Below are 57671 nucleotides of genomic sequence, written 5' to 3' on the forward strand. Positions count from 1 at the left end.
TGTCGGAAAGATTGCTTCTCACATAAAAGAGCAGAGTTCTGTATTGGAGTTTGGACCGGGAAACGGAAGAATGACAAACTATCTGATTGAAGCTAAAAAATGTGATGTTTCGATTGTTGAGCTAGATAAGGAATTGTATGATTATGTGATTACTTTTTCTAATGATGGTTTTTACGGAAATATAGAAGAATATAAATGGACAGATTATTATAAAGGTAAAAAATATGATTATATTCTATTTGCTGATGTTTTAGAGCATTTGATGGATCCTGTAAAGACTTTGGAAATCGTAAAAGAGTTTCTAAAAGAGGATGGGGAAATCTTAATTACATTCCCCAACATCGCTCATAACTCAGTGTTGATTAATTTGTTTAATAATAAACTTGACTGGACAAAGTATGGTTTACTGGATGAGACCCATAAAACATTTTATACACAGTCTGGTTTTGAAAAAGTATTTGATTCACTAGGTCTATATATTAATAAAGAAGACTTTACGATAAATGTTGTAGGAAATAATGAGATTGATGCTCACTATGAAGACTTACCTATAGAAGTAGTAGATGCATTCAGAAAAAGACCTTTTGCCGAAGTGTATCAGTACTTCTATGCGTTAAAGAAAAATCCAGTGGCATCACCTATACGAGTGTTGCCAGAAAATTCATATTATCACCGACGTGTTATACTTCAGTATGAATTAGAAAATAGTGTGGAAGAAACCACGGTTTCTGTTAATACATTTACTGGTGAAAACAAAAATTATCCTATTGAAGTTCCTTTAGGGGTAAAATCGTTAAAAATTATGCCTTTCCCAGAAAATATTGGTGGGATTATGCGATTCTTTGTTGATATAAATGGAGAACAAAGTCATAATATCCAAACCAGTGCTGTTTTTGAGCACAATGAAAAATTTGTTTTTACGAATATGCATCCAGCGTATTTTATTTTATCTGGAGAAGATATTGCTGGTAAGTCAATTGTTTTAAATTTTGATTTTATTTATCAAGGTCAGTATTTGTATGAAATGAATTTAATGATGGAAAGATTAAAAGAAGTTGAAGTAGAAAAACAAATGATTGTCGATCGATATTATGATTTGGTCGCGGGTGAACAATGGGAACCCGCAAGACGTAAATCAGATAAAGCTTTTTCGCAGACTCCAATTGAAGAGTTGAATAGAATAATGGCGTTAAATATTGATGGTACTGTAAGAAATGAAGCAACGAAGACATCGATTATTAAAGGTTGGGGCGTTTCTAATGTAGACAAAATGCCATTAAAATTTGAGTTAGAAGCTAATAATGCTCCTTATTTTAAAGTAAAAAGAATTCATCGTTCTGAAATAAATGAAGGCTTTGGGTTTCCAGAAACTTTAGATTATGGTTTCGAAATTGAAGTAGCTGATTATGAATTAGAACAATTTTTTAATTTTGTTATATCTACTGAAGATGGTGAATCATGTGATGTGATTATCAACCGTCATATTGGTTTATATTTTCCTGCTAAACCTTCTTCAAGGGTACGTAGAGTTTTAGGTTCTGTGAAACGCAAAGGAATAAAAGGATCTGTGAAGTGGTTATTAAATCGTCAAGTACAAAAAAACAGCTATGAAAAATGGATTGCGCAACATGAAGTATTTGATATGGAAAAAATTCATTCTGAAATAGAAAGTTTTGAGTATCAACCTAAAATATCGATTGCGGTACCCGTGTATAACGTTGAAGAAAAATGGTTAGATGCATGTATTAGTTCCTTAAAAAATCAATTTTATACCAACTGGGAATTGTGTTTAGCCGATGATGCCTCTCCTAAAGACTATATTCGTCCTTTACTTGAAAAGTACGCTGCAAGTGATGAAAGAATAAAATTAGTATTTAGAGAAAAAAATGGACATATTTCAGAAGCTACGAATTCTGCTTTAGAGATTGCGTCAGGTGACTATATAGGTTTCATGGACAATGACGATGAATTAGCACCTAATGCACTATACGAGATTGTAAAAGCGCTAAATAAGGACAGAGACATAGAGTTTTTCTATACAGATGAAGATAAGATGACTCTTGAAGAAAAACGTTTTGATGCATTCTTTAAGCCAAATTGGAATCGACAATTAATTCTACAGCATAATTACATCACGCACTTTGTAGTTGTAAAAGATGCACTATTAAGCCGTATAGGTGGTTTGAGAACTGAATATAACGGTAGTCAAGATTATGATTTTGTTTTACGCGCAACGGAAGAAGCAAAAAAAATTCACCATATCAAAGGTATTTTATATCACTGGAGAGCAATTGAGACATCAACTGCTTTAAATCCTGAAAGTAAAACCTATGCTTATGTTGCTGGTCAGCATGCCTTAGAAGCTGCACTAAAGCGAAGAAATCTAAAAGGAAATGTAAAAATTGCAGAATTTTATGGATGTTATAAGATTGATTTTATTCATGATACGACACCTAAAGCTTCAATTGTTTTTGTAGGAAATAGCAAAAATCTGAATAATAACTTAGAGTTATTATTGAGTAAAACTTACTATCCTAACTTTGAAATTTTGGTTCCTACTTCTTCTAAATTTACTGTATCTGTTAAAGATGCTAGGGTTCGGTTTGTAGATGGAGATATTAACACGCGTGTAAAACAAGCTGAAGGGGAATTTATTTTATTACTAAATGAAAAACTTTCACCATTATCGGGAGCATGGTTAAATGAATTGATGAATTACGCTCAATTGGAAGAAAGTGGTATTGTCTGTGGCAAAATTAGTAGCAATGATAACCTAATTTCAAATATTGGCGTTACTTATGATGTCGAAAACAATAAACTTATTTATCCAGAAAGAAATAATCCTGCACAAAATCTTGGTTACTATTACCGTGCCGGACTTCCTAGAGGAATACACGCTGCAACTGAAGATTGCATGATTTTTAGAAAAAATGATTTCGAACAAGTTGAAGGCTTGTCAGAAGAATTTGGTTCTCAATTAATGGGATTTGATTTTAGCTTAAAAGTTAGACAGCAGTTAGAAAAAGATATCGTATATACGTCATATGCTAAATTAAAAGAATCGGAGCCAATTGACATTCATCTTGTTCCAGAAGTACTAAACGAATTAGAGAAAAAGTGGACAAAAAATGGATTGATTGATCCTTATGGAAATCCATTATCATTTTAAATTTTGGAGGAAATCATGACAAATAAAGTAACAATCACTATTGATAGCATTCTCCGAAATGGACAAGATAAAACAATTACTGTAAAAGGCTGGGCTTTTGATCAGGAGAATAAGGTAGCGCCAGTTATCACAGTAAAACCAAGTCCGAATGCAGAAGTTGAAATTGTTCAGTTTTACCGAATGGATGTCAATATTTTGTTTGATCTACCAAATGAGATGAATGTTGGATTTGAAATCACTATTAAGCCTAAAACATCAAACGGTAAGGTCCTTGTTCAGTTTACAGCAAACGAAGTAATAACTGAGTATTCGGTTAAACTGGGTAAAAAATATCCAATTGAGCTAGGAACAGAAACGCCTACTCAATTGAAAATAAGTAAAATTAGAAAAGGCTTAGGTTACTTAAGACGTAATGGGGTAAAGAATGCTTTGAATCGCTATAAATTAGAAAAATTTATCAATGGCGATGAGTACCGAGCATGGATTACTCAAAATGAAAATAGGCCTATTACTGAACTAGTAGCTGAGATAGAGCAATTCAAGATTCAACCACTGATTTCTATTGTTATGCCTGTTTATAATGTTGAGACAAAGTGGCTGGCTAAATGCATTGAGTCTGTACAAAAACAATTATATGAAAATTGGGAACTTTGTATTTGTGATGATGCCTCTACGAATACCGAAGTAAAAAAAACATTAGAACGATTTGCTTCAAGAGATGAACGAATAAAAATTGTTTATCGCCAAACGAATGGTCACATCAGTGTAGCAAGTAACGATGCGCTGAAATTAGCTTCAGGTGAATTCGTTGCGTTATTAGACAATGATGATGAGCTGGCCATTAATGCACTGTCAGAAGTAGTTAAGATAATCAATCAAACCCCGGATGTTGATTTTATTTATAGTGATGAAGATAAAATAAATGAGGATGGAAATCGATTTGAACCAGCCTTTAAGCCAGACTGGTCTCCTGATTTGTTGATGGGAACAAACTACATTTCCCATCTAAGTGTTTATCGTCGTGACTTATTACTGAATTTAGAAGGGTTTAGAACTGGAGTAGAAGGCTCGCAAGACTATGATTTAGTTTTGCGGTACACTGAACAGATTCCAGAAAAGAATATTAAACATATTCCAAAAGTCTTGTATCATTGGCGCACACTTCCTGGTTCAACTGCTTCATCCGCTTCGGAAAAAATATATGCAGATGAAGTAGGTGTGAAAGTTTTGAAAGATGCTTTGCATCGTAGAGGAATCCCTGGATATGTCTCTAAAGGTATCGCTCCTGGTTTCTATGCTATTTCTTATGACGTAATGAATGAAGAGTTAGTCAGTATTATCATTCCAACTAGGAATGGTTATGAAGATGTCAAAACATGTGTTGACTCAATAATCGACAAAACTACTTATTCCAATTATGAGATAATCATCGCAGATAATGATAGCGATGATCCTAAAATGGATGAGTTATACGCTAGTTATCAACGAAAACTGGGGAGTCGATTTATTGTAGATGAAATAGATATCCCTTTTAATTACTCGCGTATCAATAATATTGCAGCCAGTAAAGCAAAGGGCAAATATTTGTTATTCTTAAATAATGATACGCAAGTTATTGCACCTGAGTGGATGACACGAATGGTTTCTTATGGTCAATTCGAGCGTGTTGGGTGTGTTGGAGCCAAGTTATATTATCCAGATCATACAATTCAACATGCTGGTGTTATTATGGGATTGGGTGATGTTGCCGGGCATGGTCATCATTATTTTCCAGATAAAGATTTAGGCTACTTTGGACGATTATATTTAGATGTTGATTATTTAGCTGTTACTGCAGCATGCGTACTGGTAAAAAGCGTAGACTTTGAAATGGTTGGAGGGTTTGATGAAGAATTTACGATTGCATTTAATGACGTTGATCTTTGTATGAAGGTCTATGAATTAGGTCGTTATAATGTGTGGGCTCATCAAGCTGAATTGTATCATTTTGAATCAAAATCTAGAGGATATGAGAATACTCCAGAAAAAATGACACGTTTTGATGGTGAAAAAAAATTATTACAAAAGAAATGGCGTAAATATATTGATAATGATCCATTCTATAGCCCTAACCTAACAAGAGGAACTGGTAATTTTACGATTCGTATTGAATCGTAAAAAATTGACTTCTCAATTTTAAACATTAAATAAGAGTGTGTGCCAGCTAATTTGTAGTAGGTAATTCATATATGAAAAAGGAGGTTTAAATGAATAGAAACAAGCAGGTTAAAAATTGGCTTATAGTAAATCAAGATTTACTTGCTTTGACCGTTTTATTTTTAGGAATTGCAGTTTATTTATCCTTTTTTGGTTTTCAAAACGGAACAGATGATGAATGGTTTCAACGGATGAGTCATCAAAAGGATTATCTTACTTATATCTTAAATCGATATATGACTTGGTCGGCAAGAATTTTTCCTGATAGTATCATGTATTTTATCTTTTCATTACCAATGATTTTGTATTGGTCAATTACTTCTTTAGCGATGATCTTAAGTGCCTATTCAATCGTTCGTTTTACAAAAAAGGAAGTAAAGACGTTTGATATTTTTCTTGTGTGTACCTTATTCGGTTTTATGAATTTTGAAATGTTTTTCCATTCGTTTTTATGGATTACAGGAGCAGTTAACTATTTATGGCCATTAGCTTTAGGGTTATGTTCAATGATTCCATATGCCGATTATGTGTTTAGAGGGAACAAATGGGAAAAAAAGAGCTGGATTTCGCTGAGTATTATTTGTACATTTTTATTTTCGATAAGTAATGAACAGTATTTAATCGTTGGCTTTTGTGCAGCATTATGTGGGCATATAACGTTATTAGTGAAAAAAGAAAAACAATCAATCCTTCTTTTATTTAAAACGTTTATTATGTTTATGGGGATTTTATTCATGTATTTTGCTCCAGGTAATGCGTTGCGTCTTCAAAAGGAGACTGAAAAATGGTATCCTGATTTCAATGAATTATCTGTTTTCTCCCATATAAAAGTTGGATTGAATTTTATGGTCACTGGTATTTACAATAATGTTTTTTCTTTATTGCTTTTGGTCATCTTGTCCTCAATACTTTTGTTGAATTTAAATAGATACTCGTTTCTTTTGATCAGTCTTATCATTGCTTGTTTGTCTTGTATGTACTTATTTCCAGGGTTTTCAAGCGGGCTTGCTCAAATTTACAATTATTCAGCAAAACAACTTTTTAGTATGGAAGCCTTTAGTGCAGTTATGAAGAATTTTTTTGTCGCGATTGTTTTATATGGAGTTACCATGTTAGCAATCTATAAAGGGGCTTCATATAAAATATTTTCATTACTATGCATGATAGCGGCTTTATTTTCAATTATTATGTTGTGGTTTTCACCTACTCTTTTTGCCTCAGGTAGTAGAGTGTTTGTGTGTGCAGGAGTTTTATTTTTAATTGTAGCATTTGATTTAGTAAATAAAAAGATTAGTGAATCTAAAATTTCTAAAAATATGTTACTGGTAATGTTAGCTATATATCCAATTTTTAATTTAATCTTACCGTTGCTTTTAGGAACTGTTGAAAGAATAAGTTCATAGACAGATTTTCTGTAGCAATATAAAAAGTCAGAAAACTATAAATCTAAAGTGATTTTATAGTGACTCAAAAAGCTATAACTTTTAGGGGGCACTACAAAATGTTTAACTCCGAGAAATAAGAGAGGCATTATGAAAATTGCCCTTCAAATTTTTGTTAATTTCAACTTATTTCTGAAGGAGTTACTCCTGCTTCCACGTTTGTTCGGATTCCTTGAGTCTGAGATATAACTCATAGAGTTATATCTCAGACTCATCTTTTTATATGGATAACATCTTTTATGAAATTAACAGGCTCTTCCAATTTAATTATTCTTCTAAAAATGAAGTATCGTGTTGTTTAATAGATTGTTTAATGGTCTTTTCTAATTCTTGATGGCTTCGATAGTTTATAGCCTATTAGAGAAAATGTGATTCATCTTAAAGCCAAAATGATTGATTGTCAATAATTCGAAAGCTGTTTAATCTATGATCGAAACATATTTAATTATATTTGATACTCCTTCTTAGGAATGGTACAATACTTCCGACTGGAGGGACCAAGATGACAAAAGTAATCGCCCACCGCGGTAGCAAAGGAACACACCCAGAAAATACCCTGGCAGCCTTTAAAGAAGCCATTCGAGTCGGTTCAGATGGTATCGAGTTAGATGTCCAATTATCAAAAGACGGTCAGTTGATCATTATCCATGATGAAACACTTGATCGCACTACGAATGGTCACGGAGCAGTGGGGGCATTAACGTTAGCAGAATTAAAACAATTAGATGCTGGTAGCTGGTTCACCAAAAATCCAATCTTTCAAGAAATCCCGACTTTAGAGGAAGTCCTGATGCTACTTAAAGAAGAAAACTTTTCTGGTTTATTGAATATTGAAATCAAAACAGATCAGGTTCACTATGAAGGGATCGAATCAAAGCTTGTTCAGCTTTTGCAGTCCCAACCTTGGACTTTCGATTATATGTATTCAAGTTTTTATTTTAAAAGTTTAGAAAAAGTTTGGGAAATAGAAAAAAATCAAAAAATTGCGTCAGTATTCAGGTTATCAGAAAAGGATGAACAACGAGCGCTTCAAACAGCTTTTATTGCAGGGATTCATCCTAAAATCGATTGGGTACTGGAACACATAGAAGATTTAGCTGATTTTCCTAAAGCAATTCGGCCTTGGACAGTGAATGAGGAAGAGAAGATGGCTCTTTGTTTTGCCTATCATTTGGCAGGGATTCATACAGATTTTCCAGAGTTAGCGATGCAAGTACGTGAATCGATGCAAAAAAAAGGATGAAAAAATTGGAAAAAGTATTAGTAATCGTAGGACCAACGGCAGTTGGGAAAACCTCTTTGAGTATTGAATTAGCAAAAAAATTAAACGGAGAAATTATTAGCGGCGATTCGATGCAAGTCTATAGACAGCTGGATATCGGTACAGCAAAGGCAACAGAAGAAGAACGTGCAGGAATTGTCCATCATCTGATTGATTGCCGTGATTTAACAGAAACCTATTCTGTAGCAGATTTTCAAAAAGAAGGACGTCAGGCAATTGACAAAATCATCGCAAAAGGCAAATTACCAATTGTTGTTGGTGGGACAGGTCTGTATATTCAAGCCTTGCTGTATGATTTTGAACTAGGCGCTAAGGATGAGTCTACAGAGATCAAAGAGAAATATCAAACAGTTGCCGAGACATATGGTAATCAACATCTGTGGGAAATACTGCAGGAGAAAGATCGTTTGGCTGCTGAAAGTATTCATTTTAATAATCGAAAAAAAGTGATCCGAGCTTTGGAAGTGTTTGATAAAACTGGTTATAGTATTTTAACACCGAAGGAAACACCTAAGCCGCTGTATGATTATTTTTTAGTAGGCTTAGAGACAGACCGAGCTAAGCTTTATGATAGAATCAATACTAGAGTAGAACGAATGCTTACTGAGGGGCTTTTAAAAGAAGCTGAGCTACTTTACGAAAAGCAAACACAACATTCGACCCAAGGAATTGGCTATAAGGAGTTTTTCCCTTATTTTGAAGGAAAAGTAACCTTAGAAGAAGCCGTTCAACAAGTGAAGCAAAATTCAAGAAGATATGCGAAAAGGCAGTTGACCTGGTTTAAAAATCGTATGAATGCCAGCTGGTGGGATTTAGTACAACAGCCTACTAGTAGTGTAGAGTTAGAAAAAGAAATCGAAGACTGGCTGGATTCTTCGGAGGGATAAAAAATGGATAAAACAACAGAAAAGGTTATTTTAGTAGGCGTAGAAACAGAGAACAACTATGCCCGTTTCGAAGGTTCCATGAAAGAGTTAAAAAACTTAACGAAAACGGCACAAGGAGACGTCGTGTTTTCCTTAACGCAAAAACGTCCTCGTATCGATTCGCAAACTGTGATCGGTAAAGGGAAAGTAGAAGAGCTAGTACAACTAGTTGATGCTTATGAAGCAGATATTGTCATTTTCAACCATGAACTGACGCCACGACAAAATCAATTGATTGTTGAAGCACTTGGGGTAAAAGTAATCGATCGAGTTCAACTTATCCTGGATATTTTTGCAATGCGGGCTCGTTCAAAAGAAGGGAAGCTGCAAGTTGAGTTGGCACAATTGAATTATTTGCTTCCACGCTTGATTGGCCAAGGAAAACAATTATCCCGCCTAGGAGGTGGCATCGGAACTCGAGGACCTGGGGAAACAAAACTGGAGTCAGACCGGCGACATATTCGTAATAAAATCATAGCTATCAAGCGTGAACTAAAAGAAGTGACTGCCCATCGTGAACGAAGCAGGCAAAAGCGTCGTGCCTCTGATATTTTTCAAATTGGCTTGATTGGCTACACCAATGCAGGTAAATCGACAATTTTAAATTTGTTGACTACGGCTGGAACCTACTCAGAAGATCAACTATTTGCCACATTAGATCCCTTAACTAAAAAATGGCAGCTGCCACAAGGGATGATTGTGACCATGACAGATACTGTTGGTTTTATTCAAGATTTGCCGACACAATTGATTGAAGCGTTTCAATCGACCTTGGAAGAAAGTCGCAATATGGATCTATTATTGCATGTGGTGGATGCTAGTGCAGAAGACCGCTTACAGCATGAACAAACGGTAGTTGAATTACTGAATGATTTAGATCTAAAACAGATTCCTATTTTGACCGTCTATAATAAAAGTGATCAAATCGATGAAGCTGACTTTGTGCCGACTTTATTTCCTAATGTACTGGTTTCTGCTAAGAGTACTTTGGGCAAAGAAGAACTTACAAGAGCTGTTAGAGAAAAAATGATGGAGTTATTAGTTCCATATGAATTTGAGCTAGCTGCGGATCAAGGGCAAGAATTAAGTGAGTTGACGCGCCATACATTACTTTTATCAGAACAGTTTGAAGAAGATAAAAACGCGTACCATGTAAAAGGATTTGCACCGATAAATTCTAAATGGGCTAGATAACTAACTATTTGAGCTATAGGAAAAGATAATGTTAAACAATCAGTCATACTCGATTTGAATCGTCTTTCCATTAAAGGTATTCTAAAAGATACCTTTTTTATTTTTGCTAAAAATATAGCTGAAATTAGAGCTTATTATCAGTTTTTTCTCGATATTTTAGTTTTATGTTAGAAAACCTAACATAAATCATTGACAACGGAAAAAAGTATTGATATTCTATATTTAATCTATCTAGCTATGTAGGTTAGTTTCTATGAAAAAGATAACATCTGTATGTAGCAGATATTGTCAAAAGCTTATTTTCCTATTTTTCGTTTGAAACGACAAGAACCTACTACGCTTTTAAATTAAGAGAGGGGGGTGGATATGAGGGAGAAGGAACTGAGAAGATCAATGTCAGTTTTTCCAATTGGTACAGTTATGAAACTAACTGATTTATCAGCACGTCAAATTCGTTATTACGAAGAGCAGGATTTGATTCATCCAGAAAGAAGTGAAGGAAACCGACGTATGTATTCACTGAATGACATTGATGTATTGTTGGAAATCAAGGATTATTTGTCGGATGGTCTAAATATGGCAGGAATCAAACGTGTCTACGAAATGAAACTGGAAGAACAAATGCACGCCCAAGAATCAAACAAACCGCTGACGGATGAAGATGTTAGGAAAATATTATACGACGAACTTATTTCTCAAGGTGGACTTACTCAACAAAATCCATTCCAATCAAGAGGCCCCAAATTGTAACACTTGAGTTTTATACAAAAAATGAAGGACGTGAAGGATACAATGACGAAGAAACAAGACACAGTAGAAGATATCAAACGAATTGCCGAGGAAGAAAATGTTCGATTTTTACGATTAATGTTTACAGACATTATGGGAACAATCAAAAATGTGGAAGTTCCAGTGAGCCAATTAGACAAAGTGTTAAGTAATAAAATGATGTTTGATGGGTCTTCTATTGAAGGTTTTGTGAGAATTGAAGAAAGCGATATGTATTTGTATCCTGATGTATCGACATGGATGATTTTTCCATGGGAGAGTACACACGGAAAAGTTGCTCGCTTGATCTGTGATATTTATAATCCTGATGGCACTCCTTTTGCAGGAGACCCACGTGGGAATTTAAAGCGTGCGCTTGCTGATATGGAAGCACTAGGTTTTACTTCATTTAACCTTGGTCCAGAGCCAGAATTTTTCTTATTCAAATTGGATGAAGATGGCAAAATCACAACCGATTTAAATGATCGCGGCGGTTACTTTGATTTTGCGCCGACAGATCTTGGTGAAAATTGCCGTAGAGATATCGTTCTTGAACTAGAAAGTCTTGGGTTTGAAGTTGAGGCGTCACATCATGAAGTCGCACCAGGTCAACATGAGATCGACTTTAAATATGCAGATGTTATTGAAGCATGCGATAATATCCAAACCTTTAAATTAGTTGTTAAAACAATTGCTAGAAAACATGGCTTGCACGCAACCTTTATGCCAAAACCATTGTATGGGATCAACGGCTCAGGAATGCACTGCAACATGTCATTATTCAAAGGCGATGAAAATGTCTTTTATGATGAAAATGGTTCAATGCAATTAAGCCAAACTGCGTATCATTTCCTGGGTGGACTATTGAAGCATGCGCGTGCGTACACAGCGGTGTGTAATCCGACCGTTAATTCATACAAACGTTTAGTACCAGGTTACGAAGCACCAGTATATGTTGCATGGAGCGGGCGTAATCGTTCACCATTAGTCCGTGTTCCTGAATCGCGTGGATTGTCCACCCGTTTAGAATTACGCTCTGTTGACCCGTCAGCAAATCCTTATCTAACAATGGCAGCACTTTTACAAGCTGGATTAGATGGGATCAAAAATGAAATCGATCCGCCACAAGCGGTGGACCGTAATATTTATGTGATGAATGAAGAAGAACGAAAAGAAGCACAAATTCATGATTTACCTTCAACACTGCATAATGCCATCAAAGAATTGCGTAAAGATGATGTGATGGTCAATGCACTAGGTGAACACATCTATGTGAACTTTGTTGAAGCGAAACGAATGGAATGGGCTGCTTTCCGCCAAACTGTTTCTGAATGGGAAAGAGAACAATATTTAGAATTATATTAGGCTTGAAATCGTGTGGATAAACCAAAAACTGGTTTATCCATTTTTTATAAAAAATAGTTTCAGCTCCTAAAGAAAAGTGTGGTATAATTCTAAGTGAGAATAATTCTCAATTAACTTGAAAAGGAGAGCGGATTATGATTGTTCAAACAGTGACATTTATTATAAAAGAAGAAGGTAAAGAGATATTTGAGACGAAAACAAGTAAAGATGTTACCTCTATGTTAGGATTTTCAGGTTGTCTATCAAGTGAATGCTGGTTTTCAGAGGATAAAAATACGTGTGAATTCATGTTGGTTTCGAAATGGGAAAGTAAAAAGGATTTTCAAAATTGGTTGAAACGTCCAGAACATTTACAAGAACATCGAGATGCCCATAAGAATAAAGAAGCGAAACCTTCGATGGTTTTAGAAAAAATCAGAAAAAGCTATGAAGTATTTTCATAGAAATTAGAGCAGAATCTAAGACGACTGTGTTTGTTTTGGGTTCTTTTTTATTTTTATACATTCAAATCAGTGTAATTTTCGTAAAAAAGCAGGTATAGTAGAATTCAAATGAAGATTGAGGAGAAATAACATGGAAGAATCAACTTGTTCTTCGACTATTCTTGAAAAACTTAAACAACATGGCTGGGATGAAGCGGCAATAATTGCTTACGTTAATTATAGCGAAGAAGGCATATTAGATTGTGATCTTGCGATCTTTTTAGTCGGTTCTGAAATCTATACAGAAATGTTTGATAAAAGTCAGCTATCAGCTAATGAAAAAGTCATGTTAGTCATCGATCATTTAGGAGGCTATCTGAATGAACAAGGGGATTTAACGTTTGCAAAAACAGCCTATAAATTTTGTGATCAACTACCGCCAGGAGGACCATTTTTTATTCATTATGCAAAAGCGGTACAAACTGCATATCCCGACGGTTTGACTATAGCTCAAAAAGACAAAAGACTATCGAAAATAGCGCTTAAGAAAAAATACGCAAACGAGACAAAAATCCATCAATTTAGAAATCAATTGGATAAATGTGCGATTAATTATGTAGAAAATTATAAGAAGAGATTCGAATGCAGTAATGATGAAGCCGCAATCAAAAGGATTCTTGGAAATAATTGGTTTTATGCAGATCCTCAGTACCACAATCGTGCGCGGCTTGCCATAGACATAATGGTTAACGATCGAAAAAAAAGAGCGAAGACGCTGACTAATAAAGGCTTAATCAAGAAGATCAGAAAACATGGTTTTTATCGAAAAATTTTATCTGGAGATTATCATAGTGAATTTATTTTAGACGAACAAGGTCAGCTTCTAAGTCAATGTAAAGAAGATGTGGAGGCACAAGGTGAGCTTGAGAATGCCATTGCAAATGGTGAAACATTTAACTATGGGGAACGTCCCAGAGTCGATCAATATCAGACGCATGATAAATTAGATGGAAATCCTCCTAGATATTTTGATACGAACAAGCGAAATGAACTTAAACGAGAATGGATTTCTCCTACCGATAATTGGTTTTATCAACTAGTCAGAAGACTAGCAGAAAAAGGATTAAGGTATAAAAAAAAGGAAAATTAAGATTGGAAGGACAGTTTCCAATCTTTTTTTCACAAAAACACTTTTTTTTCAAGAAAGGAAAGCAAAATAATTAATAAGTTTGTGAAATATTTTCACAAACTGTTTCAAATTAACCTGACATCCGTTATAATAGAGTAGAATATGCGTGCAACTATTCTACTTTTAGATAGAAGGATGATGAATATACAATGCGAAAAATGAAGACAATGGATGGAAACACAGCAGCCGCATACATCTCATATGCGTTTACAGAATTAGCCGCTATTTATCCAATTACACCAAGCTCAACTATGGCTGAGCTTGTCGATCAGTGGTCAGCAGAGGGGAAGCAAAATATCTTTGGACAGCCTGTCAAAATCGTTGAAATGCAATCAGAAGCAGGCGCAGCAGGCGTAGTCCATGGGTCACTAAAAACAGGTGCATTAACTACTACATATACAGCGTCACAAGGATTGCTACTGATGATTCCAAATATGTATAAAATTGCTGGAGAATTACTTCCATCAGTTTTTCATGTGGCGAGTCGGGCAGTAACGACAAATGCTTTGAATATTTTTGGTGATCATGGAGATGTGATGGCTGCTCGTCAGACTGGTTTTGCTATGTTATGCGAAAGCAGTGTGCAAGAAGTCATGGATTTATCAGCAGTTGCTCATCTAGCTTCGATTGAATCAAGTGTTCCGTTTATCAACTTCTTCGATGGATTTCGGACAAGTCATGAAATTCAAAAAATCGAAGTACTGGAATATGACGAATTGGCACCATTATTAGATCAAGAGCAACTAGAGCATTTTCGTAGCAGAAGTATGAATCCTAATCACCCTTCTGTCAGTGGAACAAACCAAAATCCTGATATCCATTTCCAGCAGCGCGAAACAATCAATAGCTATTATGAAAAAATTCCCGCTGTTGTAAAAAAATATATGGATGACATCAACGCGCTAAGAGGTACAACCTATGATTTAGTTACCTATTACGGTGCAGAAGATGCTGAGGAAGTCATCGTTTCAATGGGGTCAGCGGCCCAAGCAATTGAGCAAACGATTGATTATTTAACAAAACAAGGCAGAAAAGTGGGTTTTCTAAATATCCACTTATATCGCCCGTTTCCTATTGAAAACTTTTTAAAGAAAATGCCTAAAACAGTTAAAGCAATCGGTGTAATGGATCGAACCAAAGAACCAGGAGCTGGTGGAGAGCCTTTACTTTTAGATGTTCAAAGTGCGATGTATGAATCAGAGCTGCGTCCAATGATTATTGGGGGACGTTATGGACTAGGCTCAAAAGATGTTTTACCAAATCAAATCGTTGCGATCTACGATGAATTATTAAAAGATAAAAAAGCAGCAAAATCTCGTTTTACGATTGGGATCGTAGATGATGTTACTTATACATCACTTGATTGCGGTGAAGAGTTAGATTTAACCAATCCTAAAACCTATCAAGCAAAATTTTGGGGCTTTGGCTCCGATGGGACAGTTGGTGCAAATAAATCAGCAATCAAGATCATTGGGGATCATACCGATAAATATGCACAAGGCTTCTTTTATTATGATTCGAAAAAATCTGGTGGTTTAACAGTTTCTCATTTGCGTTTTGGGGAAACACCCATTCGTTCGACTTATTTGATTGAACATGCCGATTTTGTTGCCTGTCATACTGCAGCGTATTTAAATACGTATGACTTAGTGAAAGGCTTAAAAAAAGGCGGAATCTTTTTACTAAATACAGTTTGGAATGACGAACAGTTAGAACATTTTTTACCGAAAAAATTGAAACGGTATCTAGCTGAAAATGACATTCATTTTTATACGATCAATGCTGTTAAGTTAGCTAGTGAAGTTGGGCTAGGTGGACGAATTAATACAGCGATGGAAACCGCATTTTTCAAATTGGCGGACATCATGCCATTTGAAGAAGTGCTACCTATTTTAAAAGAAGAAGCATTTAAAAGCTACGCTAGAAAATCAATGGCTGTTGTGGAAAAAAATATTCAGGCAATCGATCGTACGGTTGAGCTTTTGCATAAAGTCGAAGTGCCATTATCATGGAAAACGATTGAAATAAAACCCAAAGAACGTGCGGAAAATGTCACTGATTATGTTCATGAAATTGTTGAACCTATTAATCGCCAAGAAGGAAATGACCTTGCAGTCAGTGCTTTTGTCAAAAATGATATGACAGATGGTCGGATGCCGCTTGGTACGACAGCTGTGGAAAAACGAGGGATTGCGGTAGAAGTACCTGAATGGAATAGTGATCGTTGTACGATGTGTAATGAGTGCGCGTTTGTCTGCCCTCATGCAGCCATTCGTCCATTTTTAGCTGATGAAGAAGAAATGGATGAAGCACCAGAAGGCTATATCGTCAGAGAAATGCGCGGTGCAGACGGACTGAAATACCGTATTCAAGTTTCTATAGAAGATTGCACAGGTTGTGGTCTATGCGTAGATGCTTGTCCTGCTAAAGGCAAGGCATTAGTCATGAAGCCTTACGAAGAACAAAAAGAGCAAGCAATGAACTGGGCATTTTCTATGACCTTGAAACAAAAAGAAAATCCAGCCAAACCAAATACTGTTTTAGGCTCACAATTTAATAAACCGTTATTAGAATTTTCTGGTGCGTGTTCTGGTTGTGGTGAAACGCCTTATGTGAAACTACTAACTCAAATGTTCGGTGATCGTATGATGATTGCCAATGCTACTGGCTGTTCTTCAATTTGGGGCGGGGCAGCACCGGTTGCACCATATACAACAAATGATCAAGGACAAGGCCCTGCTTGGTCTAATTCACTATTAGAAGATAATGCAGAATTCGGTTATGGCATGTTGTTAGCTAGTCAAACTCGTCGCGAACATTTAGCTATGAAAATGACTGCAGCAATGACAGTAGCTTCTTCGGAATTAAAATCATTGATGGAAGACTGGATCGAACACATGCATACAGGCGAAGGCACTCAACAACGTGCTGCCAAATTAAAAGCAGCGTTGCAGGATGAAAAAAATAACCAGCCATTGTTAGAAGCAATTTATGCAGACAATGATCTATTCGTAAAAAATAGTCAATGGATGATTGGCGGAGACGGATGGGCTTATGATATTGGTTATGGCGGGATCGATCATGTTCTTGCTAGTGGGGCAGATGTCAATATGTTAGTTTTAGATAATGAAGTCTATTCTAACACTGGTGGACAAACCTCAAAAGCAACACCAGCATCTGCAATTGCGAAGTTTTCAGCAAGCGGCAAGTATGTTTCCAAAAAAGATTTAGGCATGATGGCGATGACTTATGGCAATGTTTATGTGGCTCAAATCGCGTCAGGTGCTAATCAAATGCAGACGATCAAAGCATTTGAAGAAGCGGAACGTTTCCCTGGACCTTCAATCATTATTGCGTACACACCTTGTATTACTCACGGATTAGCAGGTGGCATGAGCAGAACCTTGGAAGAAGCAAAAGAAGCTGTTAATTCTGGCTATTGGTCATTGTATCGCTATAATCCAGTATTGAGAGAATCAGGTAAAAATCCGATGACTCTAGACTACAAGAAACCAAATTTCGAAGCCATGCAAGAATTTATGCGCAAACAGATTCGTTTCTCTTCGTTAGAAGCGACTCAGCCTGAATTTGCAGGAAAACTATTTGAAAAGACAGTGACTGATGCAAAAAATCGTTTTTATAATTATGCGCGAATGGCTGGGCAAGAAGAAAAAATTCGAGCAAAATTGGAAAAGGTAACGGATGAAGTGGTACTAGAAAAAGCTCCTCGTACAAAAAAGGAGCGAGTCACTGATCCAGAAGCTGACGCAAGAAGAGCCGCCCGAAGAGCAGAGCGAGCGGCAAAACGAGAGAAACTAGAAGAGTAAAAAGGAAGTTGATTTGGAGTGAAAGACTCTTGCATTTCTGCTAGATTCTTTCATTCTTTTTTACTTAAATTTTTCTATCTTCCATTCTCAATCCTGTAACCAAGCAAAAGATTATGGTATACTGATTAAGAAATCTTCAGAGAGAAGTGAGGTTTATGATGTCTTTTCAACTTAGTCAATTATTTGATGTAAATTATTGGCGGCAATTGATCTCATCCGATTTTTTGTCGCGTGATTATATTATTAATGTGATCGATATTCTTGTGGTCTGGTACCTAGTCTACAAGTTGATCATGCTTGTCAGAGGAACAAAAGCAGTTCAATTGTTAAAAGGGGTCGCTGTGTTTATCATGATCCGAATACTGAGTGAACTGATTGGGTTACATACATTATCTTGGCTGATGAACCAGGTCATCATGTATGGCGTGATCGCTGCGGTTGTGATTTTTCAACCAGAGGTCCGGCGAGGCTTAGAACATCTTGGCAGAAGCTCCTTTTTCCGAACGAGTCGATCTGAACAACAGCAAGACGAAAAGATGATTTTGGCTTTTGATAAAGCGATTCAATACATGTCTAAAAGGAAAATAGGCGCATTGATCACAGTGGAAAGAAATACTGGATTGGATGAATACATTGAGACGGGTATTGATTTAGATGCAGATATTTCAGGAGAGCTATTGATCAATATTTTTATTCCAAATACACCGCTGCATGATGGGGCAGTGATCGTAAAACAAGGGAAAATCGCTGTAGCAAGTGCGTATCTGCCTTTGTCTGAAAGTAACTTGATTCCAAAAGAATTTGGTACTCGCCATAGAGCCGCTGTTGGTATCAGTGAAGTCAGTGATGCGGTGACGATTATTGTATCAGAAGAAACTGGTGATGTTAGCTTAACTTTAAATAACGATTTGATCCCGAGGTTAACACAAGAAGAATATTTGAAAATCCTTCGAGCAGAATTGGTGCCCAAAGAAGAGCGTAAAGATAAAAAGAACCTTTTACAACACTTTATTGATGGTGTGACGAAAGGGGCGAAAAAGAAATGAAAAAGCCCTCTCAAAGTAACTGGTTTTCAGGATTGTTAGCACTACTTTTTTCTTTGCTGCTATTTTTTAATGCCAATTCGTCAGGCAATCTCTCTAATATGTCTGGCACAAGTCAAGTTTATGACGAGATGCTGTATAATATTCCAGTTCAGTTAGAGTATGATCAAGATAAGTATTTTGTTTCAGGTTATGAAGAAACGGTCAATGTTCATCTAAGCAGTGCCAATCGAATCCAGTTGAATTTAGAATCCAATGAGGATACTAGAAACTTTCAAATTGTTGCAGACTTGACTAAAACGCCACTTGGAACATCAGAGATTCAATTAAGAGTAAAAGGCTTGAGTACTGCTGTAACAGCAGAAATCGAACCTAAAACGATAACGGTGACTGTAGAGAATAAGGTGACTAAATCATTTGAGGTGGAAGCCCAATTACCAGAATCAATTGAAACAGACGGCTACAAAGTAGAAAAAACCACAGTCAGTCCTAAAACTGTAGACATCACAACTGGTGAAGAAACTGCTAAAGCGATCGATCGTGTCATTGCGCCGCTATCAAATGTTAAACAATCTGTGGATACAATCAAACAAACGGTCAATGTTCAAGCGCTTGACACTAAAGGACAAGTATTGAGTATTGAAAATCCAGCGCCCCAGGTAAAAGTGGTGGTTGAGTTATCGTTGCCTTCAAAAGAAGTTGGATTAACGATCAGCCCAACAGGTTCGCCACCTGCTAATATTGAACATTACACATTTAATCTTTCAGAACAAAAAGTCGAAATTAGAGGAACAAAGTCTGTTTTAGATGCGATTGATACAATAGAAATCCCTGTTGATGTGAGCAATATAAAAACATCAACGAAACAAAAAATAAAGATTCCGACAAATGCAGATTATATCGTTTCACCTGAGGAAGTAGAAGTGACAATCAACCCTGTTTTTTCAGGAACCAGCAGCAGTTTTTCTGAATCTAGTGGACAAAGCACAACAACCTCTTATTCAAATCAAGAGTTACCTAGTCCATTACCTTCAAATGAAAAACCAGCAAATTCATCTAGTTCTTCAAGCTCATCTAGTTCATCCAGTACGGATAGTACAGGTGAAGAGGGCGTAGAAAATGGGAGTAGTTCAGTTTCAGCAAATTAAGTTGATTGACTAAGGAGATCAGTTATTCTTTATGTGTTCACTAGAATGACTAAAGCTTTCTTAGTAAGTAGAAGGAGAGTTATAATGGGTAAATATTTTGGAACAGATGGTGTTAGAGGAATAGCCAATAAGGAACTAACACCAGAATTAGCATTTAAATTAGGACGCTTTGGTGGCTATGTATTGAGTCAGCATGAGGACTCTACTCGCCGACCAAGAGTCTTAGTTGGCCGTGATACACGTATTTCTGGTCAATTACTAGAGCAAGCGTTGATTTCAGGACTTTTATCTGTTGGAATCGAAGTCTTTCAACTAGGCGTTATCTCAACCCCCGGTGTAGCTTATTTAACAAGATTGCAAAAAGCATCAGCCGGTATAATGATTTCAGCCTCGCATAATCCTGCTGAAGATAATGGAATCAAATTTTTTGGTTCGGATGGTTTTAAATTAGTAGACGATCAAGAACTTGAAATCGAAGCTTTATTGGATGCTCAGGAAGATACGTTACCGCGTCCTTCCGCAGAAGGGTTAGGTACGCTTGATGAATTTCCGGAAGGATTACTAAAATATTCTCAATTCTTAGTTCAAACAATTCCAGGTGATTTATCTGGACTAACTGTTTGCATCGATGCAGCAAATGGTGCAACAGCAACGTCTGTCAACCGATTGTTTGCAGACCTAGAGACCGATTTTTATACGATGGGTACCAGCCTCAATGGGTTAAATATTAATGATGGTGTAGGTTCTACTCACCCTGAAAAATTAGCGGAAATGGTCGTTGAAAAAGGGGCTGATGTAGGTCTGGCTTTTGATGGTGATGGTGATCGAATCATTGCGGTTGATGAGTTAGGAAATATTGTTGACGGGGATAAGATCATGTTTATTTGTGCCAAGTATCTTGCTGAAAAGAACCGTTTAAAAAAAGATACGATCGTAACGACAGTCATGAGTAATCTAGGTTTTCGTAAAGCGGTAGAAGCTGCTGGAATGAAGGATGTTATCACTCAAGTTGGTGACCGTTATGTTGTAGAAGAGATGCGTAAAAATGATTATAATTTTGGCGGAGAACAATCCGGTCATATGATTTTTCTAGATTACAATACAACTGGCGACGGCATGCTCTCTGGTATTCAATTATTAAATGTCATGAAACAAACTGGGAAAAAATTATCTGAGCTTGCTTCTGAACTGACGGTCTACCCACAAAAGTTAGTCAATATACGAGTAACTGATAAAAATGGTGCCATGGATGTTCCTGCAATTAAAGAAATTGTTGAATTAATGGAAACAGAAATGAATGGTGACGGCCGTATCTTAGTTCGTCCTTCTGGGACAGAACCATTACTACGCGTGATGGCTGAAGCTCCAACGCAAGAAAAAGTTGATTACTATGTAGATAAAATTGCGGATGTCGTAAAAGCTGAAATCGGTATCGGGTAATTTTTGGGACTCTTTTTCAACTAATATTGGTAAAGAAAGTCCAAAGAATTAAATCAATTAGTATGATTCCTAGAGGAACTTTCCTCTAGGTTTTTTTCTTGAAAAAGAATTGTGCGAAAACACAAAGAGATTCCCAAATTTAAAATTGTAAAAGTTATGAAACCCATAAGCATTTCTCTTCAACTCTTTAATATGATTATTTATGCATTCTGATGGTCCAAACACAACGATTAGTTGGAAAAAATTCAAAGAATAGCCAGCAAAAAAAGAAAATATCATAATTGAAATGTATAGCTCAAATAAAGTAAACATGTAAGGTGAACAGGTCGATATATTAATATCCGAATTTGCCTATGCAAAAGAGGTCATTAAGATTACAATAACCTCTTCTTTTTAAAAAAATAAAAGGTATATTAAAACACGAATATTATGAAAAATGAATTAATGATTGTTCGATAATAGGATTGACAGAATTCCCATAAAAAGGTACTATGTTTGAGAATCAATATGAGAGAATAGGTGGTTTTTCCTCTATTTTCTCATAAAAGTATTTACGTATACTTTATTTCTGGAGAGGAGTAGTAAAATGGGGAATTATTTAGTGTTGCAAACAGATTTTGGACTTGGTGACGGAGCAGTAAGTGCCATGTACGGTGTAGCGCATATGGTTAGTAATGAAATTGTTATTGGTGATTTAACGCATGAAATTCCGCCTTATGATATTTGGGCAGCATCATATCGTTTGTATCAAACAGTGAAGTATTGGCCGAAAGAAACCGTATTTGTTTCTGTAGTTGATCCTGGTGTGGGGAGTGCTAGACGAAGTATTGCAGCGAAGACAAGCTCTGGACATTATATTATTACACCTGATAATGGATCTTTAACGCATATTTTACATTATCAAGGAATTAAAGAGATACGTTCGATTAATGAAGTAACAAGTCGCTTACCGCACTCTGAAGAAAGCCATACCTTTCATGGTAGGGACATCTATGCTTATAATGGTGCGCGTTTAGCCTGTGGAGAAATCTCTTTTGAAGAATTAGGGAGTGTTGTTGCGGCAGATTCGATTGAAACCTTATCTTTAGTGGAAGCCAAGCATGATGAACATATTTTAGAAGGTAGTATTGATGTTTTAGATATTCGGTTCGGCTCTCTGTGGACAAATATTCCGTTAGCCTTTATGAAGGAAGCCGCGATTGCTCATGACGATCAATTGCAGGTAACGATTTTCCACCAAGGGAAAAAAGTGTATCAAAATATCATGAAATTCGCTAAGTCTTTTGCAGATGTAAATATTGGTGAGCCATTAGTCTATGTTAATTCCTTGGTAAACATTGGTGTAGCGGTAAATCAGGATTCATTCTCCAAACTGTATCATATTGGAACTGGAACAGATTGGACGATTCAATTAAGAAAAGCACCAAAAATAGTTTTTGAATAGGAGTGGAGTATATGAAAAAAGAATTTTCTGTAAAAACAATCGTGGCAATTGGGATCGGTTCAGCCGTATTCGTTATTTTAGGTCGTTTTGTCGTTATTCCAACAGGTTTTCCGAATACAAATCTGGAAACCGCTTATCCATTTCTAGCGTTGATTTCTGTTATTTTTGGACCACTAGCAGGGGGCTTGATTGGTTTAATTGGTCATACGTTAAAAGATTTTACAACATATGGCAGTGCGTGGTGGAGTTGGATCATTTGTTCTGGTATTATAGGAGTAATCTATGGTTTAGCAGGAAAAAAAATCGATTTACAACATGGTATATTCACTAAAAAAGACATTATTTATTTTAATATTTATCAAGTAATTGGAAATGCTGTTGTATGGGGATTGATTGCGCCGACGCTAGACGTGTTAATTTATAGTGAACCAGCTAGCAAAGTCTATACGCAAGGTGTGGTTGCGGTAGTATTGAATATTATTGCAGTTGGAATAATTGGTACATTGCTTATGGCTGCGTACGCTGCAACTCGCACAAAAAAAGGCAGTTTAACAAAAGATTGATTATGTAGTAAAATGAGAATAGAATAACTAGGATTTTTGAAATACCATTAAGAGCAAGAAAAAGCAAGCTTGTTTTTCAAAGCTAAAGAACCTTTTCTTGCTTTTTTTACATAGAAAAAGGAGCGACTTCAATGAAAAAACCACTGATAACGTTTGATAATTTTACCTTCCAATATCATAGTCAGGCTGAACCAACGTTACATAATATCAATCTAACGATCTATGAAGGAGAGAAAGTCTTGATCGTAGGACCTAGCGGTAGCGGTAAATCTACTTTTGCTCAATGCATCAATGGCTTGATTCCTTATAGCTTTGAAGGTGAAATAACTGGTAATGTAATGATTCGAGATAAAAAATTAACGGAAACAAGTTTATTTGATTTATCTTTTGATGTTGGAACTGTGCTACAAGATACAGATGGTCAGTTTATTGGATTAACGGTGGGAGAAGATATCGCATTTGCTTTAGAAAATGATGAAGTACCGCAAAAAAAAATGAAAGAGGAAGTCGATCATTGGGCTAGTATTGTTGGACTTAAAGAGTTTTTGAAACATCGGCCGCAAGATCTTTCAGGTGGGCAAAAACAGCGTGTATCTATGGCAGGAATCTTAATTGATGAAGCGCCAATTTTACTATTTGATGAACCATTGGCCAATCTTGATCCGCAAGCTGGCAAAGAAACGATTGCATTAATTGAAGAAATCCATCAAAAGACAAACACAACTATTTTGATTATTGAACATCGTTTAGAAGATGTTTTATATTGCTCAGTTGATCGAGTGATCGTCTTTAATGAAGGAAATATTGTTGCAGATTTACCGGCAGATGAGCTACTAAAAACAAATATACTAACAGAGCATGGAATTCGGGAGCCGCTTTATATAACTGCTATGAAATACGCTGGTGTAAATTTACAACAAGTTAAGGATTTGTCTAATATTGAAAAGGTTCACACATCAAATCTAAAAGAGCAGATGGAAAAATGGATGCAGAAAAAGGCGAAAATTTCTGTTCCCCCGCTAACTTCCCCATTATTAACGCTAAAAAATCTTACTTATCAGTATACGCGTAATAATCATTATGTTTTAAACGATATTTCTGTTACTTTTAATCGTGGTGATATGCTGAGCATCGTTGGCAAGAATGGCGCTGGAAAATCGACGTTATGTAAAGCTATTTGCGGATTTATTACGCCGCAATCAGGCGAGATGAGTTGGACAGGACAAAATTTTACAGACTATTCAATCAAAGAACGTGCGGATAAGATCGGTTTTGTCATGCAAAATCCTAATCAAATGATTTCTAAGAAGATGATCTATGAAGAGGTTGCACTAGGATTGGAATTGAGAGGTGTTTCAGAGGCTGAAATCAAAGAACGTGTTGAGAATGTTTTGAAAATTTGCGGCTTGTATTCGTTTCGTCGTTGGCCGATATCAGCGCTTAGCTTCGGTCAAAAAAAACGTGTGACGATTGCATCAATTTTAGTTTTAGAACCAGAATTGATTATTTTAGATGAACCAACTGCAGGACAGGATTTTAAACATTATACCGAGATGATGACGTTTTTGGAGAAGCTAAATGAAATGGGTGTAACGATTGCAATGATCACTCATGATATGCATCTTATGTTGGAATATACAAATCGAGCGTTAGTCGTATATGATGGGAAAATCATTGCGGATACAACTCCCGTAAAAGTTTTAACAGATCCTCAACTAGTAGAAAAAGCATCTCTTAAAGAAACAAGTTTATTTACCTTTGCACAACATTTAGGGTTGGATGATCCGTTTTTATTTACAGAAAACTTTATGGCCTATGATCAGGAGGTGCGTTTGAAATGAATGAGCATCAAATGTTAGGATACATTCCCGATAAAACGATTATCCATAAATTGAATGGAACAGCTAAATTAGTCTTTTTAATCTTATTATCAGTCGCTTGTATGACGACTTATGATACGCGTTTTTTGATTGGTATGACTGTATTTTCACTTGTGTTGTTTAAAGTGTCAAATATTAAATGGCATCAAATTTCTTTTGTTGTGAAATTTATTTTTATCTTTTCATTGCTGAATATTGTTGCTGTTTATCTATTTTCTCCTGAATATGGGGTAGAATTGTATCAATCTAGGACGGTAATTTGGGAAGGAATCGGTCGTTTTACACTCACCCAAGAACAGTTATTTTATGAATTTAATTTAGTGTTGAAATATTTTTGTACGATTCCTTTGGTTTTGATTTTCCTTTTGACGACTAATCCAAGTGAATTTGCATCAAGCTTAAATCGAATTGGTGTTAGCTATAAAATCAGCTATGCAGTAGCTTTAGCAATTCGTTATATTCCAGATATTCAAGAAGATTTTATTAATATATCATTGGCTCAACAAGCGCGGGGATTTGAAATGTCTAAAAAAGGAAAACTGACTCAACGCCTAAAAGGAACGGCGCAAATAGTTTTCCCTTTGATTTTGTCGAGTTTAGATCGAATTGAAATAATCAGCACAGCAATGGAGCTACGCCGTTTTGGCGAAAAGAAAAAAAGAACCTGGTATGCGCAACAACCATTTTGTCTATCTGATTTCTTAGTTATGGGGGTAGCAGTTGCCTTAACTGTTATTAGTTTTGCTCTGTTTAAAGTTAACGATGGGCGATTTTATAATCCATTTAGATAAAATTGGAAAAGCTTGTTAGAACTATCTAGCAGGTTTTTTTATATATACCAATTTTATTTTTTTATAAATTTGTTGACAGGTTAATTTGATCTATTGTATTATTAATGCAGTTTCTATTTTAAAAACAATAAAGGAGGATAGTTATACCAATATAGGATAGCGCCAGGCCTGAGCAGTCAGGTGACGAGGAAAGAACTTATCGAAAGATTCGGCGGATAGTTCTGGGGGCTGCACTCTTTAAGTTGGAAGCAAAAAATAATTGTAAAATTATAACAAAAGTTCAACTATGCAGAATAGAAACTTAAGCAGCGGACTCGAGAAAATCGAATTGGTTATAATAAAAAATAGGATTGCTTTTTTACAGATACGAACAAAGGCTGTATTTTTTATTTGATTGCTTCTTTTTGCTTGATCGATAACTTAAGGAAAGCAGGAATAATAGTATGTGTGGAATTGTAGGAATTATAGGAAAAGAAAATGCAACAGATGTTTTAGTACAAGGATTAGAAAAATTGGAATATAGAGGCTATGATTCGGCGGGGATTTTTGTAACGGATAAAGACAGACAGGAACATTTGGTAAAATCTTTAGGAAGAATTGCGGATCTACAAAACAAGCTCAACCCCGAGATTCAAGGAACAATTGGAATCGGACATACACGATGGGCGACTCATGGAAAACCTAGTGAAAGAAATGCCCATCCACATACCTCAAGTAATCAACGCTTTATTTTAGTCCACAATGGCGTAATTGAAAATTTTGAAGAAATAAAACAGGAATTTCTTCAAAATAAACAATTAGAGGGTGAAACGGATACAGAGATTGTGGTTTATTTGATTGAATACTTCTCAAACATTGGAATGACGACAAAAGAGGCTTTTAAAAAATCGCTGAGTGTAATCAAAGGCTCATACGCATTTGCTTTGATTGATAAACATAATCCAGAAATGATTTATGTCGCAAAAAATAAAAGTCCACTATTGATTGGGCTAGGCGATAATTTTAACGTTATATGCAGTGATGCCATGGCGATGTTGACGGAGACAAATCATTTTGTCGAGATTGCGGATGGTGAAATGGTAATTGTCAAAGCTGATAAGATAGAAATCGAAGATCAAAAAGGCAATCTAGTTTATCGTGAGTCGTATGAAGCACAATTAGATTTAAGTGATATTGAAAAAGGAACTTATCCTTACTACATGTTAAAAGAAATCGACGATCAACCGACAGTTATGCGTCGGGTCGTTCAGGAGTATACAGATTCGTTTGGAGAAACTGTGATTAATCAGGAAATCATTGACCATGTGACCGACAGTGATCGGATTTATATTATTGCCTGTGGCACAAGCTACAATGCTGGTTGGGTCGGCAAAGCAATTATTGAGAAGATGACGAATACGCCAGTTGAAGTGCATCTATCTAGTGAGTTCGGTTATAATATGCCGTTACTATCAGAGAAACCATTCTTCATTTTCCTAAGCCAAAGTGGTGAAACAGCCGACAGTCGTCAAGTACTTGTACAAGCGAATGAGTTTAGTTATCCTTCACTAACGCTAACAAATGTAGCGGGCTCAACGTTGTCTAGAGAAGCGGACTATACATTATTGCTTCATGCTGGACCAGAAATTGCTGTAGCTTCAACAAAAGCTTATACAGCTCAAATTGCTGTTTTAGCTGTTCTTGCTAAAGCTGTGGGTGACCATAAAGGCAACCAGTCTTCTTTAGATTTTGACATTGCGCATGAATTAAGTGTAATTGCCGCTGTTATGGAAACAATGATCGATGAAAAAATGGTGATTAGTCAATTAGTAGAAGACTATTTAGCTACTACGAGAAATGCCTTTTATATTGGTCGAGGAGTAGATTATTACGTTTCAATGGAGGCTTCGTTGAAACTAAAAGAGATATCGTATATTCAAGCGGAAGGCTTCGCAGCTGGAGAACTAAAACATGGCACAATTGCGTTGATCGAAGAAGGCACACCCGTTTTTGGTGTTGTTACAGATAAAAAGACAGCTGCTCATACTCGTGGGAATTTAAAAGAAGTTGAAAGCCGAGGAGCACATAATTTTGTGATTTCTCTACAATCGTTAGCGAAAGAGACAGATCAAGTCATTATACCGGATGTACACCCATTATTAACACCATTGGTCAGTATTATCCCAACACAATTGATTGCATACTTTGCAACCTTGCAAAGAGGGTACGATGTGGATAAACCACGTAATTTAGCGAAAAGTGTAACTGTAGAATAAAAGGCTGCAATAAGAGCGCCTAGATTGGAGAAATAAGAAGGAATTCACGAAAATTGCTCTTCAAATTTTTGTGAATTTCAGCTTATTTCCGAAGCCTTCAAATCTTAGTGCTTTAGCACTTAGAATTTGATGTGATCGAAGCGAAGCGTAGTGATTGCTTCTGCTCCCACCGTTTATACGGATTACTTGAGTCTGAGAGATAACTCGTAGAGTTATGTCCCAGACTCTCATCTTTTTCTATTCTACAGGTATTTTGATATAAAAAGTTGTTCCAGTTTTTTTATCACTGCTGACCTTTAGAGAAAAGTGATGTCGTTCAGCAATTTCTTTAGCAATCGCTAAGCCTAAACCAGTGCCATCTAATTGCTCTTTCGAACGAGCTTGATGGAAGCGTTGGAAAATCTCTTTTTGCTCATTTGGAGCAATATATGAACCAGGATTGTGAATACTGATAATCAACTGTTTTACTTCTAGGCCTGCTTGAATGGTAATAGTTGCTCCTATGGGAGAAAATTTAAGAGCATTTTCAATTAAAATGACAAAGAGTTGTCGAATCCGACCATAATCCCCATTGATCACAATGGGCTGATCGTCTAACTTATCTAGTTGCAATTGCTGTTGTTTTTCTACTGTTTTTAAGCGTAAACTTCGTATACTGTCAGTTAAAATATCATTGATTGAAACAGGCTCCATTGTAATACTAAATTCAGGATTTTCCAATCTAGATAGTTCCAGTAAATCATTGATCAGACCTTCTAAAACAATGGATTCAATTAAAAGTTGTTGATGATATTGTTTGATTTTTTCTGGTTGATTGATCAATCCGTCATTCAAAGATTCAAGTGAGCCACGAATCACCGTTACAGGTGTACGTAATTCGTGAGAAATTGTGGATAAGAAATTTTTTTGTGCTTGCTCGCGATTTTCTCTCTGGAATTTGGCTTCCGCAAGTCGATCTTTTAAAATAGTTAGTTTTGCTCCTAGTTGGCCCATTTCATCTGTTGTGTCAATGTCTAATACCTCATCATAATCTTCTACAACCAGTTGCTCAGTAAAAGTGCTCATTTTATTGATAGGAGCAATAAATTTTTTTGATAATAGAATAGATAGTAGCAGTCCAATGATCCAAGCAATCAAAATACTGATGAAAAGCAAAAAGTAACCTTGATTTTCTTCTTTATGCATACTGGAGATTGCTGAATGTAAAAGTACGACTGCAAGGACGGTACCATTGTTATCTTTTATTGGTGCACCGACGGTAACTGTTGGTGCACCGATAAAACGACTAAAAGCATCACTAGTGGCTGTTTTACCTGTATAAACTTTCTTGATAACATCTTGAGCATTATCAGGCAGCTCATTATATTCTTTCCTATGCATACCGTGCCCTACTGTGATCGTATCAGCATTTTCATCAACGATCCAAATATCATCAAGTGCTAATTGATCCATAAAAGTTAAAAAAGAAGAGTAGCCCATGCCCATTTTCATTGAAGAACCAGACCCCATCATGCCATGCATAGAAGAACTATTCTCGTCATTACTGTTTTCTTGTTCAATAAAATAATCGCGTAAAGTATCCGCAACCACAATTGCTCGGCGCGTCATTTCTTCCGTATGGATCGTTACAGTTTGTTTAGAAAATAAAATACTGAAAGCCAGACCAATAACCAATGAAAAAAGGAATAAAGTAAGTGAGAAGTATAGAATCAGTTTTCTAGTTAGCTTATTTTTCATTTTTGCCCTCGAATTTATAGCCTTGTCCCCAAACTGTCGCAATTTCCCAAGTTGGATGAGTCACTTCATCTAATTTTGCCCGTAACCGTTTGATATGAGTATCTACTGTTCGGGCATCGCCAAAGTAATCAATGCCCCACAAGCTATCTAAAAGATTATCTCTAGAGAATACTTTTTCTTGATTGGACAAAAGAAGCCATAGGAGTTCTAATTCTCTTTTAGTCAACATAATTTCTTGCTGGTCAATCGTTACTTTTTTTTCGTCCAAGTAAACAATCAAATTATCGTAAGTTAATTGTTCCATTGTATGTTGGTTCTCTTCTGTACGCTCGATTCGTCTTAGAATCGCTCTAATTCGTGCCATGACCTCGTTAGGTGAAAAGGGTTTGACAATATAATCATCTGCTCCAATATCTAAACCCATGATTCGATGATAGTCTTCTCCTTTTGCTGTGACCATGATGATCGGTACATTTGATGTTTCGCGTATTTGTTTGCAAACACCAAAACCGTCAAGTTTTGGAAGCATAACATCTAACAAGATAAGCTCAACCGAATGACTGAAGAACGCATCTAATGCAGCTACTCCATCAGAAGCGATAATCGGTGAGAAGCCTTCCTTTATACTATATTCTTTTAAAACCTCTGTAATTTGTATATGATCATCGACGATCAAGATATTTTTCATTTGATATCCTCCTAATTGCTCCTCTTTATTATAGTCAATAATTACTAGTTTAGGGAATTTATTTTCGACACATATTTGACACAATTCTTTATTAATCTAAAGAGGAACAGCTTTGGAATATAGCTTTGTGACTTGGATGGGCTGAAGCTAAATGACATAAATAGAATGAGTAGAGGTGAAGTGGGGGAATTCTTTCTCCTTGTAGAAAAAGTGCTCTATCCTTTCTTGTTCTCAGGCAGAGCTGGATGAGTTTAGGACAAATTTAAAATAGGAGGAAACAAGAAATGAAAAAGAACGTAATTAGCGGTTTATTTGTTGTACTATTTACAGGCTTGGTAGGATTTACCACGGTCAGCGAGGCTGTAGAAAGTCTGGATGATAATCAGATAGACACCTTTGAGATGCGACACAAACATGGACATCAACGAGGATTTAGAGCAAAAGAAGAGCGAAAAGTAGAAGCTCGGAAAGTAACGAAAGAAGAAGTAAATGAAAGTCAAGAAAAATGGGAAAAAGGAAATAACGATTCTTATAATAGACGTGAAAATAGCAATCACAATCAAGTGAACAACAAAAGGCAAAACCATCATGATACAATGAAGAACTATTGTCATTAAGCGACTAGAAAGATCAAAAAAATATTCCCCCATCAAATTGATAGAGGGAACACAAATCAAATTACACACAACTATAAAATACCATACTTTCTCATAATTCTCAACAATTTAAGTTTTTTTGTAAAAAAATGAGAATTGTTTTAGTTGTAAATCATAATTTGTTAAACATATTATTTTTTTGTTACAATATTAATTAAAAAATAGAGGAATACAAAGGAAAAAGAGCAAATAAAACTGAATTTTAGTTTTATTTGCTCTTTTCAATTTGAAAAAAATTATAAAATTCGTACAGCAAAATCAGGAGCATAGGAAGCAACTGTCGCAATTTGAACTACATCACCTGGAACAGGTGCATGAATATACGAACCGTCACCAGTTGAAATGCCAACATGATAAGTTCCACCGTGACTTCCCCAAAAAACTAAATCACCAGCTTGAGCTTCTGTGACCGAAATAATTGTGCCTGCAGTTTCTTGGTCAACGGTTGTTCGACCTAAAGCCTGTCCGGCAGATGCGAAAGCAACTTGAACTAATCCAGAGCAATCAAAAGCATCAGGGCCAGCGGCACCATACACATAAGGTTTACCTAAATGCGTTTTAGCAGCAGCGACAATTGCAGTACGAGTATCGGTTTGTTTTGCTTGTTCCGTTTTTTGTTTCTCTACTTGAGTTATTTTATCTGATAATTGAGCTGCTTGTTTTTCTGTTTCAGATTGCTGTTTTGAAAGAGTATCTGTTTCTATTTTTAATGAAGTTTCCTGTTGTTTTAATTCAATCAGTTGTTCTTTTTTGATGCTCTTAGCATCCGCTTGAATGGTAGTCGGTAAAAGCTCTGTTTTAAGTTTTATCATCTGTGTATTATCAGATTTTGAAGGGTTAGAAATTCTGCCAATTACTTCGATTTCTTCTATTTGATCAAGGGAAACTTGGATTTTCTTAATCTTTTTTTCTAAATTAGCTAATTGCTCATTTTTGTTATTTTTTTGATGAAGCAATTCTTTTTTGACCTCTTTTATTTGAGTTAACTTTTGGGCGTTTTCAGTAATGATTTGATCAGGGGCGACGGTTGTCTCGGCTGGATTTGCGAAGGCTTGTTCATTCAGTAATAGACCAGCAGATAAGGTTAAGCAACTTAGAAATAACGTAGTAATGAATTTATTTTTTTTCAAAAAAACGCTCCTTAAATTTTTGATTTTCTTTAAAGTAAACTTGTTTTTCCAAATTTATTTATTGGAAGGCCAGTTAATATTTAAACATAGCTTGTTAAAAAAGTATGTAAAAGGCAGGTTAAATGTTTATTTCTTCATTTACAAAAAACGTACTTTTATTTCAGGTAAGTTGCGAACTGTAACGTAATCAATGTTTTATTTCAATAACATTTGTCTGATAATAGTTAGTTAAGTAACGAAACAAAAAAGGACAATTTGGTTAAGATTTCAGCTAGCATTTTTAGTGACTATCTTTTTTTTTCGTTTTGATTTAAAATAGTTCATACAGTGAATATCGGAGGGGATAGGCAATGAAAAAGGAAACTGTATTTGATGTAACACATCAATTGATTCTAGAAACCGCCAAAGAATTGTTTTTAACAAACGGATACAGAAACACTTCGACTCGTGATATTGCCAAAGCAGCTAATATCACACAACCTGCATTGTACTATCATTTTTCCAATAAAGAGCTTCTGTTTATTGAAATCAATAAACAAATTGGCATTCAGTTAAAAAATGAGATTGAACAAATCCAAAAAGACCCGGATACTATTGAGAATCAGCTGATCAAATGTACAAAAGCCTTGCTAACTGTTTATCATAGAGATATTTTTTCATTTATTCATCAAAGTGCCGCTGAGATGGAACAAGAAAATAAGCAGCGACTATTTTACATTTTAAATGATTATTATTTAGAACCATTACAAGTTATTTTTGAAGCAAGTCAAACACCATTAAGCAACAAAGTGTCATCAAAAAAGGCAGCTCAGTTTTATCTGATGAGCCTGTCATTGCTATTTTCAACGATTCATCAACTATCTACAGAAAAAGAACGTTCAGAGCAAATTACTGAATTGATGAATATGGTTTTACATGGTGTTTTATCTTAAAGAATTGACAGTTTTTTTATCATCTGATAAAAAAATATTGTCTAATTCTTTTTTTTATGGTAATATTTTTATCAACCGATAAAAAATGTCTTTGCTTTTTTTTGAACATTTTTTTATCAATTGATAAAAAAGAGGTGGAATCCATGTTTTTAGGTTTAGAAGAGATGAAATTTTTTAAGTTAAGGTATACTTTAGTGATTGGTGTTATCGTGTTGGTTGCCTATGTTGCGTTTATGTTATCTGGTTTAGCTAATGGTCTTGCGCAAGGAGTGAGACAAGGCGTTGATCAATGGGATGCTACAAGTATTGTGTTATCTGAAGACGCGAATAAAAGTTTGAATGCGTCAAGCTTGGTCATGGATGATTTAAACCATGTAGAAGCAAAACAAAAAGAACCACTAGGACAATTTGCAGGAGCAATAAATAAAGTTGGTCAAAATAAAGAGGCTGATAAAATCAATATTTCTCTTTTTGGTGTGAGCATGAATAGCTCGATTAGACCCAAATTAGTTGAAGGGCGATATTTTGAGAACACTGGTGAAATCATCATTCCACAAAACTTAGTAGACAAAGGAATCAAACTTGGTGATACTGTAAAAATCGGAAAATTGGACAAAGAACTGAAAGTTGTTGGTATTACAAAACAAAATAGTTTTAGCATTGTGCCTTTGATTTATACATCACTAGATCAATGGCAAGAGCTTAAATTTGGTAAAATCATTGAAGGAGACAAAGCGCCAATCAATGGGATCGTCGTTCAGACTACGCCAACGAGTGAAATCAAGCTGGAAACTGTGGATGATCATTTAGTCAAATATAAAATTGAAGAATTTATTGAAAAGTTACCTGGATATAGTGAACAGAATCTTACATTAAATGCGATGATCTATTTCTTATTTGTGATCACAGCTGCGATCATTGGAATTTTCATTTATGTGATGACATTACAAAAAACGAGTTTATTTGGCGTAATGAAGGCTCAAGGAATTTCTAATGGTTATATTATTAAATCGATCATTGCACAAACCTTTATTCTAGGGGTGATAGGGGTTGCGATTGGGGTCGGCTTGACTTTGCTGACCAATCTAATTTTACCAAGCGCAATGCCTTTTGAATTAGATAGTACGAATTTAGTGATTTATAGCATCGTGTTGATTATCGTTGCTGTATTAGGCGGTGTCTTTTCAATTCGTACAGTCACACATGTTGATCCAATGAAAGCCATAGGAGGGTAAAAGAATGAATGATATTTTATTGATGGAGGATATTCGAAAAACATTCGGTAAAGGACATGCCAAAGTTGAAGCCTTAAAAGGAATCAATTTAGGTGTTAAAGCTGGAGAATTTGTCAGTATCATTGGCCCTTCTGGATCAGGTAAGAGTACTTTTTTAACGATTGCAGGAGGGCTACAGACACCTACAACCGGTAATATCATGATCAATGGAAAAGATTTTACCCATTTAAATGAAAAGAAGCGATCAAGATTACGTTTTGAAGAGATTGGGTTTATTTTACAATCTTCTAATTTGATTCCATTTTTAACTGTGGAAAAGCAATTTACTTTAGTTGATAAAATCGAAAAGAAAAAAATAGAAACACAGCGAATCAATGAATTATTGTCTTCTTTGGATATCGCCGATCTGATCCATAAATTTCCACGTGATCTATCCGGTGGAGAACGTCAGCGAGTGGCGATCGCGCGGGCATTATTTAATGAACCAAGTCTTATATTAGCTGATGAACCAACGGCAAGTTTAGACACAGAGCATGCCTATGAAGTCGTTAAAATTTTAGCAAAAGAAGCACACGAAAAGCAAAAGGCAACGATTATGGTCACACATGATCCGAGAATGATCGAATGGAGTGACAAGGTTTATCGCATTGAAGATGGTGAATTAATCAAAGAATAATAAAAAAAGGAGGGAAATAAACAAAAAAGTTTATTTTCCTTCTTTTTAAATTTAAGTGTTCTAAAAATCAATTTTAGGTTATGATAATAGTGGAGAAAAGTAAATGGTTGGATATACATGTGGTGAGAATATAAGAAGAAGTAGAGAACAGAAAGTGAGGCAATACAATGGATAATCGGGTAGAAGTAATGACTTTCTCACAATTAAAGAAAATTGTGGCAGAGTTAGAAGCAAATGATGCCATCCATGATGCTACAAAAGTATTTATTGATACAGGGTGGGATAGTGTTCAAGAAGTTGAACCAAATGCTTTTCATGTAGAAGAAGTTGTAGAATTTAAGGTGCAAGATGAATTGACAAAAGACTTTTATGTTGGCTATACATTGAGTGAAAAAGCAGAACGAATGCAGGCACAAGGGCAATCAGAAATGGCTGTTATTATTCGAAATTTATATTAGAAGTTCATTGAGCTTATAGGATAGTTAGTTAAGTAAGGGGTTTCCTTTTTAAAGTATACACACTATTTCTTTTTTGATAGTAATTATGTGAATAATTACGATATCATGGGAAATAAACATTAGGAAGGTGGTGTTTCTTTTGACAAATAAAATTCCATTTCCAAAAAACTATGAACGGTTTATTGAGCTGGGACAGGAAGCAGCAAAACAAGGAGATTTAGTTGAAGCTGTTGGTTACTACGAACAAGCTTATGCAATTCGACAAGACTTTCCGTTAAATCTAGTGTTGGTAAATATGTACTTAGAAATAGATGAAAATGATCAGGCATTATCTTTAGCTTCAGAAATGAAAGAACATTATTTCGCTTATTTAGATTATATGGAGTTGTATATCCAAATCCTGATCCAAAATCATATGTTTATTCAGGCACATAGTATTATCAACGAGCGAATTTTGATGGAGCAAAGCGGTGAAATGAGAAAATTGATTTCTTTAAAGAAGAAAATTCGGCATGTGGAACTGATGTATCAGCAATTTGAAGTGAGTAAAATCAAAGAATTAAAAGAAGAATTGCTTCATCTAAATACCCATAACCATTATGAACAATTAGCAATCGTCAAAAAAGCTGGCCAACTTCCCCAAGATGAATTTATTGCGATTGGAAAGAAAATTCTACTGGATGATCAGGTACATAATTTAGTTCGATCATGGATCTTGGAAGAGCTTGTCAGTCTTCATGTAAAAGAAGAAGTTGAGTTTTTGTGGAGAGATAACAAGAAATACACAGTTATCCCAGCAGCTGTCGGTATGCCATTGGATTGCGCAGCCTATCAAAGGATTCTATTATTTTTAGAAAAAGAATTGATCAATGATGATCCCATTTTACTAGTAGATATCATGGAGGAAATCAGGCTGCATTTTGCATTATTGTATCCTTTAGCTGATGAAATCATTGAAGAACCTCGACTGTGGGCGATTAGTTACATTATTTCCTATAATCATTCGATTGCACAAAAATATCAGATAGATGAAAAACGTACAGAAATAGAAAAAATCCAGAAAATCCAAAGCAAGATTCGTTTTGAACTGGAGACGATGATTTTATAAGAATTGACAAAAGAGAAAGCGCCCACCAAAAGATAGCTCGATACTCTAGCTTTTAGCGGGCGTTTTTTATGTGGATAATAAGTGGGAAAATTATTTTCTTGGTGTACGATTGATAAATAATAATAACAGAAACGAGAGCAAGAAATATAAGAGGATTCCTCCTTGGATCAAAGTAATAACTAAAAATAACACTTGATAATCAATAGCACTAAATTGATTAAAATAATGTGTGAAGATAACTTCTGTAAGAGCTAAAAAGAGCGAAATAACTAGTAGCCTTGTGTGACGCTGACTCAATATTATCAACTACCTAACTAATATATTTTCCAAAAAAACTATAATAACACACAAAACCGGCATTTATTTATCAAATTTTATATAAAATTGATAGATAAATGAGAAAAGGGAGAGAGGCAACAATAATTTAGCTCTAATGAAAAAAGGTTTATAAAAAAAACACTACACTATTGTAGTGCACCGGTTAGAACTACTACGATAATCTAGCGAAAACTGGTCTACATCTGCCTGTAAACTATGCTATAATGCTACATGTAGTAGGAAACTAGTAGTCAAAAAAGATGCGCCCTGAGGGAATCGAACCCCCGTCTCAAGAACCGGAATCTTACGTGATATCCACTACACTAAGGGCGCAAGCACGTCTACTAGTTTAGCTGATATTTTGATAAATTACAAGGGGGAGGACCAAGAAATTGAAATTCGAACAACATTTATCACAACAACAAAAACAAGTCCAAAAACTTGCAATGACACAACAATTACAACAATCGATACAGATTTTACAATACAATTCAGAAGAGCTTTTTGCATACATAGAATCTAAGTCATTGGAAAACCCTTTGATCGATATACAAACAGAGACAAACTATGGAGATTTTCCAAGTTCTAGTAGTCGAACTTATACAAATGAAGAAAATAATTATTTAAATCAAATTCCTGACGATCACACCTCGCTTTTTGAATATTTGATCGATCAAATCCACTTAAATTATCGTGATACTTATTTACGTACTTTAGTATTATTTCTAGTTGAATCTATTGATTTAAATGGTTATTTGATGATTGATTTAGAAGAAGCCTGTTTAAAAACAGGCGCAAAATCAATTGAGATGTTGGATGCTTTGACATTGATCCAACAATTAGATCCGGCCGGTGTCGGTGCAAGAGACTTACGTGAATGTTTGATGTTGCAGGTTGAACGAGATGATAATGCACCTGAATTGGCTTATATTGTGATTGAGGAGGAATTTGATCATTTAGCTAATCGCAAGTGGGGTCTGATTGCTAAAAAATTTGATGTCAGTTTATCAGAGATTCAATTGATTTTTGATTATATTCAGAACTTGACACCTGCGCCAGGAAGTATTTTTGAATCCACTTCTGGATTGTATATCCGCCCTGATTTAACCTTACGAATCAAAGACAGGCAGCTTACTGTGATTTCAAACAAAGCGGGTACGCCCACGATCCAGTTCCAACAAACCTATTTTGAACGAATGCAAGCAACGGATGATAAAGAGGTTCAAGAATACATCAAGGAAAAGAAAAATGAATTCGAATGGTTAGAAAAAACAATCATGCAACGTGGCGATACGATTTTAAGAGTTGGAACAGAGATCGTCCAGTGTCAGCAGGAATTCTTTTTAAAAGAAGATCGACCGCTAAAACCGATGACTCTAAAAGAGATTGCTGAAGCGTTAAACATCCACGAATCCACAGTCAGTCGGACAGTTAATGGTAAATATTTGGAAACAGAATTTGGTGTATTTGAGCTTCGTTCATTTTTTTCTCATGGATTGTCAAATGATAGCACAGGAGAAGAAACGTCAACTGGTAGTATAAAAAAACAATTACAGACTTTAGTTGATAATGAGAATAAAGCTAAACCATTTTCTGACCAGAAATTGGTGGACTTGCTAAAAGAACATGGGATAGAAATTTCGCGTCGAACGGTTACAAAGTATCGGGAAGCTTTGGGAATACCTGCTTCATCTAAGCGAAAGAGATATGATGATTGAAAATTAAGTGTATAACAAAAAAGTGTCTAGCTCTTAGAAAAAGAGCGGACACTTTTTAGTCCATTCAGAAATTGAAAACTAGGGTTGCCAAATCAAATGTTCAGAAGGTAGCCCATCTTCAATCCCTTGCCAAACAGAAACAAACGCATGTTTTTCTAATAAATGTTTCGAAGCACTATTTTTAGGATCAATAATGGCGTAAACAGTGAATTGAGATAGAGATCTTGAGCGTTTTATCCAGTCTAGAAAATGTGCAATCACAAGAGTTGCATACCCTTTCCCCCATTTTTCAGGTAGTATCATATACCCAATTTCGATTTTATCTTCGTCATCCCAAGATAATTTGCCAAAGCCGATATAGGTTTCTTGATCAAAAATTTTGTAATAGCCTGTTTGGTCATTATGAGTAGCATTATAGTGTAGAATTTTTTTGAAGTTATCAACAACTTCAGTTTCCGATTCAGCTTTTTCAGTAATGTAGCGCATAACACGAATGTCTTGAGTAAGAATAGAATAGAGTATCTGATCATTTTTTTGATAGAATTCGAATGTTAGTTTTTTGTTATTCGACATCAGTTGATTGTCACCTCCAAAGGAATTATCTATTTTTATTATATTCGTTTTTTTACAAAGATTGAATGACTATCTGTTTATGTTCGAAGTAGACGGCTTGAATCAGAAGAGGGGGCGCTATCAACACGTTAAGAGGACAGCAAAAAACTGTACCCCCAGACTACTTGAAAATACAGCTTCTATAGTAAGCCACCTGACGGATTCGAACCGTCGACCCCCACCTTACCATGGTGGTGCTCTACCAGCTGAGCTAAGGCGGCACATTATTATGTAATACAGATAACAGATTACCGTAGATGCTGAAGTTTGTCAATAAATTTCCGCTTAAATCAGAAGATTAAAAAATTGTGAATTGTTATATAATAAACGCTTGATCTTGACGAACAGCTCTCAAATGTTATTAACAGGATTTAGAATCTATTGGTAAACTAAAATGAAAGGGAGAAAATAAATATTTTTATTGTTTGGGGTAGTCGAGGTTTTGAAAAGGATTTAGGGGATACCGTGATTTAATGTGATTGTAGCCCTTGTAATAACGAAGTAGTCATGCAGGGAAAACAAATCGGGCGTAAATTTACGTTATTTTGGATCCCACTTTTCACTACATCATCTGGTCATTATTTGTTGTGTCCAATTTGTGGATACGGGAAAGAATTATCAAAGGAAGTCTTAGAACAGTACTTGGTAAATACAGCTGAAACAATTACTGAGTAAAAAATAAAAAAATGTTTGACATCGATTTTATTTTCCAGTAGAATACAATGTAACAACAAATGAATATTCGTCCGTTGAAGAGAAGAGTAAATTTGGATGTGCTTTATTAGAGAGTCTCGGTAGGTGAAAAGAGATAAGTGCAAAAGGATTGAAGATGGCCTCATGAGGATATGCTGTTGATACGTAAGCAGCTTCGGGAAAGCACCCGTTATCAAAGCGACAAGTTGTAAGACTTGGTCTAAGAAAAGTAATTTTTTTACTTTAAAACAAAGGTGGTACCGCGATTATTCGCCCTTTACTAGCATAAGCTGGTAGAGGGCTTTTTACATGTTCAACATCTAATTACATAGCAATTAGATGTTGAACAGTACAAGACTGACGAAGGAAGTGTTGATCCTTCAAATAATTAAATAAACAAAGCAATGAGATGGAAAGTACAGATGAAACGATATCTAACAGAGAGCTTGGGTAGCTGAAAACAAGCGGTAAACGAAATCTGGAAAATGGCCATTGAGCAGCGCTTCGAATGAATGATTCATAAGACAGCGACGGATGCACCCGTTACCGTGCTAGAGTATAATCGATCAGTGATCGCCGTACTTGACGAGGATATTTATGTGAATAAATATCAAATAGAGGTGGTAGCACGCAAAAGCGTCCTCAAATGTATAATTTAATACATTTGAGGACGCTTTTTTCTTTTATAAATAAAGTAATGGAGGGAAGAGACATGAAGAAAAAGTTAGTTGGAGTTTTGTTGATCATAACAGGGATCATCGGCATTACGGCATGTGGAAATAACGATCAGGGTGTATCAGAAAAAAAAGAAAGCAAAGTTATCCGAGTCGGGACATCACCAGGGCCTTATAGTGAATTATTTCTAGAGGCAGTCAAACCGATTTTAGAAAAAGAGGGTTATCAAATAGAACAAACAGAGTTTACAGAACTAATTCAAGCAGATGTGGCTTTAACAGAGGGAGCAATTGATTTAAATGTTGATCAACATACAGCGTATTTGAATAATTTTAATGAGAATAAAGCAGCTCACTTAGTCGGGATTACATCAATTCCAACTGTTCCAGCGGGACTATTTCCAGGTAGAAAAACCAATTTAGAGGAGGTAAAAGAACAAGATAAAATCGGGATTCCTGATGATGCCTCAAATACTGCACGAGCATTCAATCTCTTAGAAAAAGCGGGGTGGATCAAATTAAAAGAAGGAGTTGATCCAGTTAAAGCAACAAAAGAAGACATTGAAAGTAACCCAAAAAATTTAGAACTGATTCAAATGTCATCAGCGCAGATCCCCCGAAGTTTAGCAGATTTAGATTACGCAGTGATTCCTGGAAGCATTGTTTATAGCGCCAAACTTGAACCTAATGACAGCTTACTTTCAGAAGATGTCTTAAAAGAGTATGAACTGGTTGCAACGGTAGATGAAAAGAATTCAGAGAGTGCCTGGGCCAAGGACGTTGTGAAAGCTTATCATTCAGACACATTTAAAAATTATTTAAAGGAACATAACCAAGGAAACTACTGGTTTATTCCAAAAGAATTATAGGAGGTGCAAAAATGATTGAATTAAAAAATATCGATGTCACATTTTATCAAAAACAACAACAAATTAATGCGGTACAAGATGTTTCCTTAACGATTGAAAAAGAAGATGTCTTTGGGATTGTAGGGTATTCAGGAGCAGGTAAGAGCACTTTAGTTCGTGTGATCAATTTACTTCAACGACCAACAGCTGGTGAAGTTTTAATTAATAAAAAGAATATTCTTCACTTTTCACCGAAAGAACTCCGAACACAGCGTAAAAAAATTGGGATGATTTTCCAACATTTTAATTTAATGAAGGAACGAACAATCTTCGCCAATGTAGACTTTTCACTAAAATATTCTGGATTATCAAAGGAACAACGCAAAGAAAAAATCGAACGTTTGCTTGATCTAGTAGGACTGTCCGATAAAAAGGATGCTTATCCGAGTCAGTTATCCGGTGGACAGAAACAGCGAGTAGCGATTGCTAGAGCCTTAGCCAACGATCCAGAAATCTTATTATGTGACGAAGCGACCAGTGCGCTTGATCCAAAAACTACGATCCAGATTCTAGAGTTATTAAAAAAATTAAATAAAGAACTAGGCTTAACAATCGTTTTGATCACCCATGAAATGCAAGTAGTGAAGGAAATTTGCAACAAAGTAGCTGTGATGGAAGCTGGACAGGTGATTGAGCAAAATGATATTGTGTCGATTTTCAGTCAGCCTAAAGAAGCCTTGACGAAGGACTTTATTCGAACTGCGACACATATTGATCAAGCGTTGGAAACGATTATTCAGCATCCTAGTTTAACGAATTTAAGTGGAAATGAAGTGTTGGTAGAATTCTCGTATGTGGGAGAACAAACAAGTGAGCCGTTGATTGCGCAACTTTACAGCAAATACCATGTTGTGACGAATATCCTATATGGCAATGTAGAAATTTTACAGCAAGTTCCTATTGGAAATCTGATTGTGATTCTTTCGGGAGAGGAGAACCAACGGGAGAGGGCGTTAGACTTTTTACAAAGACAAGGTGTGAAAATCAAAGTCCTGAAAGATTACGAGGGAACAAAAAATATCGTACCGTTACAAGTTATCTAAAGTAAAGAAAAGGAGTGCCAATTATGCAGACATTTTTACAAAATTATTTTCCAAATGTGCTATTACTAAAACAAGAATTTATCGATAGTACGATCGAAACATTATATATGGTCTTTTGGACAGCAGTTATTGCTGGAATCTTAGGTACGTTACTTGGCGTTGTTCTAGTTGCAACAGGTCCTGAAGGAATTTTAGCCAATCGCTTTATTTATAATATTTTAGAAAAAATCATTAATGTATGCCGATCCATCCCTTTTATCATCATGCTGGCATTGATTCAGCCGCTCACTCGTTTTTTAACAGGAACAACGATTGGAACAACGGCTGCTTTAGTGCCGCTGGTGATAGGAGTGATTCCATTTTTTGCAAGACAGATTGAGAATGCTTTATTAGAAGTTGATTCAGGTGTGATCGAAGCAGCTGAGTCAATGGGAACTAGTCCATTGGGCATTATTTTTAGGGTTTATTTAGTTGAAGGGCTGCCAAGTATTATCCGTGTTTCATCCGTTACAATAATTAATTTAATTGGGCTGACGGCAATGGCTGGAGCAATTGGAGCGGGCGGTTTAGGAAATTTAGCCATCACCAGAGGCTACAATCGATTCCAAACAGATGTGACAATTGTAGCAACATTGATCATTTTAGTTTTAGTTTTTGCTAGTCAGTTTATCAGTAATACATTGATCAAAAAAACATCTCATTAAAATAATAAGTGGAAAGAGGAAATAGAATGAAAAAAACAATTAAAATTATCGGATTAGCTTTAACAATTGGATTTATCTTAGCTGGATGTTCTGCGGGGAGTGCTAAAAGTGAGAAGAGTGAAGTCGTGAAACTAGGTGTAGTTGGGGCCAATAATGAAGTTTTAGAATCAGTAAAAGAACGTTTGAAAGATGAGGGAATTGATCTTCAGCTTGTCGAATTTTCCGATTATACACAACCAAATGCTGCCTTAGCGGAAAAAGAAATTGATTTGAATTCATTCCAACACCAAATTTTCTTGGATAACTATAACAAAGAACATAAAACAGCGCTTGTTTCGATTGGGAATACAGTCAGTGCGCCGTTAGGGATCTATTCTTCTAAAATAAAAGACATCAAAGAATTAAAAAATGGTGCTGAAATCGCCATCCCAAATGATGCAACAAATGGTGGACGCGCGTTATTACTATTACAAAGTGCTGGTTTAATCAAGGTTGATCCAGCTAAAAAACAAACACCAACAGTCAATGATGTGACAGAAAATAAATTGAATCTAAAAATCACAGAATTAGATGCTTCTCAAACTGCTCGAGCACTTCAAGATATTGATGCTTCTGTTATTAATAGCGGAATGGCCGTAGATGCTGGTTTTGTTCCAACTAAAGATGCGATTTTCCTAGAACCAGTTGATGAAACATCTAAACCATACGTCAATATCATTGTTGCCCGTAAAGAAGATGAAGACAATAAAACGTACAATAAAGTGATCGATACCTATCAACAAGAAGAAACAAAGAAAGTCATCGAAGAAACGTCAAAAGGGTCAAGTATTCCAGCTTGGGAAACATTTGGCAGAAAATAAGAGGAGGATAAATAAATGACTGTAGTAACAAAACAATCGATCAAAGCAGAAATTCAAGAAAATTCAGACAATGTGATTGCGCTAAGACGTCATTTTCATCAATATCCAGAAGCCAGTTTAAAAGAGTTTGAAACGATCAAACGAATCAAAGAAGAGCTTGAAAAATTAGCGATTCCTTATGAAGCAGTTGGTGAAACTGGCGCTTTGGCAACCATCACTGGTAAAAAAGGAACTGGAAAAACGATTCTTTTAAGAGCGGATATTGATGCCTTAGAATTAGAAGATGCTACTGGGAAAAACTATCAATCAAAAAATCCTGGGTTGAATCATGCTTGTGGACATGATGGTCATGCAGCTGCGTTATTAGGTGCAGCTAAAGTGTTGAAAAATCATGAGGAAGACTTTAGTGGAAGCATCAAATTAGCGTTTCAGCCAGCAGAAGAAATTGGCGCGGGTGCTTGTCAATTTGTAGAGGGTGGTTTTGTTGAAAATGTCGATCAAGTTTTTGGCATTCATTTAGATTCCAGCATTCCTGTAGGAAAACTAGTGGCCACCAAAGGAGCGACGAATGCATCTTGTGATATTTTCAAAATTGAAGTTGAGGGGTTAAGTAGTCATGTTGCACAGCCGAATGTTGGGCGAGATGCAGTGTTAGCCGCTGCAAGTATTGTCGTAGAACTTCAAAAAATTGCGGCTAGAGAAGTCAGTCCTCTAGATCCAGTGGTGGTTGGTATTGGCGTACTTGATGCAGGTACTCGCTATAATATTGTAGCGAATCATGCAAGAATCGAAGGAACTGTACGAGCATTTAGCCATGAAACGCGAGCGTTTGTTTTGAAACGTGTAGAAGAAATTTCTGAACAAGTCGCTGAAGCTCATCGAACTAAAATTGCTTCTTTTCATATTCATGATGCGGCAGGTCCGTTGATCAATGATGATACAGCAACCGAATTAGCGCAAGAAGTAGCGGCAGAAATCGTTGGGCGGGACAACGTCGTAACGGATCACATCAAAAGCTTAGGAGCAGATGATTTCGCTGATTTTTTGCTAAAAGCTCCAGGTGTTTATGGTCGTGTTGGGACTCGAAATCTGGATAATCTTGATACACAGTATGGTCATCACCACGAAAAATTTGATATTGATGAAGCAGGACTAGCGTTGGCAACAGAATTTCATGTATGCTATGCGTTAACCTATTTGAAATCTTTAGAATAGTGAGACCAAAAAGGATAAGTATGGTGGAATAATCAACTGCCATACCTATACTTATTTATTTCTACTTGATGAGGTTGTAGACATTGATTCTATTAAACTAACATGAATTGTACAGTTTAAATAGATGTTGGACGATTTAATTATCGCATAGGAGCCATTATTACAAGTGATTTAGGTTTATTAGGTGTATCAAATTCAAATGAACCGTCTGTCTATTCAGTTGGTGGACGGGTGTAGCGATTGAAAGAGACGTTTTTGAAAAAACTGGGAAAAGAATGAAGCAGAAAAAAATAGTTTTTTTTCATGAAATTTTTTATACAGCTGCATTGGTTATCCTTTGGGGGAGTAACGGATGCAGATATCAGACCTGCCTTTAAAAAAATATAACGAATGGAAAAAAATCGGTACAACATCTTCTTCAAAAAAAGTAGAATCTTTGCTTTTCAAACAAATTATGGTAAACTAATTTTGTAAAGAAAGGTGATTAAGAATGTTTGTTCTTTCCGATAAATTTGTAAAAAGAATCAGCTCCCGACAGTTGAATGTGATGAAGCATTGTTGTGGAGCCTAATAAAATGAACGCTTCATCGTTTAAGAAGAATACTGAATTTTTTTAGACTAGTCGCTAGTCTTATTTAGTATTTTTTTGGCGATGGATGATGATTTTTTATAGCGCTGATTGAAGGACAACGTGTTTTATACGTTGTCCTTTGTTGAGAGCAGAACAAGGGATAAGATAGGGAAACCTATTTGGTCGCTTGTTTTTTTGTATCAAACTGAAAAGAACAAATTGATTTTAAACGTATAAAACAGTTGTCTAAGACAAGTTTAACTATCGAATAAATAGCACTTAAGACAAATCAAGAAATAGAAATGAGGAAAAGCAAATGAGCATATTAACAATTGAACATTTAACCCAACGCTTTGGTGAAAAGATTCTTTATGAAGAAGCATCTTTGCGAGTCAATAAAGGGGATCATATGGGACTTACTGGTCAAAATGGGGTTGGAAAATCAACATTAGTCAAAATTTTAACTGGTGAAATTTTAGCAGATGATGGCACGATCACTTGGCAAAATAATACTAAAATTGGTTATTTAGATCAATATGTGGAAGTGATTGGAAATAGTACGATCAATGAATTTTTACAGCAAGCTTATCAACCATTGTATGAAATAGAAACGAAAATCAATCAACTATATACAAAATTTGGTGAAACTGGGGAGGACAAGTTACTAGAACGAGCTGGGAATTTTCAAACACAGCTAGATGAAAGTGATTTTTATCAAAGGGATACAATCATCAATGATCTTGCTAATGGCTTGGGGATTGAAGCAATCGGGTTAAATCGACCGATGAATGAATTAAGTGGAGGTCAACGATCAAAAGTGATTTTGGCAAAACTGCTGTTAGAAGAACCAGATGTCTTACTTTTAGATGAACCAACAAATTATTTAGATGATACTCATATCGAATGGTTGATCAATTATTTAAATAGCTTTACTGGCACATTTATTTTAGTTTCTCACGACTATCATTTTTTAAATGCTGTCACTAATTGTATCTGTGATATTGAATTTGGTAAATTAACAAAATATACAGGAAATGTTAAAAAATCATTTGCTCAAAAAGAGCAGAACAAAGAAAGTTATTTGAAACAATATCATGCACAACAAGCGAAAATTGAAAAAGCCGAAGCGTATATTCGTAAATACAAAGCGGGAAATCGCGCAACGATGGCTAAAAGTCGTCAGAAGCAATTAGATCGAGTGGAACGATTGGCACCACCTGGAAGTTTGATGAAACCGCAAATCCAGTTTCCTTACCAGTCGATTGTCGCAAGTTTAGCTTTAGTGACAAATGAGTTGGTGATCGGTTACAGTGAACCATTATTAGCCCCAATCAATTTATCCATTCATAGTGGTGAAAAAGTTGCAATCAAAGGCTTTAATGGTATTGGAAAATCCACATTGATCAAAACGTTAACTGGGAAAATCAATGCCATCAGTGGCGAATATCAATATCCTGCCAATACTAAAATTGCGTATTTCTCCCAAGAGTTGACGTGGGACAATGATTATTTAACACCACTCGCTTATCTAAGCGATCGTTTTCCTAAAAAGACCGTTAAAGAAATACGTACCTATCTGGCAAAATGCGGCTTACCTGATAAATTAGTGAATCAACCGTTACGCTTATTAAGTGGGGGAGAACAAACAAAGGTAAAATTAAGTGAACTGACAATGGAGAGCAGCAATCTTATCTTCTTAGATGAGCCAACGAATCATATTGATGCTGCAGCGAAAGACAGTTTGCGACAAGCAATTCAGCATTTTCAAGGAACAATCGTAATCGTTTCTCACGAAGAGGAGTTTTATATAGATATCACCGATCGTGTGATTAATATTGAAGACATGATACAATAGAAAATGTGGAGTTGACAGGGATAACCATGCCAACTCCACATTTTCTATTTCATTAAGCCATCGTGAATATTATCTAAATTCCATTTCATCATAGCATAATAACTGTCACCATCATCCCCTTTTTTGGCGATAGAATCGGTAAAAATCGTATTGTAAATTGGTAAATTTGTTTCTTTTGAAACACGTTCCATACTTCGTTTATCAACACTTGTTTCCACAAATAATGCTGGAACTTTCGTCTTATTGATTTGGTCAATGACTTGCTTCATCTGATCAGGTGTCCCCTGGCTCTCTGTATTGATCTCCCAGATATAAGCGGCAGTCAATCCGTATGCTTTGGAGAAATATTTAAATGCCCCTTCACTAGTAACCAATAGTTTTTGATCTTCTGGAATATCAGCGAATTTTTCCTTAGCTTCTTTATCTAAGGTTGAAAGTTTTTCAATATATTCCTTGGCGTTGATTTCATAAGTTTCTTTATTTTTAGGATCTTTTTCACTCAACGTGTCTCTGATCGCTTCAACGTAAAGTATGCCGTTTTGAATATCTAACCAAGCGTGAGGATCTTGCTCATTTTCTTTGCCAGCACTTGTTAAGTACATCGGATCGACCTTTTTACTTACTGAAAAGTAGTCTTGGTCTTCCTTTTTCTTGGCGGTTTCCATCAATTTTTTAAACCAACCGTTGCCGCCTGTTTCCAGATTTAAGCCGTTGAAGAATAACACATCAGCTTCAGATGCTTTGGCAACATCTTCTGGTAAAGGCTCATATTCATGAGGGTCTGTTCCCACTGGCACAATACTGTGTAAATTAACCAAATCTTTCCCCACATTATCTACCATGTCAGCAAGAATCGAATTCGTTGCTACAACGTTGATTTTCTCTTTATCAGACGTATCGGCAGTGTTAGATTGACAAGCAGCTAGTAAAAATAAACTAGCTAAAGCAGCAATTAAAAGTATTTTTTTTCTCATAGTGTAGATTCCTCCGTTTTCTGTTTATTGACAAAAAATAGTCCTTTTTTTGGTGAAAATAGAAAAGCCAAAATGAAAAATGCAGCAGCAGTTAAAACAATCGTAGCACCTGATGCTAAATTATAAGAATAGCTAAAGAATAAACCAATGATCGAACTTAATATGCCAAAAGTTGAAGCTAAAGCAATCATTGTCGGCAAATGATTCGTCAACAGATAAGCTGTTGCTGCAGGAGTGATCAACATGGCAATTACTAAGATTGTGCCGACTGTTTGTAAAGATGATACAGCGACTAAGGTTAACAAAAACATCAATGCGTAATGGAAAAACTGAACATTCAGTCCATAAGCCTGTGCCATCGTTGGATCAAAAGAGGTAATTTGCAGCTCTTTATAGAAAAGACTGACAAAAATCAAGACGACGATTCCAACAATCACAGTAATCAAAATATCAGAATCTCGAACGGCTAAGACATTTCCGAAAAGAATATGATAAAGATCAGTGGAACTCTTGGCAAAGGAAATCATGATGATTCCTAAGGCAAAAAAGGAACTAAAAACAACCCCGATTGCCGTATCATTTTTCAACTGACTTTTTTGAGTAATGAAACCGATCAATAAAGCAGCTAAGATACCAAAAATCGTCGCACCGAAAATATAATTGACACCAAACATATAAGAAGCTGCGACTCCAGGTAATACCGCATGAGAAATCGCATCCCCCATCAAGGACATTCCGCGTAAAACGATAAATGAACCAATAATTCCTGAAACAAGACCAACAATGATCGAAGTGATCAAAGCGTTTTGTAAAAATTGGTAACGAACCAAACCATCAATAAAATTTGCTATCATGCATCAGCCACTCCTTTGATAATAATATCGCCCATTGTGTCACCGTAGGCTAGTTGAATGTTCTTGTTTGTAAAAGTTGCTGTAACAGGTCCATTTGCAATCAGTTTTTTCTTTAAAAGGATCACCTCATCAAAATAATGTGCAACTTTGTGAAGATCATGATGAACGATCAAAATGGTTTTTCCTGCTTCCTTTAATTGTTTTAAAATATCCATGATCACCTTCTCGCTTGTCATATCAATTCCTACGAAGGGTTCATCTAAAACAATGATATCAGCTTCTTGAGCAAGAACACGAGCAATGAAGACACGCTGTAATTGTCCGCCAGATAATTCACCGATCTGCCGCTTGGCAAAGTCTTCAAGTTGTACGGTTCTAAGTGCAGTTAAAGCTTGTTCTTTTTCTTCCTTTTTCGGCCGTTTCAGAAGTCCGAGTTTTGGATACGTACCTAGAAGTACAACTTCTAACACATTGATTGGAAAAGAAAGATCGAGTGCGCTACGTTGTTCAACGTAAGCAATCCGTTTTTTTTGAGTGTCGATCGGCCGCTCACCAGCTAACACCGTTCGAGTATCTGTTTTGATCAATCCTAGCATTCCTTTTAGAAATGTTGATTTTCCAGCACCATTTGGACCGATAATACCAGTGATTTTTCCAGCAGGAATCTGTAAAGAAATATCGGTTAAAGCTTGTTGACCTTGATAGCTAACCGTTAAATGATTGATTGTAAGATTATTGTTAGTTATAGACATGTAAAAACCTCCTTTTTAGGTTTGCCTTAAAATTAGTATAAGATAAACTTAAATTAAAATCAATCTATATTTTAGGTTTGCCTAAAAAAATAAAAAATCTAGCGGTCAGACCGACCGCTAGATTTTTTATTTAGGTTATTTAGTTTTCATAAGAGCCCAATAAATCAAAAATTGTTTTACCCAAAAGAGTGTTACTATGATTTTTAGGGTATTGATTGGTAAGCAAAATCACAGCATCTTGTTTGTCTTTTGAAAAATAGACATTGGGCTCAAATCCTTCTTCAATTCCATGGGCACGAATATAATTTTTGTAGTTATACATTCCGCCAGCAAATTTGCGCAATGTTTCTGAGGTCCAAAATGAATCAACGGTTTCTTTGTCAATAATATTTCCTGATAAAAAATTAGAAAAAAATAAATACAGATCACCCGTGGTCATAGCAATACTACCTGTTCCAATTTCTTGCTTGAATACTAATGGTTTATCGGCGATTTCAGTTCCATAATCTTTGCCAGAAACATTTTCATAAGCAACGGTTCGGTCCTTTGAATGTAAAAAATCATTGTAAGAAAGAGTGTGAAATAATTGTAATTTTTGAATATAGGTTTGATTAAATGATTTCTGGTACGACATTCCAGTTAGTTGTTCCAAAATACCCACCAAAATGTAGTAGTTGATTGCATCATACTTAAACTGACCATAAGTCCCCATTGCAGCATTGGCAATGTCAAATTGTAAAAATGCCTCATCAGACATCATAAGACTCGGTTTTTCTTTTTGATACAATCCTGAATTCATTGAAAGTAATTGACGAATGGTTATTTTTTCACTTTCTTGTATTGTTGGATAAAAACGATCTAACGTTTCATCTAATGAAAGTTTTCCTGCTTGTACTTGTTGTAGAATCAATGACGCTGTCAACGCTTTTTGGATGGAACCAATTTGAAAGAGGGATTGAGGCGTATTGACCTGTTTTTTAGCAAAATTGGCATAACCAAAGCCTTTTTGGAGGATAATCTGACCGTCATGTACAACTAAAGCTGTTCCTATAAAAGAATTGTCTTCAAGTTGTTGGTTGATTTGCTGCGCTAAATCAGAAGTAGGTTGAACCTCTTGATTAAAATTACTTGCAATTTGAGCATCTTGAGTCCGATCAATAGCGGATTGCGTCGTTTCAAGTGTTTCTTTTTTTGTAGCGGGCGCAGTATCATGAGGGGCAAATAGCAGGTGTCCTTCTAATCCAATAAGTACGAATAACAGGATCGTAACCATTGCGGGTATCCAAGGATTATTTTTTTTATGCTGCTTTTTGTGATGCATAGGTTATTCACCTCCAAGTATTCTTTATTTTTGCTCACTTATTATTGAAAAGCAAGAGCATTCATAGCGATTTAACGAACACTTTTGTAAGGAGGATTTTCTTCTTTGAAAAGTCGATAAAATTTCAATTATTTATCACAAGAAAGAAAAAGATCCATGATTTTTTACTGAATCAATGGTAAAATAGAAATTGAAGTTTTTAACTGAAAGAATAGAAAAATATCGAGATCACGGAGGAAATCATGACCCAAAAATACCAGGATAAAACATTACGAATCTTTAGTTTGAATGCTAATCGTCCTTTAGCAGAAAAAATTGCTGAAGTTGTCGGGACTGAACTCGGAAAAAGTACGGTGCGTCAATTTAGTGATGGAGAAATTCAAATCAACATTGAAGAGAGTATTCGTGGGGACCATGTTTTTCTTGTTCAATCGACCAATTTGCCTGTTAATGATAATTTAATGGAATTATTGATCATGATTGATGCATTAAAACGAGCTAGCGCTAAAACAATTAACGTGGTATTGCCTTACTATGGGTATGCTAGACAAGATCGAACAGCGAAACCAAGAGAACCGATCACAGCGAAATTGGTAGCTAATTTATTAGAAGAAGCAGGTGCAACGCGTGTCTTGACCTTAGATTTACATACTGTTCAAGTCCAAGGATTCTTTGACATTCCAGTGGATAATTTATTCACAATGCCGTTGTTTGCACATAATTATCGCCAGCAGCAATTAACGGGAGAAGAGATTGTCGTTGTTTCTCCTAAAAATAGCGGTGTACAGCGAGCTAGAAGCTTGTCAGAGTATTTAGATGCAACCTTAGCGATCATTGATCAAGAGGAAGTTGATGGTGTACGTTCAGGGTATGTTATTGGTGAAGTTAAAGGGAAAACCTGTATTTTAGTAGACGACATTTTAAATTCTGGTAGTACGATGGCAACGGCTGCAGAGATTTTAGAAGAAAACGGCGCTAAGAGAATCTATGCTTGTGCTTCTCATGGGCTATTGTCTAAAGGCGCAAAAGAGACACTAGATGCCGCCCCAATCGAACAAATTTGTGTAACGGATTCTGTATTTATTTCAGAAGACCGCAAACCAAATGCCTTAACGATTGTTTCTTGTGCAGAGCTTATGGGAGAAGCAGTGAAACGAATTCATGAAAATATACCAATGAGTCCACTGTTTCGTTTAGAAGAGAAATAATAACGACCTGTTTAAATGATGAAAGAAGTTCAGTTATTGTTTTAAGCTGAACTTCTTTTTATTCATTCTTTTCATTCGGAAAGAAAAAGAGAAAGGGGCTGCTAGATGAAAGAGCAAAAAAAAGGTGTTCTATTAGGATTTATTGCCTATGTATTTTGGGGGATCATCCCGATTTATTGGAAGTTGCTGCCAACCGTCGAGCCATTAGATATTTTATGTTATCGAATTATTTGGTCATTTTTATTTATGATTGTCTATATTTTGATCACGAAAAAGTGGTCATTGTTTTTAGCCGAAGTTAAATTGGTACTACAGGATAAGAAAAAATTATTTGCTATTATTTGTGCCGCTATTTTAATTTCAGTCAATTGGTTTACCTTTATTTATACAGTTAGCCAAGGACATGTGACACAAGCTAGTCTAGGATATTATATGAATCCACTGGTGAATGTATTACTGGCAACACTGATTTTGAAGGAAAAATTAAATCGTTCAGGAATGATTGCTTGTAGTTTAGCTTTGACAGGTGTCGTTTTATTAACCATTCAAACTGGAGAGATTCCCTTTGCCCCACTTGTCATGGCTGTAACCTTTAGTTTTTATGGCCTGATCAAAAAAGGTGTGACGGTTAGTTCATATACTGGGTTAACAATTGAGACGTTTGTTATTTTACCTGTCGCAATGATTTATTTACTATTCTTTTCACAACAAGGATTTATGAATTATGAGGCAACAACTAATTTATTATTAGTTGGCGCAGGTATTGTTACAGCAATTCCATTATTGCTTTTTGCAGAAGCAGCAAAACAAATCTCTTATATTATTTTAGGATTCATTCAGTATGTTGGCCCCACATTAATGTTGCTATCTGCTCTCTTTTTATACCATGAGCCTTACTCAGCAGAACAATTTATCGCATTTGGTTTTATTTGGCTAGCGATCGCAGTCTTTACGTATGGCAATATCTATACATATCGTAAAGAAAAGCGTTTTGCAAAGGGAAGTTGAGAAGAAGCAATCTTTGAGGAACAATCTTAGTTATGGTACACTAATCCCATTAAAAATGTTTCAGAAAGGACGAGTTCAGTGGAATCCATTTATTTAGATCACGCAGCAACGACGCCGATCCATCCTACAGTTATAGACCTAATGACAAGTGAAATGACACAGACATTTGGCAATCCATCCAGTATCCATACATTCGGCAGACAAGCACACCGAAAATTAGAAGATATTCGCCAAGTGATTGCAGCAAGCCTTGAGGTAAAACCACATGAAATTATTTTTAATAGCGGTGGTACCGAAGGGGATAACACAGCAATTATTGAGACCGCTCTTTCTAGACAAAGCCAAGGGAAGCACCTAATTACAACGGTCATCGAACACCCTGCTGTGTTGGAAACAATGAAGTATTTGGACGGCTTAGGATTTGATATAACCTATTTACCTGTTGACAAAAAAGGGATGCTGTCTGTTGCTGCTGTGAAGGATGCATTACGGGAGGATACAATATTGGTTTCTGTGATGTATGGTAACAATGAAATTGGTAATTTAATGCCAATCAAAGAAATCGGAGAATTACTAAAGACACACCCAGCGATTTTTCATACTGATGCTGTACAAGCATATGGCTCTGAACGGATCTTACCGCACGGGTTGGGAATTGACTTGCTAAGTATTTCGGCTCATAAAATCAATGGACCAAAAGGAGTAGGCTTCTTATATAAAAACGATGAAATTTCTTTACCTTCATTGTTACACGGTGGAGAACAAGAAGAAAAACGTCGGGCGGGCACAGAAAACTTGACGGGGATTGCTGGTATGGGCAGAGCCGTTGAAATGTTGACTACTAATGAAAAAGAGCGGCGGCATGAAAAATATATTAATTATCAAAAAATCATCTTGACGCAATTGGATGAGGCAAAGATTCGCTATCAAATCAATGGTCATCCTGAAAAGAAATTAGCGCATATTTTGAATTTACGTTTTCCAGACATAGCAAGCGATCTATTATTGATGCATTTAGATTTGCAAGGAGTAGCAATCTCAACTGGTTCAGCTTGTACGGCAGGAACTGTTGAACCTTCCCACGTTTTAGAAGCGATGTATGGGAAGAATCATTCCGCAATCAAAGAATCAGTACGCATCAGCTTTGGTTTAGGCAATGATGATGACCAAATTTATCGATTTGTGACGATCTTGATCAACACTATCCAAAAAATGCAAGCTTAATCTAAGAAAAATCGATTAGAGCTGGTAAAATGAAAGACTACAAACTATAATAAAAGAGACAATAAATAAAGAGGTGGAAAAATGGCATTTGAAGAAAAAGCAACAGTAGAAGGTTGTACGGTATTTTATAAAGTAAATGAACAAGCAAAGAAATATACATTAAAAGATAATGGTTTTACTGAAACAAATTCAGGAAACTTCCAATTGATTCGTCCATTGGATGCAACTCCTCAAAGTAATGAAGGGTTTAAATTAAAAATTACGATTGCTGAAGATTTAAAAACATTAAAAATGTCAGTAACAACGGCGAACGGACTAAAATCAATGAATATTTTCAAGAATGAATCACATGCAATGAGCCAAGAGAAGTTCTATTTCTTGATGGATGGCATGATCAATCGTGGCGTTTTGGAAAAAGTGTAATCAATCGATTCAAAAAATAAGATCTGTCCTTTTGTGGACAGATCTTATTTTTTGATAGTAAGAGCTCTTGTCAGACCTAAAAATTCTTGATAAACTTTTTTTGTCCTCGATCTTTAAAAGAAGTGAGGAAAATGAAAAATAAGGTGTTTTGGATTAGAAAAAATAATTTAGTATTTATGATTTTAATAGGGATAATCTTTAGCTTGGTACTATATTTTTATTCAAAAGATAATAGGATCTCGTTTATCTTGCAGTCTCTGTTAGAGGGTCAGACAGAGATCATTCTGATCGGTTTATCCATTCTGGAATTGATCGCTATTCTATAAAATGGACGGAGTATCTGATTGCGTTAATGATTGGAGCTGTTATTACTTTTCTTATGTACCTGCTTGTTCCGATAAGACTTTTGGAAACTAAATGGCAAGCTTTGATTGTCCTTGGAATATTTTTTATTGTCGGGATCCGAAACATTTCTTTTAAAAAGAGGATACCATTACAAAATATAGGTATTCATAAAGGCAGGATCAGTATTAATGGTATTCGTTATAAAGATGAAGAAATTATCCATTTTGCTATGAGTGCTAGCAGTGATGATAATAAAAAAATGATGTTCATCTTTTAAATATAGTATTTGATGATGGCAGAAGAAATCAAAGTTTGGCCTATCATTTTACTATCGGTCATTCTCAATTGCTGGAATATCAACTGCTAGAAGAAAACTTACTACGAAAATATGGAGATAAATATCAGTTATTATTTAGCCAAAATTAAGGTATGTTCCTAAGAGCTTTACTTCTATCAAAATACTAGTATAATAAGTATCACTGAAAAGTTACGACCTTCAAATCGTAGATCAATTCAGAATCTAAATTGAAATGATGGTGATCAAATGACAGATAACAGCAAAACTCGTGTCATTGTAGGCATGAGCGGAGGTGTAGATTCTTCTGTTACAGCACTGCTTTTAAAAGAGCAAGGCTATGATGTCGTGGGTATCTTTATGAAAAATTGGGATGACACGGATGAAAATGGTGTATGTACAGCCACCGAAGATTACAAGGATGTAGCGAAAGTTGCTGACCAAATCGGTATTCCTTATTACTCAGTAAACTTTGAAAAGGAATATTGGGATCGTGTATTTGAATATTTTTTGGCAGAATATCGTGCAGGACGAACACCAAATCCTGATGTGATGTGTAATAAAGAAATCAAATTCAAAGCCTTTTTGGAATACGCAATGCAACTAGGTGCAGATTATGTGGCAACGGGACATTATGCCCAAGTAGAAAGAAAAGAAGATGGTACAGTACGTATGTTACGTGGTGTAGATAATAATAAAGATCAAACCTATTTCTTGAGTCAATTATCTCAAGCACAATTAGCTAAAACAATGTTCCCCTTAGGCGGCATGGAAAAATCAGAAGTTCGAGCAATTGCAGAACGCGCTGATCTAGCAACTGCGAAGAAAAAAGATTCAACAGGTATTTGTTTTATTGGCGAAAAGAACTTCAAACAATTTTTAAGTACTTATTTACCTGCTAATAAAGGAAATATGATGACGTTAGACGGGGAGATCAAAGGAAAACATGACGGCTTGATGTATTATACCATTGGTCAACGCCAAGGCTTAGGCATCGGTGGTGGCAAAGGCTCACAAGAACCTTGGTTTGTAGTGGGGAAAGATTTAGCAACGAATACATTATATGTTGGACAAGGCTTCCATCATGAACAATTATATGCAACACACTTAGATGCAAGTGAAATTCATTTTA

General features: G+C 35.8%; 46 protein-coding genes, 2 tRNA genes, 1 pseudogene and 2 other annotated features (2 of these 51 cut by a window edge). Of the genes and pseudogenes, 38 read left to right on the forward strand and 11 right to left on the reverse strand.

Annotated elements, in window-relative coordinates:
• The 14 genes from BCR24_RS10730 to glmM form a co-directional block, all read left to right on the forward strand.
• Positions 1 to 3169: the 3' portion of a glycosyltransferase gene (locus BCR24_RS10730; protein ID WP_069640522.1), read on the forward strand. It extends 41 nt beyond the left edge of the window; the window shows 3169 of its 3210 coding nt (coding positions 42–3210); its start codon lies beyond the left edge, outside the window; the stop codon is at positions 3167 to 3169.
• A 12-nt stretch (positions 3170 to 3181) separates the two neighbouring features.
• Positions 3182 to 5326 (forward strand): glycosyltransferase family 2 protein, encoded by a 2145-nt coding sequence (locus BCR24_RS10735; RefSeq protein ID WP_379896804.1) that lies wholly within the window; start codon positions 3182 to 3184, stop codon positions 5324 to 5326.
• A gap of 89 nt (positions 5327 to 5415) precedes the next feature.
• On the forward strand, positions 5416 to 6768 hold the full coding sequence (locus BCR24_RS10740) for a DUF6056 family protein (RefSeq protein WP_069640524.1): 1353 nt from the start codon (positions 5416 to 5418) through the stop codon (positions 6766 to 6768).
• A 541-nt stretch (positions 6769 to 7309) separates the two neighbouring features.
• Complete coding sequence (locus BCR24_RS10745) at positions 7310 to 8050, forward strand: glycerophosphodiester phosphodiesterase (RefSeq protein WP_069640525.1); 741 nt, start codon at positions 7310 to 7312, stop codon at positions 8048 to 8050.
• A gap of 5 nt (positions 8051 to 8055) precedes the next feature.
• Positions 8056 to 8976 (forward strand): tRNA (adenosine(37)-N6)-dimethylallyltransferase MiaA, encoded by a 921-nt coding sequence (miaA, locus tag BCR24_RS10750; protein WP_069640526.1) that lies wholly within the window; start codon positions 8056 to 8058, stop codon positions 8974 to 8976.
• Positions 8977 to 8979: 3 nt separating this feature from the next.
• Complete coding sequence (hflX, locus tag BCR24_RS10755; protein WP_069640527.1) at positions 8980 to 10209, forward strand: GTPase HflX; 1230 nt, start codon at positions 8980 to 8982, stop codon at positions 10207 to 10209.
• A gap of 366 nt (positions 10210 to 10575) precedes the next feature.
• Positions 10576 to 10959: a MerR family transcriptional regulator gene (locus BCR24_RS10760; RefSeq protein WP_010764139.1), complete on the forward strand. Its 384-nt coding sequence runs from the start codon at positions 10576 to 10578 to the stop codon at positions 10957 to 10959.
• Between the two features lie 42 nt (positions 10960 to 11001).
• Positions 11002 to 12342 (forward strand): type I glutamate--ammonia ligase, encoded by a 1341-nt coding sequence (gene glnA, locus BCR24_RS10765; protein WP_069640528.1) that lies wholly within the window; start codon positions 11002 to 11004, stop codon positions 12340 to 12342.
• A gap of 134 nt (positions 12343 to 12476) precedes the next feature.
• Positions 12477 to 12785, forward strand: a complete 309-nt coding sequence (locus tag BCR24_RS10770; protein ID WP_069640529.1) for an antibiotic biosynthesis monooxygenase family protein — start codon at positions 12477 to 12479, stop codon at positions 12783 to 12785.
• A gap of 130 nt (positions 12786 to 12915) precedes the next feature.
• A complete protein-coding gene (locus BCR24_RS10775) occupies positions 12916 to 13914 on the forward strand; it encodes a DUF3114 domain-containing protein (protein ID WP_069640530.1) in 999 nt (332 codons plus the stop codon).
• A 188-nt stretch (positions 13915 to 14102) separates the two neighbouring features.
• The gene (gene nifJ, locus BCR24_RS10780; RefSeq protein ID WP_069640531.1) at positions 14103 to 17780 is read left to right on the forward strand and encodes a pyruvate:ferredoxin (flavodoxin) oxidoreductase; all 3678 of its coding nucleotides are present in this window, start codon (positions 14103 to 14105) and stop codon (positions 17778 to 17780) included.
• A gap of 158 nt (positions 17781 to 17938) precedes the next feature.
• On the forward strand, positions 17939 to 18826 hold the full coding sequence (cdaA, locus tag BCR24_RS10785; RefSeq protein ID WP_069640532.1) for a diadenylate cyclase CdaA: 888 nt from the start codon (positions 17939 to 17941) through the stop codon (positions 18824 to 18826).
• Positions 18823 to 19971, forward strand: coding sequence for a CdaR family protein (locus BCR24_RS10790; RefSeq protein ID WP_069640533.1), 1149 nt, complete (start codon positions 18823 to 18825; stop codon positions 19969 to 19971). The genes cdaA and BCR24_RS10790 overlap by 4 nt, the downstream gene beginning before the upstream one ends.
• Positions 19972 to 20055: 84 nt before the next feature.
• Positions 20056 to 21411, forward strand: coding sequence for a phosphoglucosamine mutase (gene glmM / locus BCR24_RS10795; RefSeq protein ID WP_069640534.1), 1356 nt, complete (start codon positions 20056 to 20058; stop codon positions 21409 to 21411).
• A 69-nt stretch (positions 21412 to 21480) separates the two neighbouring features.
• On the opposite strand, the pseudogene BCR24_RS16900 reads toward glmM, so the two are convergent.
• Positions 21481 to 21630, reverse strand: a pseudogene (locus BCR24_RS16900) (transposase); the annotation flags it as partial.
• A gap of 367 nt (positions 21631 to 21997) precedes the next feature.
• On the opposite strand from BCR24_RS16900, the gene BCR24_RS10800 reads away from it, so the two are divergent.
• From BCR24_RS10800 to glmS, 5 genes are all read left to right on the forward strand, one after another.
• Complete coding sequence (locus BCR24_RS10800; RefSeq protein ID WP_069640535.1) at positions 21998 to 22855, forward strand: SAM hydrolase/SAM-dependent halogenase family protein; 858 nt, start codon at positions 21998 to 22000, stop codon at positions 22853 to 22855.
• Positions 22856 to 22866: 11 nt separating this feature from the next.
• On the forward strand, positions 22867 to 23418 hold the full coding sequence (locus BCR24_RS10805) for an ECF-type riboflavin transporter substrate-binding protein (protein ID WP_069640536.1): 552 nt from the start codon (positions 22867 to 22869) through the stop codon (positions 23416 to 23418).
• A gap of 131 nt (positions 23419 to 23549) precedes the next feature.
• On the forward strand, positions 23550 to 25259 hold the full coding sequence (locus tag BCR24_RS10810; protein WP_069640537.1) for an ABC transporter ATP-binding protein: 1710 nt from the start codon (positions 23550 to 23552) through the stop codon (positions 25257 to 25259).
• Positions 25256 to 26089, forward strand: coding sequence for an energy-coupling factor transporter transmembrane component T family protein (locus BCR24_RS10815; protein ID WP_069640538.1), 834 nt, complete (start codon positions 25256 to 25258; stop codon positions 26087 to 26089). Before BCR24_RS10810 ends, BCR24_RS10815 begins: the two co-directional genes overlap by 4 nt.
• A 443-nt stretch (positions 26090 to 26532) precedes the next feature.
• The gene (glmS, locus tag BCR24_RS10820; RefSeq protein WP_069640539.1) at positions 26533 to 28344 is read left to right on the forward strand and encodes a glutamine--fructose-6-phosphate transaminase (isomerizing); all 1812 of its coding nucleotides are present in this window, start codon (positions 26533 to 26535) and stop codon (positions 28342 to 28344) included.
• Between the two features lie 237 nt (positions 28345 to 28581).
• Here glmS and BCR24_RS10825 read toward each other — a convergent pair whose 3' ends face one another.
• Both BCR24_RS10825 and BCR24_RS10830 read right to left on the reverse strand, forming a co-directional pair.
• Positions 28582 to 30081 (reverse strand): ATP-binding protein, encoded by a 1500-nt coding sequence (locus BCR24_RS10825; protein WP_069640540.1) that lies wholly within the window; start codon positions 30079 to 30081, stop codon positions 28582 to 28584.
• Positions 30071 to 30769: a response regulator transcription factor gene (locus tag BCR24_RS10830; RefSeq protein ID WP_069640541.1), complete on the reverse strand. Its 699-nt coding sequence runs from the start codon at positions 30767 to 30769 to the stop codon at positions 30071 to 30073. Before BCR24_RS10830 ends, BCR24_RS10825 begins: the two co-directional genes overlap by 11 nt.
• Positions 30770 to 31053: 284 nt before the next feature.
• On the opposite strand from BCR24_RS10830, the gene BCR24_RS10835 reads away from it, so the two are divergent.
• A complete protein-coding gene (locus tag BCR24_RS10835) occupies positions 31054 to 31386 on the forward strand; it encodes a hypothetical protein (RefSeq protein WP_069640542.1) in 333 nt (110 codons plus the stop codon).
• A gap of 275 nt (positions 31387 to 31661) precedes the next feature.
• Here the strand turns inward: BCR24_RS10835 and BCR24_RS10840 are convergent, their stop codons facing one another.
• Positions 31662 to 32555 carry a C40 family peptidase gene (locus tag BCR24_RS10840; protein WP_069640543.1) on the reverse strand — a complete coding sequence of 298 codons (894 nt, stop codon included), beginning with the start codon at positions 32553 to 32555 and terminating at the stop codon, positions 31662 to 31664.
• A 350-nt stretch (positions 32556 to 32905) separates the two neighbouring features.
• Between BCR24_RS10840 and BCR24_RS10845 the strand changes: the two genes are divergently transcribed.
• From BCR24_RS10845 to BCR24_RS10865, 5 genes are all read left to right on the forward strand, one after another.
• Positions 32906 to 33487, forward strand: coding sequence for a TetR/AcrR family transcriptional regulator (locus BCR24_RS10845; RefSeq protein WP_069640544.1), 582 nt, complete (start codon positions 32906 to 32908; stop codon positions 33485 to 33487).
• Positions 33488 to 33630: 143 nt separating this feature from the next.
• Positions 33631 to 34722: an ABC transporter permease gene (locus BCR24_RS10850; protein WP_069640545.1), complete on the forward strand. Its 1092-nt coding sequence runs from the start codon at positions 33631 to 33633 to the stop codon at positions 34720 to 34722.
• A gap of 4 nt (positions 34723 to 34726) precedes the next feature.
• Positions 34727 to 35398 carry an ABC transporter ATP-binding protein gene (locus BCR24_RS10855; RefSeq protein ID WP_069640546.1) on the forward strand — a complete coding sequence of 224 codons (672 nt, stop codon included), beginning with the start codon at positions 34727 to 34729 and terminating at the stop codon, positions 35396 to 35398.
• Between the two features lie 167 nt (positions 35399 to 35565).
• Positions 35566 to 35856, forward strand: a complete 291-nt coding sequence (locus BCR24_RS10860) for a hypothetical protein (RefSeq protein ID WP_069640547.1) — start codon at positions 35566 to 35568, stop codon at positions 35854 to 35856.
• 130 nt (positions 35857 to 35986) lie between these two features.
• Complete coding sequence (locus BCR24_RS10865; protein ID WP_240604503.1) at positions 35987 to 36964, forward strand: tetratricopeptide repeat protein; 978 nt, start codon at positions 35987 to 35989, stop codon at positions 36962 to 36964.
• Positions 36965 to 37543: 579 nt separating this feature from the next.
• Here BCR24_RS10865 and BCR24_RS10870 read toward each other — a convergent pair.
• Positions 37544 to 37615: transfer RNA gene (locus BCR24_RS10870), tRNA-Arg, on the reverse strand.
• A 59-nt stretch (positions 37616 to 37674) separates the two neighbouring features.
• Here BCR24_RS10870 and rpoN point away from each other — a divergent pair.
• Entirely contained in the window at positions 37675 to 39000 is a 1326-nt protein-coding gene (gene rpoN, locus BCR24_RS10875; RefSeq protein ID WP_069640549.1) for an RNA polymerase factor sigma-54, read from the forward strand.
• A 78-nt stretch (positions 39001 to 39078) separates the two neighbouring features.
• On the opposite strand, the gene BCR24_RS10880 is transcribed toward rpoN, so the two are convergent.
• Positions 39079 to 39573, reverse strand: a complete 495-nt coding sequence (locus BCR24_RS10880) for a GNAT family N-acetyltransferase (RefSeq protein ID WP_069640550.1) — start codon at positions 39571 to 39573, stop codon at positions 39079 to 39081.
• Positions 39574 to 39760: 187 nt separating this feature from the next.
• Positions 39761 to 39833 (reverse strand) — tRNA-Thr (locus BCR24_RS10885).
• 519 nt (positions 39834 to 40352) lie between these two features.
• Positions 40353 to 40586: a binding site (T-box leader), on the forward strand.
• A gap of 114 nt (positions 40587 to 40700) precedes the next feature.
• Positions 40701 to 40952: a binding site (T-box leader), on the forward strand.
• 65 nt (positions 40953 to 41017) lie between these two features.
• Here BCR24_RS10885 and BCR24_RS10895 point away from each other — a divergent pair.
• From BCR24_RS10895 to BCR24_RS10920, 6 genes are all read left to right on the forward strand, one after another.
• Complete coding sequence (locus BCR24_RS10895; RefSeq protein ID WP_069640551.1) at positions 41018 to 41848, forward strand: MetQ/NlpA family ABC transporter substrate-binding protein; 831 nt, start codon at positions 41018 to 41020, stop codon at positions 41846 to 41848.
• Positions 41849 to 41859: 11 nt separating this feature from the next.
• Positions 41860 to 42930 (forward strand): methionine ABC transporter ATP-binding protein, encoded by a 1071-nt coding sequence (locus BCR24_RS10900; protein WP_069640552.1) that lies wholly within the window; start codon positions 41860 to 41862, stop codon positions 42928 to 42930.
• A 23-nt stretch (positions 42931 to 42953) separates the two neighbouring features.
• Positions 42954 to 43634 carry a methionine ABC transporter permease gene (locus BCR24_RS10905; RefSeq protein WP_069640553.1) on the forward strand — a complete coding sequence of 227 codons (681 nt, stop codon included), beginning with the start codon at positions 42954 to 42956 and terminating at the stop codon, positions 43632 to 43634.
• Between the two features lie 26 nt (positions 43635 to 43660).
• Positions 43661 to 44494, forward strand: a complete 834-nt coding sequence (locus tag BCR24_RS10910) for a MetQ/NlpA family ABC transporter substrate-binding protein (protein ID WP_069640554.1) — start codon at positions 43661 to 43663, stop codon at positions 44492 to 44494.
• 15 nt (positions 44495 to 44509) lie between these two features.
• Entirely contained in the window at positions 44510 to 45709 is a 1200-nt protein-coding gene (locus tag BCR24_RS10915) for an amidohydrolase (RefSeq protein WP_069640555.1), read from the forward strand.
• An 887-nt stretch (positions 45710 to 46596) separates the two neighbouring features.
• Complete coding sequence (locus tag BCR24_RS10920) at positions 46597 to 48135, forward strand: ABC-F family ATP-binding cassette domain-containing protein (RefSeq protein ID WP_069640556.1); 1539 nt, start codon at positions 46597 to 46599, stop codon at positions 48133 to 48135.
• Between the two features lie 44 nt (positions 48136 to 48179).
• Here BCR24_RS10920 and efaA read toward each other — a convergent pair whose 3' ends face one another.
• The 4 genes from efaA to BCR24_RS10940 all read right to left on the reverse strand — a co-directional run bounded on the left by efaA (position 48180) and on the right by BCR24_RS10940 (position 52036).
• Entirely contained in the window at positions 48180 to 49109 is a 930-nt protein-coding gene (gene efaA, locus BCR24_RS10925; RefSeq protein ID WP_069640557.1) for an Mn/Fe ABC transporter substrate-binding lipoprotein EfaA, read from the reverse strand.
• A complete protein-coding gene (locus BCR24_RS10930) occupies positions 49106 to 49963 on the reverse strand; it encodes a metal ABC transporter permease (RefSeq protein ID WP_069640558.1) in 858 nt (285 codons plus the stop codon). The genes efaA and BCR24_RS10930 overlap by 4 nt, the downstream gene beginning before the upstream one ends.
• A complete protein-coding gene (locus tag BCR24_RS10935; RefSeq protein ID WP_069640559.1) occupies positions 49960 to 50715 on the reverse strand; it encodes a metal ABC transporter ATP-binding protein in 756 nt (251 codons plus the stop codon). The genes BCR24_RS10930 and BCR24_RS10935 overlap by 4 nt, the downstream gene beginning before the upstream one ends.
• A 139-nt stretch (positions 50716 to 50854) precedes the next feature.
• Positions 50855 to 52036: a serine hydrolase domain-containing protein gene (locus tag BCR24_RS10940; RefSeq protein WP_069640560.1), complete on the reverse strand. Its 1182-nt coding sequence runs from the start codon at positions 52034 to 52036 to the stop codon at positions 50855 to 50857.
• Between the two features lie 242 nt (positions 52037 to 52278).
• Here BCR24_RS10940 and BCR24_RS10945 point away from each other — a divergent pair, with 242 nt between their 5' ends.
• The 6 genes from BCR24_RS10945 to mnmA form a co-directional block, all read left to right on the forward strand.
• The gene (locus BCR24_RS10945; protein WP_069640561.1) at positions 52279 to 53244 is read left to right on the forward strand and encodes a ribose-phosphate diphosphokinase; all 966 of its coding nucleotides are present in this window, start codon (positions 52279 to 52281) and stop codon (positions 53242 to 53244) included.
• Positions 53245 to 53349: 105 nt separating this feature from the next.
• Positions 53350 to 54252: an EamA family transporter RarD gene (gene rarD / locus BCR24_RS10950; RefSeq protein WP_069640562.1), complete on the forward strand. Its 903-nt coding sequence runs from the start codon at positions 53350 to 53352 to the stop codon at positions 54250 to 54252.
• Between the two features lie 78 nt (positions 54253 to 54330).
• Positions 54331 to 55476, forward strand: coding sequence for a cysteine desulfurase family protein (locus BCR24_RS10955; protein ID WP_069640563.1), 1146 nt, complete (start codon positions 54331 to 54333; stop codon positions 55474 to 55476).
• Between the two features lie 81 nt (positions 55477 to 55557).
• Positions 55558 to 55899 (forward strand): DUF1831 domain-containing protein, encoded by a 342-nt coding sequence (locus BCR24_RS10960; RefSeq protein WP_069640564.1) that lies wholly within the window; start codon positions 55558 to 55560, stop codon positions 55897 to 55899.
• A 352-nt stretch (positions 55900 to 56251) separates the two neighbouring features.
• Positions 56252 to 56521: a hypothetical protein gene (locus BCR24_RS10970; protein ID WP_069640566.1), complete on the forward strand. Its 270-nt coding sequence runs from the start codon at positions 56252 to 56254 to the stop codon at positions 56519 to 56521.
• A gap of 267 nt (positions 56522 to 56788) precedes the next feature.
• Positions 56789 to 57671, forward strand: the 5' portion of a protein-coding gene (gene mnmA / locus BCR24_RS10975) for a tRNA 2-thiouridine(34) synthase MnmA (RefSeq protein WP_069640567.1). 242 nt of this gene lie beyond the right edge of the window; only the first 883 of its 1125 coding nucleotides appear in the window; its start codon is at positions 56789 to 56791; its stop codon lies beyond the right edge, outside the window.

The sequence above is a fragment of the Enterococcus ureilyticus genome, assembly GCF_001730315.1.
Lineage (GTDB): Bacteria > Bacillota > Bacilli > Lactobacillales > Enterococcaceae > Enterococcus_L > Enterococcus_L ureilyticus.

What these genes read in the sequence shown, in the direction of transcription:
- BCR24_RS10860 (WP_069640547.1), top strand. Translation starts at nt 35,566, where the DNA reads ATGGATAATCGGGTAGAAGTAATGACTTTCTCACAATTAAAGAAAATT.
- BCR24_RS10935 (WP_069640559.1), bottom strand. Translation starts at nt 50,715, where the DNA reads ATGTCTATAACTAACAATAATCTTACAATCAATCATTTAACGGTTAGC.
- BCR24_RS10790 (WP_069640533.1), top strand. Translation starts at nt 18,823, where the DNA reads ATGAAAAAGCCCTCTCAAAGTAACTGGTTTTCAGGATTGTTAGCACTA.
- glmM (WP_069640534.1), top strand. Translation starts at nt 20,056, where the DNA reads ATGGGTAAATATTTTGGAACAGATGGTGTTAGAGGAATAGCCAATAAG.
- BCR24_RS10900 (WP_069640552.1), top strand. Translation starts at nt 41,860, where the DNA reads ATGATTGAATTAAAAAATATCGATGTCACATTTTATCAAAAACAACAA.
- BCR24_RS10770 (WP_069640529.1), top strand. Translation starts at nt 12,477, where the DNA reads ATGATTGTTCAAACAGTGACATTTATTATAAAAGAAGAAGGTAAAGAG.
- hflX (WP_069640527.1), top strand. Translation starts at nt 8,980, where the DNA reads ATGGATAAAACAACAGAAAAGGTTATTTTAGTAGGCGTAGAAACAGAG.
- glmS (WP_069640539.1), top strand. Translation starts at nt 26,533, where the DNA reads ATGTGTGGAATTGTAGGAATTATAGGAAAAGAAAATGCAACAGATGTT.
- nifJ (WP_069640531.1), top strand. Translation starts at nt 14,103, where the DNA reads ATGCGAAAAATGAAGACAATGGATGGAAACACAGCAGCCGCATACATC.
- BCR24_RS10855 (WP_069640546.1), top strand. Translation starts at nt 34,727, where the DNA reads ATGAATGATATTTTATTGATGGAGGATATTCGAAAAACATTCGGTAAA.
- cdaA (WP_069640532.1), top strand. Translation starts at nt 17,939, where the DNA reads ATGTCTTTTCAACTTAGTCAATTATTTGATGTAAATTATTGGCGGCAA.
- BCR24_RS10845 (WP_069640544.1), top strand. Translation starts at nt 32,906, where the DNA reads ATGAAAAAGGAAACTGTATTTGATGTAACACATCAATTGATTCTAGAA.
- BCR24_RS10745 (WP_069640525.1), top strand. Translation starts at nt 7,310, where the DNA reads ATGACAAAAGTAATCGCCCACCGCGGTAGCAAAGGAACACACCCAGAA.
- BCR24_RS10850 (WP_069640545.1), top strand. Translation starts at nt 33,631, where the DNA reads ATGTTTTTAGGTTTAGAAGAGATGAAATTTTTTAAGTTAAGGTATACT.
- BCR24_RS10970 (WP_069640566.1), top strand. Translation starts at nt 56,252, where the DNA reads ATGATTGGAGCTGTTATTACTTTTCTTATGTACCTGCTTGTTCCGATA.
- BCR24_RS10945 (WP_069640561.1), top strand. Translation starts at nt 52,279, where the DNA reads ATGACCCAAAAATACCAGGATAAAACATTACGAATCTTTAGTTTGAAT.
- rarD (WP_069640562.1), top strand. Translation starts at nt 53,350, where the DNA reads ATGAAAGAGCAAAAAAAAGGTGTTCTATTAGGATTTATTGCCTATGTA.
- BCR24_RS10915 (WP_069640555.1), top strand. Translation starts at nt 44,510, where the DNA reads ATGACTGTAGTAACAAAACAATCGATCAAAGCAGAAATTCAAGAAAAT.
- efaA (WP_069640557.1), bottom strand. Translation starts at nt 49,109, where the DNA reads ATGAGAAAAAAAATACTTTTAATTGCTGCTTTAGCTAGTTTATTTTTA.
- BCR24_RS10740 (WP_069640524.1), top strand. Translation starts at nt 5,416, where the DNA reads ATGAATAGAAACAAGCAGGTTAAAAATTGGCTTATAGTAAATCAAGAT.
- BCR24_RS10810 (WP_069640537.1), top strand. Translation starts at nt 23,550, where the DNA reads ATGAAAAAACCACTGATAACGTTTGATAATTTTACCTTCCAATATCAT.
- BCR24_RS10910 (WP_069640554.1), top strand. Translation starts at nt 43,661, where the DNA reads ATGAAAAAAACAATTAAAATTATCGGATTAGCTTTAACAATTGGATTT.
- BCR24_RS10760 (WP_010764139.1), top strand. Translation starts at nt 10,576, where the DNA reads ATGAGGGAGAAGGAACTGAGAAGATCAATGTCAGTTTTTCCAATTGGT.
- BCR24_RS10905 (WP_069640553.1), top strand. Translation starts at nt 42,954, where the DNA reads ATGCAGACATTTTTACAAAATTATTTTCCAAATGTGCTATTACTAAAA.
- BCR24_RS10880 (WP_069640550.1), bottom strand. Translation starts at nt 39,573, where the DNA reads ATGTCGAATAACAAAAAACTAACATTCGAATTCTATCAAAAAAATGAT.
- BCR24_RS10830 (WP_069640541.1), bottom strand. Translation starts at nt 30,769, where the DNA reads ATGAAAAATATCTTGATCGTCGATGATCATATACAAATTACAGAGGTT.
- BCR24_RS10960 (WP_069640564.1), top strand. Translation starts at nt 55,558, where the DNA reads ATGGCATTTGAAGAAAAAGCAACAGTAGAAGGTTGTACGGTATTTTAT.
- BCR24_RS10805 (WP_069640536.1), top strand. Translation starts at nt 22,867, where the DNA reads ATGAAAAAAGAATTTTCTGTAAAAACAATCGTGGCAATTGGGATCGGT.
- BCR24_RS10940 (WP_069640560.1), bottom strand. Translation starts at nt 52,036, where the DNA reads ATGCATCACAAAAAGCAGCATAAAAAAAATAATCCTTGGATACCCGCA.
- BCR24_RS10775 (WP_069640530.1), top strand. Translation starts at nt 12,916, where the DNA reads ATGGAAGAATCAACTTGTTCTTCGACTATTCTTGAAAAACTTAAACAA.
- BCR24_RS10920 (WP_069640556.1), top strand. Translation starts at nt 46,597, where the DNA reads ATGAGCATATTAACAATTGAACATTTAACCCAACGCTTTGGTGAAAAG.
- BCR24_RS10835 (WP_069640542.1), top strand. Translation starts at nt 31,054, where the DNA reads ATGAAAAAGAACGTAATTAGCGGTTTATTTGTTGTACTATTTACAGGC.
- BCR24_RS10930 (WP_069640558.1), bottom strand. Translation starts at nt 49,963, where the DNA reads ATGATAGCAAATTTTATTGATGGTTTGGTTCGTTACCAATTTTTACAA.
- BCR24_RS10800 (WP_069640535.1), top strand. Translation starts at nt 21,998, where the DNA reads ATGGGGAATTATTTAGTGTTGCAAACAGATTTTGGACTTGGTGACGGA.
- glnA (WP_069640528.1), top strand. Translation starts at nt 11,002, where the DNA reads ATGACGAAGAAACAAGACACAGTAGAAGATATCAAACGAATTGCCGAG.
- BCR24_RS10825 (WP_069640540.1), bottom strand. Translation starts at nt 30,081, where the DNA reads ATGAAAAATAAGCTAACTAGAAAACTGATTCTATACTTCTCACTTACT.
- BCR24_RS10895 (WP_069640551.1), top strand. Translation starts at nt 41,018, where the DNA reads ATGAAGAAAAAGTTAGTTGGAGTTTTGTTGATCATAACAGGGATCATC.
- BCR24_RS10815 (WP_069640538.1), top strand. Translation starts at nt 25,256, where the DNA reads ATGAATGAGCATCAAATGTTAGGATACATTCCCGATAAAACGATTATC.